Source organism: Streptomyces sp. NPDC025618, from assembly GCF_055558795.1.
In genome coordinates, this window is sequence record NZ_JBVHLW010000030.1 from 18,727 (window position 1) to 66,936 (window position 48,210).

General features: G+C 71.9%; 42 protein-coding genes and 1 pseudogene. 16 read left to right on the forward strand and 27 right to left on the reverse strand.

The features are described 5' to 3' along the window. Positions 1–159: 159 nt before the first annotated feature. On the reverse strand, positions 160–1,677 hold the full coding sequence (locus ACZ4A5_RS23120; protein ID WP_467587255.1) for a ricin-type beta-trefoil lectin domain protein: 1,518 nt from the start codon (positions 1,675–1,677) through the stop codon (positions 160–162). Between the two features lie 106 nt (positions 1,678–1,783). Between ACZ4A5_RS23120 and ACZ4A5_RS23125 the strand changes: the two genes are divergently transcribed. The 5 genes from ACZ4A5_RS23125 to ACZ4A5_RS23145 all read left to right on the forward strand — a co-directional run bounded on the left by ACZ4A5_RS23125 (position 1,784) and on the right by ACZ4A5_RS23145 (position 8,588). After that, positions 1,784–3,178 carry a class II fumarate hydratase gene (locus ACZ4A5_RS23125; protein ID WP_467587260.1) on the forward strand — a complete coding sequence of 465 codons (1,395 nt, stop codon included), beginning with the start codon at positions 1,784–1,786 and terminating at the stop codon, positions 3,176–3,178. A 124-nt stretch (positions 3,179–3,302) separates the two neighbouring features. Beyond that, complete coding sequence (gene fomD, locus ACZ4A5_RS23130) at positions 3,303–3,983, forward strand: cytidylyl-2-hydroxypropylphosphonate hydrolase (RefSeq protein ID WP_467587263.1); 681 nt, start codon at positions 3,303–3,305, stop codon at positions 3,981–3,983. A gap of 100 nt (positions 3,984–4,083) precedes the next feature. Then, entirely contained in the window at positions 4,084–4,794 is a 711-nt protein-coding gene (locus ACZ4A5_RS23135; protein WP_467587267.1) for a class I SAM-dependent DNA methyltransferase, read from the forward strand. A 59-nt stretch (positions 4,795–4,853) separates the two neighbouring features. After that, complete coding sequence (locus tag ACZ4A5_RS23140) at positions 4,854–6,941, forward strand: SpoIIE family protein phosphatase (protein ID WP_467587272.1); 2,088 nt, start codon at positions 4,854–4,856, stop codon at positions 6,939–6,941. Positions 6,942–7,124: 183 nt separating this feature from the next. Continuing rightward, complete coding sequence (locus ACZ4A5_RS23145; RefSeq protein ID WP_467587275.1) at positions 7,125–8,588, forward strand: catalase; 1,464 nt, start codon at positions 7,125–7,127, stop codon at positions 8,586–8,588. Positions 8,589–8,657: 69 nt separating this feature from the next. Here the strand turns inward: ACZ4A5_RS23145 and ACZ4A5_RS23150 are convergent, their stop codons facing one another. Beyond that, entirely contained in the window at positions 8,658–10,916 is a 2,259-nt protein-coding gene (locus ACZ4A5_RS23150) for a transglycosylase domain-containing protein (RefSeq protein WP_467587279.1), read from the reverse strand. A gap of 240 nt (positions 10,917–11,156) precedes the next feature. Between ACZ4A5_RS23150 and ACZ4A5_RS23155 the strand changes: the two genes are divergently transcribed. The 5 genes from ACZ4A5_RS23155 to ACZ4A5_RS23175 all read left to right on the forward strand — a co-directional run bounded on the left by ACZ4A5_RS23155 (position 11,157) and on the right by ACZ4A5_RS23175 (position 16,145). After that, positions 11,157–12,116: an SPFH domain-containing protein gene (locus ACZ4A5_RS23155; RefSeq protein ID WP_467587283.1), complete on the forward strand. Its 960-nt coding sequence runs from the start codon at positions 11,157–11,159 to the stop codon at positions 12,114–12,116. After that, the gene (locus ACZ4A5_RS23160; protein WP_467587287.1) at positions 12,113–12,352 is read left to right on the forward strand and encodes a type II toxin-antitoxin system antitoxin; all 240 of its coding nucleotides are present in this window, start codon (positions 12,113–12,115) and stop codon (positions 12,350–12,352) included. The genes ACZ4A5_RS23155 and ACZ4A5_RS23160 overlap by 4 nt, the downstream gene beginning before the upstream one ends. 165 nt (positions 12,353–12,517) lie before the next feature. Continuing rightward, on the forward strand, positions 12,518–13,042 hold the full coding sequence (locus ACZ4A5_RS23165; RefSeq protein WP_398871392.1) for a PadR family transcriptional regulator: 525 nt from the start codon (positions 12,518–12,520) through the stop codon (positions 13,040–13,042). Continuing rightward, positions 13,039–13,725: an ABC transporter ATP-binding protein gene (locus ACZ4A5_RS23170; protein WP_467587292.1), complete on the forward strand. Its 687-nt coding sequence runs from the start codon at positions 13,039–13,041 to the stop codon at positions 13,723–13,725. The genes ACZ4A5_RS23165 and ACZ4A5_RS23170 overlap by 4 nt, the downstream gene beginning before the upstream one ends. After that, positions 13,722–16,145 (forward strand): ABC transporter permease, encoded by a 2,424-nt coding sequence (locus ACZ4A5_RS23175; RefSeq protein ID WP_467587296.1) that lies wholly within the window; start codon positions 13,722–13,724, stop codon positions 16,143–16,145. Before ACZ4A5_RS23170 ends, ACZ4A5_RS23175 begins: the two co-directional genes overlap by 4 nt. A gap of 50 nt (positions 16,146–16,195) precedes the next feature. Here the strand turns inward: ACZ4A5_RS23175 and ACZ4A5_RS23180 are convergent, their stop codons facing one another. Beyond that, positions 16,196–17,212: a LysR substrate-binding domain-containing protein gene (locus ACZ4A5_RS23180; protein ID WP_467587299.1), complete on the reverse strand. Its 1,017-nt coding sequence runs from the start codon at positions 17,210–17,212 to the stop codon at positions 16,196–16,198. Positions 17,213–17,344: 132 nt separating this feature from the next. Between ACZ4A5_RS23180 and ACZ4A5_RS23185 the strand changes: the two genes are divergently transcribed. Both ACZ4A5_RS23185 and ACZ4A5_RS23190 read left to right on the forward strand, forming a co-directional pair. Then, on the forward strand, positions 17,345–17,899 hold the full coding sequence (locus ACZ4A5_RS23185; RefSeq protein ID WP_116213654.1) for a peroxiredoxin: 555 nt from the start codon (positions 17,345–17,347) through the stop codon (positions 17,897–17,899). 6 nt (positions 17,900–17,905) lie between these two features. After that, positions 17,906–18,439, forward strand: a complete 534-nt coding sequence (locus ACZ4A5_RS23190; protein WP_366004895.1) for an alkyl hydroperoxide reductase — start codon at positions 17,906–17,908, stop codon at positions 18,437–18,439. Between the two features lie 71 nt (positions 18,440–18,510). Here the strand turns inward: ACZ4A5_RS23190 and ACZ4A5_RS23195 are convergent, their stop codons facing one another. From ACZ4A5_RS23195 to ACZ4A5_RS23210, 4 genes are all read right to left on the reverse strand, one after another. Next, the gene (locus ACZ4A5_RS23195) at positions 18,511–19,962 is read right to left on the reverse strand and encodes an AI-2E family transporter (protein ID WP_467587306.1); all 1,452 of its coding nucleotides are present in this window, start codon (positions 19,960–19,962) and stop codon (positions 18,511–18,513) included. A 167-nt stretch (positions 19,963–20,129) separates the two neighbouring features. After that, positions 20,130–20,852: an aggregation-promoting factor C-terminal-like domain-containing protein gene (locus ACZ4A5_RS23200; RefSeq protein WP_398871404.1), complete on the reverse strand. Its 723-nt coding sequence runs from the start codon at positions 20,850–20,852 to the stop codon at positions 20,130–20,132. Positions 20,853–21,285: 433 nt separating this feature from the next. After that, on the reverse strand, positions 21,286–22,608 hold the full coding sequence (locus ACZ4A5_RS23205; protein ID WP_467587311.1) for a PhoH family protein: 1,323 nt from the start codon (positions 22,606–22,608) through the stop codon (positions 21,286–21,288). A 358-nt stretch (positions 22,609–22,966) separates the two neighbouring features. Then, complete coding sequence (locus ACZ4A5_RS23210) at positions 22,967–23,728, reverse strand: isoprenyl transferase (RefSeq protein ID WP_467587442.1); 762 nt, start codon at positions 23,726–23,728, stop codon at positions 22,967–22,969. Between the two features lie 111 nt (positions 23,729–23,839). Between ACZ4A5_RS23210 and mgrA the strand changes: the two genes are divergently transcribed. After that, on the forward strand, positions 23,840–24,892 hold the full coding sequence (gene mgrA / locus ACZ4A5_RS23215; RefSeq protein ID WP_467587315.1) for an L-glyceraldehyde 3-phosphate reductase: 1,053 nt from the start codon (positions 23,840–23,842) through the stop codon (positions 24,890–24,892). 357 nt (positions 24,893–25,249) lie between these two features. On the opposite strand, the gene ACZ4A5_RS23220 is transcribed toward mgrA, so the two are convergent. From ACZ4A5_RS23220 to ACZ4A5_RS23230, 3 genes are all read right to left on the reverse strand, one after another. After that, a complete protein-coding gene (locus tag ACZ4A5_RS23220; protein WP_467587322.1) occupies positions 25,250–26,470 on the reverse strand; it encodes an MFS transporter in 1,221 nt (406 codons plus the stop codon). A gap of 100 nt (positions 26,471–26,570) precedes the next feature. Beyond that, entirely contained in the window at positions 26,571–27,152 is a 582-nt protein-coding gene (locus tag ACZ4A5_RS23225; protein ID WP_467587328.1) for a TetR/AcrR family transcriptional regulator, read from the reverse strand. A 76-nt stretch (positions 27,153–27,228) separates the two neighbouring features. Continuing rightward, the gene (locus ACZ4A5_RS23230; RefSeq protein ID WP_467587332.1) at positions 27,229–27,954 is read right to left on the reverse strand and encodes a prepilin peptidase; all 726 of its coding nucleotides are present in this window, start codon (positions 27,952–27,954) and stop codon (positions 27,229–27,231) included. A 143-nt stretch (positions 27,955–28,097) separates the two neighbouring features. Here ACZ4A5_RS23230 and ACZ4A5_RS23235 point away from each other — a divergent pair, with 143 nt between their 5' ends. Then, positions 28,098–28,502: a DUF192 domain-containing protein gene (locus ACZ4A5_RS23235; protein WP_467587447.1), complete on the forward strand. Its 405-nt coding sequence runs from the start codon at positions 28,098–28,100 to the stop codon at positions 28,500–28,502. A 27-nt stretch (positions 28,503–28,529) separates the two neighbouring features. Here ACZ4A5_RS23235 and ACZ4A5_RS23240 read toward each other — a convergent pair whose 3' ends face one another. The 12 genes and pseudogenes from ACZ4A5_RS23240 to ACZ4A5_RS23295 all read right to left on the reverse strand — a co-directional run bounded on the left by ACZ4A5_RS23240 (position 28,530) and on the right by ACZ4A5_RS23295 (position 39,570). Beyond that, positions 28,530–29,783, reverse strand: a complete 1,254-nt coding sequence (locus tag ACZ4A5_RS23240; protein ID WP_467587337.1) for a hypothetical protein — start codon at positions 29,781–29,783, stop codon at positions 28,530–28,532. 82 nt (positions 29,784–29,865) lie between these two features. Beyond that, positions 29,866–30,498 carry an OmpA family protein gene (locus tag ACZ4A5_RS23245; RefSeq protein ID WP_467587340.1) on the reverse strand — a complete coding sequence of 211 codons (633 nt, stop codon included), beginning with the start codon at positions 30,496–30,498 and terminating at the stop codon, positions 29,866–29,868. Positions 30,499–30,503: 5 nt separating this feature from the next. Further along, positions 30,504–31,082: a hypothetical protein gene (locus ACZ4A5_RS23250; protein WP_467587345.1), complete on the reverse strand. Its 579-nt coding sequence runs from the start codon at positions 31,080–31,082 to the stop codon at positions 30,504–30,506. Positions 31,083–31,139: 57 nt separating this feature from the next. After that, positions 31,140–31,757, reverse strand: a complete 618-nt coding sequence (locus ACZ4A5_RS23255) for a pilus assembly protein TadG-related protein (RefSeq protein WP_467587450.1) — start codon at positions 31,755–31,757, stop codon at positions 31,140–31,142. Next, positions 31,754–31,978 (reverse strand): hypothetical protein, encoded by a 225-nt coding sequence (locus tag ACZ4A5_RS23260; protein WP_467587466.1) that lies wholly within the window; start codon positions 31,976–31,978, stop codon positions 31,754–31,756. The genes ACZ4A5_RS23255 and ACZ4A5_RS23260 overlap by 4 nt, the downstream gene beginning before the upstream one ends. A gap of 205 nt (positions 31,979–32,183) precedes the next feature. Next, positions 32,184–33,077 (reverse strand): DUF5936 domain-containing protein, encoded by an 894-nt coding sequence (locus ACZ4A5_RS23265; protein WP_467587348.1) that lies wholly within the window; start codon positions 33,075–33,077, stop codon positions 32,184–32,186. A gap of 3 nt (positions 33,078–33,080) precedes the next feature. Continuing rightward, the gene (locus tag ACZ4A5_RS23270) at positions 33,081–34,019 is read right to left on the reverse strand and encodes a type II secretion system F family protein (RefSeq protein WP_467587351.1); all 939 of its coding nucleotides are present in this window, start codon (positions 34,017–34,019) and stop codon (positions 33,081–33,083) included. 6 nt (positions 34,020–34,025) lie between these two features. Continuing rightward, complete coding sequence (locus ACZ4A5_RS23275) at positions 34,026–35,369, reverse strand: CpaF family protein (RefSeq protein ID WP_467587355.1); 1,344 nt, start codon at positions 35,367–35,369, stop codon at positions 34,026–34,028. A gap of 299 nt (positions 35,370–35,668) precedes the next feature. Continuing rightward, positions 35,669–36,154: pseudogene (locus tag ACZ4A5_RS23280) on the reverse strand (hypothetical protein); the annotation flags it as partial. Next, positions 36,151–37,851 carry an AAA family ATPase gene (locus ACZ4A5_RS23285; protein WP_467587358.1) on the reverse strand — a complete coding sequence of 567 codons (1,701 nt, stop codon included), beginning with the start codon at positions 37,849–37,851 and terminating at the stop codon, positions 36,151–36,153. The gene ACZ4A5_RS23285 and the pseudogene ACZ4A5_RS23280, both read right to left, overlap by 4 nt. Before the next feature lie 37 nt (positions 37,852–37,888). After that, positions 37,889–38,611, reverse strand: a complete 723-nt coding sequence (gene cpaB, locus ACZ4A5_RS23290) for a Flp pilus assembly protein CpaB (RefSeq protein WP_467587361.1) — start codon at positions 38,609–38,611, stop codon at positions 37,889–37,891. A gap of 74 nt (positions 38,612–38,685) precedes the next feature. Then, positions 38,686–39,570 carry a hypothetical protein gene (locus tag ACZ4A5_RS23295; protein ID WP_467587363.1) on the reverse strand — a complete coding sequence of 295 codons (885 nt, stop codon included), beginning with the start codon at positions 39,568–39,570 and terminating at the stop codon, positions 38,686–38,688. Positions 39,571–39,855: 285 nt separating this feature from the next. Between ACZ4A5_RS23295 and ACZ4A5_RS23300 the strand changes: the two genes are divergently transcribed. Next, positions 39,856–41,556 carry a chitinase gene (locus ACZ4A5_RS23300; RefSeq protein WP_467587366.1) on the forward strand — a complete coding sequence of 567 codons (1,701 nt, stop codon included), beginning with the start codon at positions 39,856–39,858 and terminating at the stop codon, positions 41,554–41,556. An 87-nt stretch (positions 41,557–41,643) separates the two neighbouring features. On the opposite strand, the gene ACZ4A5_RS23305 is transcribed toward ACZ4A5_RS23300, so the two are convergent. The 5 genes from ACZ4A5_RS23305 to ACZ4A5_RS23325 form a co-directional block, all read right to left on the reverse strand. Beyond that, positions 41,644–42,510 (reverse strand): trypsin-like serine peptidase, encoded by an 867-nt coding sequence (locus ACZ4A5_RS23305; protein WP_467587453.1) that lies wholly within the window; start codon positions 42,508–42,510, stop codon positions 41,644–41,646. A gap of 151 nt (positions 42,511–42,661) precedes the next feature. Then, positions 42,662–44,056: a GntP family permease gene (locus ACZ4A5_RS23310; RefSeq protein WP_467587370.1), complete on the reverse strand. Its 1,395-nt coding sequence runs from the start codon at positions 44,054–44,056 to the stop codon at positions 42,662–42,664. Between the two features lie 324 nt (positions 44,057–44,380). After that, positions 44,381–44,794 carry a RidA family protein gene (locus tag ACZ4A5_RS23315; RefSeq protein WP_467587373.1) on the reverse strand — a complete coding sequence of 138 codons (414 nt, stop codon included), beginning with the start codon at positions 44,792–44,794 and terminating at the stop codon, positions 44,381–44,383. After that, entirely contained in the window at positions 44,791–45,567 is a 777-nt protein-coding gene (locus ACZ4A5_RS23320) for an IclR family transcriptional regulator (protein ID WP_467587376.1), read from the reverse strand. The genes ACZ4A5_RS23315 and ACZ4A5_RS23320 overlap by 4 nt, the downstream gene beginning before the upstream one ends. Next, positions 45,564–46,640, reverse strand: coding sequence for a sugar kinase (locus tag ACZ4A5_RS23325; RefSeq protein ID WP_467587380.1), 1,077 nt, complete (start codon positions 46,638–46,640; stop codon positions 45,564–45,566). The genes ACZ4A5_RS23320 and ACZ4A5_RS23325 overlap by 4 nt, the downstream gene beginning before the upstream one ends. 162 nt (positions 46,641–46,802) lie before the next feature. Between ACZ4A5_RS23325 and ACZ4A5_RS23330 the strand changes: the two genes are divergently transcribed. Continuing rightward, on the forward strand, positions 46,803–48,083 hold the full coding sequence (locus ACZ4A5_RS23330; RefSeq protein WP_467587383.1) for an amino acid deaminase: 1,281 nt from the start codon (positions 46,803–46,805) through the stop codon (positions 48,081–48,083). Positions 48,084–48,210 lie beyond the last annotated feature (127 nt).

Genomic DNA, 48,210 nt, shown 5'->3' on the forward strand with positions numbered 1-48,210 from the left:
GTTTTTTTCCCCTTCCCCCCCCCCTTCCAGAAGCGGGGGACACCCCGACCCCCGACCGCTTTTCGTGCGTTTCCCCCAAATCCCGGGGGGGGGGGGGGGGGGGGTTGGGGTCCCCCCCCCCCTTTTCGGGAAGGGGCGGGCAGGGGGAAAACCCCGCTCCTACGCGAAGCGCTGCCGCGCCGACCCGTCGCACGCCGCCAGCCGCACCGGCTCCTTCGCCGCCGCCAGCGTCAGACACAGTTCAGGCGCGGAGGCGGGCCGGTACGTCGAGCCGTCGCGCACGAACCGCTGGTTGGTGCCGCCGTGGCAGTCCCACAGCGCGACCGCGGTCCCGGCCTTGTAGGAGCCGGACGGCACGTCGACGCACCGGTCCTGGGAGAGCTCCGTGTGCAGGGACTGCCGCTGCGCGTCGTACCACCAGCCCTGGTTGCGGGCGCCGGAGCAGTCCCAGCCGCCGACCTCCGTGCCGTTGCGGCTGCTCGCCCCGTACGCGTCCACGCAGGAGCCCGTCGCCTCGTTCTTCAGCGGCTGGTACGCGTCGTCCCACGCGCCCTCGCGCAGCACGGGCGACCCCGTGCTCGCCGGGTCCGCGCAGCCCGCCTCGCGGTAGCCGGAGGCGTAGAGCTGGCCGAGGCACGACGCGAAGGCGCCGTGGCCGCGGAAGTTGGGGTGGAAGGACTGGCGCACGGAATTGGCGTCCGGCGGGAAGGGGTTGGTCACGTCGATGTAGAGCCCGCGCGCCCAGGTGTTGTCCGAGCACACCTCGTGGCCGTGGAAGAGGCGCGAGTTGTCGAGGAAGAGCGCGCCGGTGTCACGGGCCACCCGCCGCATGCCGCGCTCGAAGGCGGGCACGGCGGTGTCGCGGCCCCACGCCGCGTCGGAGGTGTAACCGACGCAGCCGCCCGGGATCTTGCCGGGGTAGTCCGGGTTGTCCTCGAAGTCGGGGCCGATGGGGCTGGGGTAGCCCATGACGACGAGCTTGTAGTCACCCGCGGCGTAGCCCGCGTTCGTCATCACGGTGCGCAGATCCCGTACGGTCTGCTCGACCTTGGGCACGAGGCCGTCGACGCGGGCCTGCCAGCCGGGCGCGTACTTCGGCTCGCAGGTGCCCTGGAGCAGCAGATAGCGCTCGACGCAGTCGGTCATCACGGGGCCGAACTGGAGGTCGTCGTTGGCGCCGGCGACCAGCAGGACGAGCTTGACGTGGGTGTTGCGCGCCTTGATCGCGAGGGCGTCGCTCTGCACCAGCTCGTCCGCGTACTGCTTGCTGCCGCCGATGCGGATGTTGGCGGTGGAGGCACCGGAGCAGGCGACGTTGTAGGTCACGTCGGCGGGGATGGTGGTGCGGTGGATGGCGGCGTCGGGCGAGCGGTGGCACCAGTTGGTGGGCCCGTTGGTGCCCGGTTCGTAGTTCCCCACGCCCTCGCCGGCTATCTCGCTGTCGCCGAGCGAGACCAGGGAGGTCTTGCGGTCGGCGAGCGGGCGCTCGGCGGCGTCGCCGTAGAGCTTCGCCGCCTCCGCGGCGCGGATCTTCTCCAGTTCCGGGGTCAGGGGGGTGGAGGCGGCCGTACGGGTGGCGGCCTGGGCGGTGGGTCCGGTGGCGGCCGTGCCGCCGAGCGCCGCGGCGAACGCGGCGACGGCGGCGAGGGCACAGCGCAGGGTGGGTCTGCGTGTCATGGAGCCTCCGATTTCAGTTGTTACCCGCGGTATTTACTAGGTGGGAGTGCCTCTTGGGAACAGGTCGGACCGGACAAACGCTGTGCTGTACAGGAGGTAAGTGACGATGACCGACAGTGAGCAGTACCGGACCGAGCACGACTCCATGGGCGAGGTACGGGTCCCGGCCCACGCGAAGTGGCGCGCGCAGACCCAGCGGGCGGTGGAGAACTTCCCCGTCAGCGGGCAGCGCCTGGAGCGGGCGCACATCGAGGCGCTGGGCCGGATCAAGGCCGCCGCGGCCAGGGTCAACGCCGAGCTGGGTGTGATCGACAAGGACGTCGCGGAGGCCGTCGCCGAGGCCGCGGAGGAGGTGGTGCGCGGGCGCTGGGACGACCACTTCCCGATCGACGTCTTCCAGACCGGCTCGGGCACGTCCTCCAACATGAACGCCAACGAGGTCATCGCCACCCTGGCCACCGAGCGCCTCGGCCGGGACGTGCACCCGAACGACCACGTCAACGCCTCGCAGAGCTCCAACGACGTCTTCCCGTCGAGCATCCACATCGCGGCCACCGCGGCCGTCACGGGTGACCTGATCCCGGCGCTGGAGCACCTCGCGGCGGCGCTGGAGCGCAAGGCCGCCGAGTTCGCGGACGTCGTCAAGTCGGGGCGCACGCACCTGATGGACGCCACGCCCGTCACCCTGGGCCAGGAGTTCGGCGGCTACGCGGCGCAGGTGCGCTACGGCGCCGAGCGGCTGCGCGCCTCGCTGCCGCGGCTGGCCGAACTCCCCCTGGGCGGCACGGCCGTGGGCACCGGCATCAACACCCCGGCGGGCTTCTCCGGCGCCGTCATCGCCGAGGTCGCGCGGACGACCGGGCTGCCCCTGACCGAGGCCCGCGACCACTTCGAGGCGCAGGGGGCTCGGGACGGGCTGGTGGAGACCAGCGGTCAGCTGCGCACGATCGCGGTCGGCCTCACCAAGATCTGCAACGACCTGCGCTGGATGGCCTCCGGCCCGCGCACCGGCCTATCCGAGATCAATGTCCCCGACCTCCAGCCGGGCTCGTCGATCATGCCGGGGAAGGTCAACCCGGTGATCCCCGAGGCCGTCCTGATGGTGGCCGCGCAGGTCATCGGCAACGACGCGACCGTGGCCACGGCGGGCGCGGCCGGGAACTTCGAGCTCAACGTGATGCTCCCGGTCATGGCGAAGAACCTGCTGGAGTCCGTGCGCCTGCTGGCGAACGCGTCCCGGCTGCTGGCGGACCGCACGGTCGGCGGCATCACCGCGAACGCGGAGCGGGCCCGGGAGTACGCGGAGTCCTCGCCGTCCGTCGTCACGCCGCTGAACCGCTACATCGGCTACGAGGAGGCGGCGAAGGTCGCGAAGAAGTCGCTCGCCGAGCGGAAGACGATCCGGGAGGTGGTGCTCGAATCGGGCTATGTCGAGCGGGGGTTGCTGACGCGCGAGCAGCTGGACGAGGCGCTGGACGTCCTGCGGATGACGCGGCCGTAGTTCCGCGCGCGGGCCGTCGCGGGCGGCCCGCGGACGCGCCCCCGCGTCAATCCCCGCTCCTGGACCGTACCTATTGCGGCGCACATCACGGCGCGTCCGAGGCCACCCCGCCTAGGATCTGCGCATGACAGCGGACACCGTGGACACGACAGCAGGCAGCGCCCCCTGGGCGCCGGGGGACCACATCCTCTGGCGCTACCGGGGCAATGGCACCGACCGTGTCCACATCTGCCGTCCCGTCACCGTCGTGCAGGACACCGACGAGCTCCTCGCGGTGTGGATGGCACCGGGCACCGACTGCGTCAAGCCGCTCCTCGCGGACGGCACCTCCATCCACGAGGAGCCGCTGGACACCCGCTACACCAAGCCGCGTACCACCGTCGTCTCCCGCTGGTTCGGCACCGGCGTGCTCAAGCTGGCCCGGCCCGGCGAGCCCTGGTCGGTCTGGCTGTTCTGGGACTCCGGCTGGGGCTTCAAGAACTGGTACGTGAACCTCGAGGAGCCGCTCGCGCGCTGGGCGGGCGGCGTCGACTCCGAGGACCACTTCCTGGACATCGCCGTCTATCCGGACCGCAGTTGGGAGTGGAAGGACGAGGACGAGTTCGGCCAGGCGCAGCGCGCGGGCCTGATGTCCGCCGGGCAGGCGGCGCGGGTACGGGAGGCCGGGCGGGCCGCGGTCGCGCTCATCGAGTCCTGGGGGGCTCCGTTCGCCGGGGGCTGGGAGAACTGGCGGCCCGACCCCTCCTGGACCGTGCCGGCGCTGCCCGCCGACTGGGACCGCTCCCCCGCCGGGATCCGGGCGTAACCTCGGGAAGCGCTTGGCGGGCCCCCGACGGACAACCGTAGGATCGGCCTCCGCGATACTGCACAGCAGCACGGCGCGAACAGAACACGGCATGTGACGCATGTTCACAACAAGACGGTCACAGGAGGGCGGAGCCGTGAGCGGTGACGAGGGGCGGGAGTACGACGGCTACGTCCGCTTAGGGCTGGACCGCAGCGGTCAGGCCGAGGCGTTCGACGCGATAGGCGACCGCTACGACGAAGCCTTCCCGCACAAGGAGGGCCAGCTCGCCGCGGGCGCCTGGCTGGCGGAGACGCTGCCGCCCGGCTCCCGGATCCTGGACCTGGGCTGCGGTACGGGCCTGCCGACGGCCCGGCAGCTCGACGAGGCCGGTCACCGGGTGGTCGGCGTCGACCTCTCCTCCGGCATGCTGGACCTGGCCCGCGCCAACGTCCCCGGGGCCGAGTTCCTCCGCGCGGACCTGGCCGAGCTGCGGGACGGGCGGCTGGGGACGTTCGACGGGGTCGCCGCCTTCTTCTCCTTGCTGATGCTGCCGCGCGCGGAGATCCCGCACGCCCTGCGGATGGTGCACGGACTGCTGAGACCCGGGGGGCTGCTGGCCCTGTCGATGGTCGAGGCCGACGTGGACGACTTCGCGATTCCGTTCCTGGGGAACACGATCCGGGTATCCGGATACCTGCGGGACGAATTGCGTCAGGTCGTGTGCGAGGCGGGCTTCGACGTCGCCGGGGAAAGCACGTTGGCGTACGCCCCGGCGAGTACGGACGTACCACCAGAGATCCAGCTCTTCTTCAATCTGCGACGCGCCTGACCCACGGTGCGCCCCCTGAACGACCCGGGCGTACGGCCCCGACGGATGGAACCCCACGCGTGACGGAGCATCCCAACTCCCACGGAAGACAGCGGACCGCGCCGACGCGGCAGGCTGCCGTCCAGCAGACGGCCGCCCCCGCGCCGGGCACGGCCGCGCTCGGCTCCGAGGCCGCCGCGGCCGCCGCCCGCCTGCCGCGCCAGCCGGACGGCCGCTCGGACGGCCCGCGCGACCGCGGCCGTACGGATCCCGGCGACCCGGCCCACGCCGCCGCCGGGCCCGGCGAGCCGGGCCGCGAAGGCTCCGCCCGGGCCGGCGAGCACGACGGTCCGGCCGGCGACGGCACCCGGCCCGAGCCCGCCGCGGGCCGCCCCGGTGATCCGCGGCCCCCCGCCGGCGGCGGGGCGGGCATGCCCTCCGCCGGGGCCACCGGCGGGGAGCGGCTGCGGTTCGTGGGCGCCGCGACCCGGCGGATCGCGCGCGGCATCGACCTGGACGAGATCGTGCTGGGTCTGTGCCGGGCCACCGTGCCGACCTTCGCCGACGCGATCCTCGTCTATCTGCGCGACCCGCTGCCCGTGGGCGACGAGCGGCCCGTGGGCCCCGTCGTCCTGCGGCTGCGCCGCACCGACCAGCTGCCGGAGCACGTGCGCGGCCTGGGCGAGACGGGCGGGGCCGACGCCCCGGTGGACCGCTCCGACCCCGCGACCGATCTCGCGGCGGTCGCGGCGGAGCGCTGCGAGGTGCGCATAGGAGGGCCGCTCGCGGAGGTGCTGCGAGGGGTCCGGCCCGTCTACGGCGACTCCCCCGCCGCGCGGGCGGCGCTCCCGGAGCTGCTGGGCGAGGACCGCGCCGTGCCGGACCGGCAGCGCACGATCCTCGCGCCGCTGCGGGGCCGGCGGCGGGTGATCGGCGCGGCGGTCTTCATCCGGCGCGCGGACCGGCCCGCCTTCGAGGGCGACGACCTGCTGGTGGCGGCGCAGCTCGCCACCCACACCGCCCTGGGCGTGGACAAGGCCGTGCTCTACGGCCGCGAGGTGTACATCGCGGACGAGCTCCAGCGCACCATGCTCCCGGACTCGCTGCCCCAGCCGACGGGCGTGCGGCTCGCCAGCCGCTATCTCCCGGCGGCCGAGACGGCCCGGGTGGGCGGTGACTGGTACGACGCGATCCCGCTGCCGGGCAACCGCGTCGCGCTGGTCGTCGGTGACGTCATGGGCCACTCGATGACCTCCGCCGCGATCATGGGTCAGCTGCGGACCACCGCGCAGACCCTCGCGGGCCTGGACCTGCCCCCGGCCGAGGTGCTGCACCACCTGGACGAGCAGGCGCAGCGGCTCGGTTCCGACCGCATGGCGACCTGCCTGTACGCGGTCTACGACCCGGTCGCGCACCGCATCGTCATCGCCAACGCCGGGCACCCGCCGCCGATCATGCTGCACCGCGGCGGGCGCGCGGAGGTGCTGCGCGTGCCGCCGGGCGCGCCCATCGGCGTGGGCGGGGTCGACTTCGAGGCGGTGGAGCTGGACGCGCCGGCCGGGGCGACGCTGCTGCTGTACACCGACGGGCTGGTGGAGTCCCGGATAAGGGACGTGTGGACCGGCATAGAGCAGCTGCGGGAGCGGCTGATCGAGACGGCCCGGCTGACAGGCCCGAACCCGCCCCCGCTGGAGCCCCTCTGCGACGAGGTGCTGGGCATGCTGGGCCCGGGCGACCGGGACGACGACATCGCCCTGCTCGCCGCCCGCTTCGAGGGGATCGCGCCGAGCGACGTGGCGTACTGGTTCCTCGACCCGCGCCCACAGACGGCCCGCCAGGCCCGCAGGCTGGCCCGGCGCGCGCTGGCCCGGTGGGGCCTGGACGAGCTCACCGACGCGGTGGAGCTGCTGGTCAGCGAGGTGATCACCAATGCCGTGCGGTACGCCGAACGGCCCATATCGCTGCGGTTGCTCCGGACGGACGTGCTGCGCTGCGAGGTCGGCGACGACGTGCCGCAGCTGCCGCGGCTGCGGCAGGCACGGCCCTCGGACGAGGGCGGCCGGGGTCTGTATCTGGTGAACAGGCTGGCCAGACGGTGGGGCGCCACCCGGCTCAGCACGGGGAAGGTGGTGTGGTTCGAGATGGCGCTGCCGGCGCACGCCCGCTGAGGCCGCCGCGCACGCGCCGGGGGACGCGGGCCTTCGTACGGCCGTTTCCTCCACCCGGGCGACGTGGAATTCTGGACAGTGTCCAGGCTCCTGTTGCCGACGCGCTGTCGGCGGAGTTCACTGGCTCGGGTGGAGGGCGGCACGGACGCGCCCTCTCCCAATCCCCGTTCCGGGAGGCGTCCCATGACCGACTCGGCGCAGCAGGTTCCCTACACCACGAACAACGTCGGCATTCCTGTGGAGAGCGACGAGCATTCGCTCACCATCGGCGATACCGGCCCCATCCTGCTCCAGGATCACTATCTGATCGAGAAGATGGCCCAGTTCAACCGCGAACGGGTCCCGGAGCGCGTGGTCCACGCCAAGGGCGGCGGCGCCTACGGCTTCTTCGAAGTCACCAATGACGTCAGCCAGTTCACCAAGGCCGATCTCTTCCAGCCCGGCAAGCGGTGCGAGATGCTGGCCCGCTTCTCGACGGTCGCCGGTGAGCAGGGCAGCCCGGACACCTGGCGTGACCCGCGGGGTTTCGCCCTGAAGTTCTACACCGAGCACGGCAACTACGACATGGTGGGCAACAACACCCCGGTCTTCTTCGTCCGTGACCCGCAGAAGTTCCAGGACTTCATCCGGAGCCAGAAGCGCCATCCGCGGACCGGCCTGCGGAACAACGACATGCAGTGGGACTTCTGGACGCTGTCCCCGGAGTCCGCGCACATGGTCACATGGCTGATGGGCGACCGCGGCGTGCCGAAGACATGGCGCCATATGAACGGCTACAGCTCGCACACCTATATGTGGGTGAACGGCGGTGGCGAGAAGTTCTGGGTGAAGTACCACGTCAAGACCGACCAGGGCATCGAATTCCTCACCCAGGAGGAGGCGGACCAGCTGGCGGGTTCCGACGCGGACAAGCACCGCCGGGATCTGTACGAGGCGATCGAGTCGGGCGACGCCCCGTCGTGGACCGTGTACGTCCAGGTGATGCCCTTCGCGGACGCCGCGGACTACCGCTTCAATCCCTTCGACCTCACCAAGGTCTGGCCGCACGGCGACTATCCGCTGATCGAGGTCGGCCGGATGACGCTGAACAAGAATCCCGAGGACTTCTTCGTCCACATCGAGCAGGCGGCCTTCGAGCCGTCCAATCTGGTGCCGGGAATCGGCCCGTCGCCGGACAAGATGCTGCTGGGCCGGCTGTTCTCGTACCCGGACACCCACCGCTACCGCATCGGCCCGAACTATTCCCAGCTGCCGCCCAACCGGGCGCGCTCGGCCGTGAATTCCTATGCGAAGGACGGGCCGATGCGTTACGAGCCGGCGAATGTGGCCCGGCCGTACGCGCCGAATTCCTACGGCGGGCCGGCCGCGGACACCGGCCGCTTCGGTGAGATCGCGGGCTGGGCGGCGGCGGGCGAGATGGTGCGCGAGGCGTACAAGCTGCACCGCGAGGACGACGACTGGGGCCAGCCGGGGACGATGGTCCGCCAGGTCCTCGACGACGCCGCGCGCGACCGGCTGGTCGCCAATGTCTCCGGCCACCTCAAGCAGGGCGTGAGCAGGCCCGTGCTGGACCGCGCCTTCCAGTACTGGCGCAACATCGACAAGAACGTCGGCGACCGGATCGCCACCGCGGTCAACGGCGGCTGACCGGCCCCGCACCACGCGTCCGGCCGCCGTCCCGCTGGTGCGGGGCGGCGGCCGGACGGGCGTACGGGGTCAGTCGCGGTTGTTGAACGGCGGGTCCCCGCCGTCACCGCCTGTGGGCGGCGTCGGCGGCGTGGGCGGTGTCGGCTTGGTCGTCGGCGGCGTGGGCGGCGTGGGCTTGGTCGTCGGCGGCTTGGGGTCGTGCGACGGGGTGTTCCGCGAGGCGCTCGGCGACGGCGGCGTGGACGGGCCGGTCGACGGGGTCGACGAAGGCTTGCCGGACGGCGGCGCGGAGGGCTTCGTGGAGACCGTCGGGGCGGGCGGCGGGGGCACCGCGCCGGCCTCGTCCGTCTTCAGGTCGAACTCGGTGTCGCCGTCGGCGACCTTCCCGGTGTACGCGGCCCAGATCTCGGCGGGGTAGCCGCCACCGTTGACACGGCCGCCGTCGACACCGCCGGTGCCGGTCAGCGGGACCTGCTTGCCGCCGGGGCCCTCGCCGAACATGCCGACCGAGGTGATGAGGTCCGGGGTGTAGCCGGAGAACCAGGCCGACTTGTTGTCGTCGGAGGTGCCGGTCTTGCCCGCCACCGCGTACTCCGAGCTCTGCACGACGCTGGCCGTACCGTCGTTGACCACGCCCTTGAGGACCTGGGTGACGTCGTCGGCGTCGACGCGGTCGATGATCTGCGGGCCGATCGCGTCCGGCAGGGCGACCTTCTCGCCGTTGCGGGAGAGGGAGGCGACGATGCTCGGGGTGGTCTGCTTGCCGTGGTTGGCGAGCGTGGCGTAGACGCCGGCCATGTGCAGCGGGCTCGCGCTCATGGAGCCGAGCGACATGGCGGGCTTCTCCTCGAAGCCGCCGGCCTCGCCGTTCATGCCGAGGGCCACGGCGGTCTTCTTGACCTTGTCGAGGCCGACGTCGACGGCCATCTGCGCGAACGCGGAGTTGATGGACTTGTTCATCGACTCCTGGACCGTCACCGGGCCGTAGCTCTGGTGGTCCTCGTTCTGCGGCGCGAAGGGCGTGTCACTGTTCTTGACGGGGCGCTCGCTGGTGCCGTCGTAGATCGTGCTCGCCGTGATCGGCTGGCCGTCCTGCGTCTTGGACTTGTTGTCCAGCGCGGAGGCGAAGATCACCGGCTTGAAGGTGGAGGCCGGCTGGTAGTCCTCGCGGGTGGCGTTGCTGATCTGGTGCTTCTCGAAGTCCTGGCCGCCGTACAGGGCCACGACCTTGCCGGTCTTGCGGTCCACCGACACGGCGCCCACCTGGGCGTACGCGTCGACCTTGCGGGCCTGCGGGTCGAGCTTGGAGGTGACCTTGTCCTTGACCGCCTGCTCCAGGGCCTTCTGGCGGGCGGGGTCGATGCTGAGGGTGATGGTCCAGCCGCCGGCCGCGAGCGCGCCCTCGCCGCGTCCGCTCTTGCGGAAGGCGTGCTCGATCTCGCTCTTGGCCGCCTCGACGAGATAGCCGTTCTGCCCGGTCAGGCCCTTGGGGGGCTTGGGCTGCTTCGGCACCTCGAACTGCATGGTCCTGCGCTTGTCCGGGTCGAGCCACTTCTTCTCGACCATCTTGTCGAGGACGTAGTTCCAGCGCGCCTTGGCGTTGGCCTTGCCCGCGTCGGTGGCCGCCGACCAGTCGTACTGGCTCGGGGCCTGGAGCAGCGCCGCGAGGTAGGCGCCCTCCTCGACGTTGATGTCCTTGACGTCCTTGTCGAAGTACGCGCGGGACGCGGCCTGGATGCCGTAGGCGTTGCGGCCGTAGTAGCTGGTGTTCAGATACCCGGCGAGGATTTCCTTCTTGTCGAACTTCTGCTGCACCTTGAGCGAGATGATCAGCTCCTTCACCTTGCGGGTGACGGTCTGCTCCTGGCTCAGGTAGGAGTTCTTGACGTACTGCTGGGTGATGGTCGAGCCACCCTGCTTGCCGCGGCCCATCAGGGTGTTGAAGATGCCGCGCGCGGTGCCCTTGATGTCGACGCCGGGGTCGGTCCAGAAGTCCTTGTTCTCGGCGGCGACGACGGCGTGCTGGACGCCCTCGGGGATCTTGTCCAGCGTGACCGTGTCACGGTTGACCTGTCCCGTACGGGCCAGCACCGTGCCGTTGTCGAGCTTGTAGACGTTGCTCTGCAGCTGGGTCTCCAGCTTGCCGGTGGGCACGTCGACGTACATGTAGAGCGCCACGAAGGCGCCGGCGCCGAGGGCTATCAGACCCACGAAGTAGGCGAGCAGCTTCTTCCAGGTGAAGAAGCGGCGTATGCCGGACTTCTTGGGCTTCTTGCCCTTTGCTGTGCGGGTGCTTTTCTGCGCCCGTCGCGCTTCCGCTCGGCCCATCTCTCCCGTAGCTCCACTCTGTCCGCCCCCAACCCAGCTCACGAAGCTAACACCGCAACTGTCACCAAACGCCCATCGATCAAGGCTTCGCGGCACGTGACATACAGCACCCCGGGTGGCGGGAACCGGGTACGGCGCAGTGCGGAAAACGGTACAGGGCGATAATGTGCTATCACTTTGCTAGACACCCAACGACGTGCGGCCGACCACCGCGCGACGCCGAGGAAACGGGGAACCTCCATGCAGGACACCGCCATCACCGCCACGGAGACCGCACCGCCGACGGAGCCGCCGGTCATGCCCGCGGCGCGGGTGCGGGAGTTCCCCGCCCGCGACATCGGCGGCGGGACGGCCCTGCTGCTGGGGCTCGTCGGCCTGCTCATAGCCGCCGGACTCATCGCCCTGGCGGTGCTTTTCGGCCACGACGGCAAGAGCGCGCTGTGCGCCGCGCTCGTCGTGGCGGGCATCCTCGCCGGCATCGCCTCGCTCACGGCCATGAGCGGGCTCAACACCGTGGCCCCGGGCCAGGCGCGCGTCGTCCAGCTCTTCGGCCGCTACCGCGGCACGATCCGCACCGAGGGCCTGCGCTGGGTCAACCCCTTCACCAGCCGTGATGTGGTCTCCACCCGGGTGCGCAACCACGAGACCGCCGTCATGAAGGTCAACGACGCCTACGGCAACCCGATCGAGCTGGCCGCGGTCGTGGTGTGGCGGGTCGAGGACACCGCCCAGGCGATGTTCGAGGTGGAGGACTTCCAGGAGTTCGTCGCCACGCAGACCGAGGCGGCCGTCCGGCACATCGCCATCGAGTACCCCTATGACGCGCACGACGACGACGCGCTGTCGCTGCGCGGCAACGCCGAGGAGATCACCGAGAAGCTCGCCGTCGAGCTGCACGCGCGCGTCGAGGCGGCCGGCGTGCAGATCATCGAGTCGCGCTTCACCCACCTCGCGTACGCACCGGAGATCGCCTCTGCCATGCTCCAGCGACAGCAGGCCGGGGCGGTCGTGGCCGCCCGGAAGCTGATCGTGGAAGGCGCGGTCGGCATGGTCGAGGAGGCGCTGTCGCGGATCAGCGAGCAGGGCTTCGTGGAGCTGGACGAGGAGCGGAAGGCGGCCATGGTGAGCAATCTGATGGTGGTGCTGTGCGGTGACCGCGCCGCGCAGCCGGTCCTGAACACGGGCACCCTCTACCAGTGACGGAGGACCACCCCCCACAGCAGCGGGGGCCGCGGCAGCGCAAGCAGGTGCTGCTGCGGCTCGACCCGCTCGTGCACGACGCCCTGACGCGCTGGGCGGGCGACGAGCTCCGCAGCGCCAACGCGCAGATCGAGTTCCTGCTGCGCAAGGCGCTGGCCGACGCGGGCCGGCTCCCGCAGGGCACGGGGCCGGTCCCGCGCCGCGGCCGTCCGCGCAAGGAGCCGGAGACGGATTAGGCGAAGAGCCGGAGACGGATGAGAAGACCCCGAGGCGGGCCGGTCCACAGCTGAACCCGGTGGTGGACCGGCCCGCCTCGGCATGCCCCGGCCACCGAAAAGATCGAGCCACCTGTTCACCCCCTGTATACATCGAGCGTATACACCCCGCGTACAGTCCTCCGCATGTCAATCGGACACACCTTGCTCGCCCTCCTCGAAGCCGGCCCGAGCCACGGCTACGACCTCAAGCGCGCCTTCGACGAACGCTTCGGCCACGACCGCCCGCTCCACTACGGCCAGGTCTACTCGACGATGTCGCGGCTGCTGAAGAACGGCCTCGTCGAGGTGGACGGCATAGAGCAGGGCGGCGGCCCGGACCGCAAGCGCTACGCCATCACCGACGCCGGGGTCACGGACGTCGAGCAGTGGCTCGTCCAGCCCGAGAAGCCCGAGCCGTATCTCCAGTCGACGCTCTACACCAAGGTGGTCGTCGCCCTGCTGACCGGACGCGACGCGGACGGCCTGCTGGACGCCCAGCGCGCGGAGCACCTGCGGCTGATGCGCGAGCTCACCCGGCGCAAGAGCTCGGGCGATCTCGCCGACCAGCTCATCTGCGACCACGCGCTCTTCCATCTGGAGGCAGATCTGCGCTGGCTGGAACTCACCGCCGCCCGGCTCGACCAGCTCGCCAAGGCGGTGGGCGCGTGACCCCCTCGGGCTCCCTGCTCGCCGCCACCGGCCTGCGCAAGGCGTACGGGCCGACACCCGCGCTCGCCGGGGCCGACTTCTCCGTCCACCCCGGCGAGGTCGTCGCCGTGATGGGCCCCTCGGGCTCGGGCAAGTCGACGCTGCTGCACTGCCTCGCGGGCATCGTGCGGCCCGACTCCGGCACCGTCCGCTACGGCGCGCGCGAGCTGTCGGAGCTGTCGGACAGCGAGCGCAGCGCGCTGCGCCGGAGCGAGTTCGGCTTCGTCTTCCAGTTCGGGCAGCTGGTGCCGGAGCTGACCTGCGCCGAGAACGTCGCCCTGCCGCTCCGGCTCAACGGCATGAAGCGCAAGCAGGCCGAGGCCGCCGCCCTGGAGTGGCTGGAGCGGCTGGAGGTCACCGAGGTGCGCGGCAAGCGGCCCGGTGAGGTCTCCGGCGGCCAGGGGCAGCGCGTCGCCGTCGCCCGCGCGCTGGTCACCAGGCCGCGCGTGATCTTCGCCGACGAGCCGACCGGCGCCCTCGACTCCCTCAACGGCGAGCGCGTGATGCGGCTGCTGACGCAGGCCGCCCGGGAGACGCGGGCCGCGGTCGTCCTGGTCACGCACGAGGCGCGGGTCGCCGCGTACTCCGACCGCGAGGTCGTCGTGCGGGACGGCGCCGCGCGGGACATGGCGGGTGTCTCATGACCCGCGCGGACGACGAGCGCCCCGGCCGCGGCCCCGCCGACAGGCCGACCGGCCCCACCGGGCTCACCGCCTGGGCCCGCGACCTGGCCACCGGCGCCCGCTTCGCGCTGACCGGCGGCCGCGAGGGCTGGCTGCGCACCGGGCTCACCGCGGTGGGCGTCGGCATCGGCGTGGTCCTGCTGCTGATCGCGGCCTCCGTGCCGGAGATGCTGTCCCAGCGTGACGAGCGTGAGGCCGCGCGCGATGTCACCTCCTCAACGGCAGCCGGGCCGCGGCCCGACACCCTCCTCTATCAGTCGGTCAGCACGGACTTCCGCGACAAGCCCGTGAGCGGCGCGCTGCTGCGGGCCGAGGGCCCGGAGGCACCCGCCCCGCCCGGCGTGGACCGGATACCCGGCGCGGGCGAGATGGTGGTCTCCCCCGCGCTCGACAGACTGCTGAAGTCCGACGAGGGAAAGCTGCTGCGCGAGCGGTTCCCGTACCGCGCCGTGGGCACCATCGGCGACGCGGGACTCATCGGTCCCAGCGAGCTCTTCTTCTACATCGGCAGCGACCACCTCAGCACGGACAACCCCGCCGTGCGCTACGGCCAGGGCGAACGCGTTCTGCGCGTCAACCGCTACGGCTCCGACCAGGACGACCCCCCGCTGAGCCCGGCGCTCCTGCTGCTGGTCGTCATGGTGTGTGTCGTGCTGCTGCTGCCGGTGGCCGTCTTCATCGCCACCGCCGTGCGCTTCGGCGGCGACCAGCGCGACCGCCGGCTGGCCGCGCTGCGGCTGGTGGGCGCGGACATCAAGGCCGTACGGCGGATCGCGGCGGGCGAGGCGCTGTGTGCCGCGCTGATCGGACTGGCCGTCGGCACGGGGGTGTTCCTCTTCATCCGGCGGTTCGCCTCCGGGGTCACGATCCAGGACACCAGCGTCTTCCCCGCCGACCTGGCCCCGGCGCCCGCCCTGGCGGCGCTCGTCGCCGTCGCCGTGCCCGCCCTGGCCGTCGTGATCACCCTGCTCGCGCTGCGCGGCGTCGCCATCGAGCCGCTGGGCATCGTGCGGAACGCCGTCGCCCGGCGCCGCAGGCTGTGGTGGCGGCTGCTGCTCCCGGTCGCGGGCCTGGCCCTGCTCGTACCGCTCTCCGGCAGCGTCTCGCTGTACGCCTACGGCGCCGCGGTCCCGACGGTGCGGGTCGCCGTGGGCGCCGTCCTGGTGCTGGTCGGGGTGACCGCCCTGCTGCCCTGGCTGGTCGAGGCGTGTGTGGCCCGGCTGCGCGGCGGGCCGCTGCCCTGGCAGCTGGCCGTCCGGCGGCTCCAGTTGAGCGGTGGCTCCGCGGCCCGCGCGGTCAGCGGCATCACCGTCGCCGTGGCGGGCGCGATCGCGGTGCAGATGCTCTTCGCCGGGATGCAGAACGACTACGTCGCCGAGCCCGACGAGGTCCCGGCGACGCATTCGCAGATGAGGGCCATGTACCGCACGGGGACCGCGGCGGAGGTACGCGGCTGGCAGGAGCGGCTGCGGGCGACCGAGGGGGTCGTCGGGGCGGTCGCCACGGTCGAGAGCTACGCCGACGCGACCGGCAAGGGAGGCGGCAGGGGCGGGGTCACGACCGTCCGGGTCGCCGACTGCGCCACGCTGCGCGAGCTGGCACGGCTGGACTCCTGCGCGGACGGGGACGTCTTCGTCGCCCAGGAGCCGGACGGTGATGTCGACACGGCGCGCCGCTTCCCGCCCGGCACCCCGCTGGAGATGGCGCGCTGGGACTCCTCGGGCGGCTCCGCGAAGGCGTACCGGTGGACCGTGCCCGCCTCGGCGCGTGTGGTGGCGACCCGGCCGGACCCGGCCGGTGAGCACGAGTACGGCGTGCTGGCCACGCCTTCGGCGATCGACGTCCGCGCCATGCCGGAGGGCAGGACGGTGGCCTCGGTGAAGTTCCGTCAGGGCGACCTGGACGCCATCGAGCGGGTGCGCAACACCGCCGCCGGCATCGACCCGGCCGTACGCGTATGGCGGATGGGCGGGGTGGTGAAGGACGACCACTACGCCGCGATCCAGCGGGGGCTGCTGGTCGGCGGCACCCTCACGCTGTTCCTCATCGGCGGCAGCATGCTCGTCACCACCCTGGAGCAACTCCGCGAGCGCAGCCGCCTGTTGTCCGCGCTGGTGGCGCTGGGCACCCGGCGCTCCACGATCGGCTGGTCGGTGCTCTGGCAGACCGCCGTCCCGGTCGTGCTCGGCATGATCCTGGCGGTCGCGGGCGGCCTCGGGCTCGGCTGGACGATGCTCAGGCTGATCGACCGCCGGGTGCAGGACTGGCTGTCCTTCCTGCCGCTGGTGGGCGCCGGCACGGCGGTCATCCTCCTGGTGACCCTCGTGAGCCTGCCACCCCTGTGGCGCATGATGCGCGCGGATGGCTTGCGCACGGAATAAATGCGGACCGGGCTGGAGGCCGAACGTGGCTTCTCCAGCCCGGTTTTCGCTCAGTCCCGGGAAATCCGCACGGGCAGTCCGGCGAGCGCTTCCCGCAGCGCCTCGGCGAACTGCTCGAACTCACCCTGCCGCGCCGCCCCCGCCCGCATCGCGAGCGCCACCTTGCGCGAGGGCGCCGGTTCCGCGAAGTAGCCCGTGGCGAGCTGGTCGTTGCGGCTGGTCTCCACGCGCAGCGCCGTACGCGGCAGCAGTGTGACGCCCAGGCCGCCGCCCACGAGCTGGACCAGGGTGGACAGCCCGGCGGCGCTGGTGGTGACGGGCATCCCCACCGTGCGCCCCGCCTCGCGGCAGATGTCGAGGGCCTGGTCGCGCAGGCAGTGGCCCTCGTCGAGCAGCAGGAGATCGAGTTCGCGCAGCGAGGCCCGCGGGATGTCCCCCCGTCCGGCCAGCCAGTGGTCACTCGGAGTCACCAGGACGAAGTCCTCGTCGAAGAGCGGCAGCTCGACCACCCCGGGCACGCCGAGCGGGACCGCGAGCAGCAGCAGATCCAGCCGCCCCTGGGACAGCCCCTCCAGCAGCGAGGAGGTCTGCTCCTCGTGCACCTGGAGATCGAGGGCCGGATAGCGGTCGTGGACCAGCCGGAGCACCGTCGGCAGCAGATACGGCGCCACCGTGGGGATCACCCCGAGGCGGAGCACTCCGGTGAAGGGCGCGCGGGCCGCGTCGGCCTCCTCCAGGAGCGCGCCGACGGCGTCGAGGACGGCGCGGGCACGCACGGCGAGGCGCTCCCCCGCGGGACTGAGCAGCACCTTTCTCGTCGTACGCTCGAGAAGCTGCACATCGAGGACCTCCTCCAGGGCCGAGACGGCACCGGAGAGCGCGGGCTGGCTCATGCCGATGGCGGTCGCCGCGTCGCGGAAGTGCAGGTGCTCGGCGACCGCGACGAAGGCGCGGAGCTGGGCGAGGCTGGGCTGGCGGGGGCGGGACGGCGCGGCCTTCCCGGCACCGGCCCGCGGGGCCGCCGCGGGGGTACCGGCGGGCTCCGCCTCCGGGCTTATGGACGACATGACTGATAACCACCTCCGATCAACTTCACTCAGTCTAGCTATTTCCGTTATCAATGCCTCCTGTGGCAGGGTGGCCTGAGTCCAACCCCGCAGGAAGCGCCGCCATGGTCTTCCTCGATGCAAGGAGAGCGCGTGCTCACTGTCGGTGACCAGTTCCCCCAGTACGACCTGACCGCCTGTGTGGACCTCGACGCGGACAAGGCGTTCGCGCAGATCGACAACAAGTCCTACGAGGGCAAGTGGCGTGTCGTCTTCTTCTGGCCGAAGGACTTCACCTTCGTCTGCCCGACCGAGATCGCCGCGTTCGGCAAGCTGAACGACGAGTTCGCCGACCGTGACGCCCAGATCCTCGGCGTCTCCGGCGACTCCGAGTTCGTCCACCACGCCTGGCGCAAGGACCACGCCGACCTGCGTGACCTGCCCTTCCCGATGCTGGCCGACGCCAAGCACGAGCTCATGCAGGCCTGTGGCGTCGAGGGCGAGGACGGCTACGCCCAGCGCGCCGTCTTCATCGTGGACCCGAACAACGAGATCCAGTTCACCATGGTGACCGCCGGTTCCGTCGGCCGTAACCCCAAGGAGGTCCTGCGGGTCCTCGACGCGCTGCAGACCGACGAGCTGTGCCCGTGCAACTGGAACAAGGGCGAGACGACCCTCGACCCGGTCGCGCTGCTCGCGGGCGAGTGACCTGACATGGCCCTCGACGAGCTGAAGTCCCGGATACCGGACTTCGCCAAGGACCTGAAGCTGAACCTCGGCTCGGTCATCGGCAACTCCCCGCTCCCGCAGCAGCAGCTGTGGGGCACCGTCCTCGCCTGCGCGATCGCGAGCCGCTCGCCGATCGTGCTGCGGGAACTGGAGCCGGAGGCCAAGGCCAACCTCTCCGCCGAGGCGTACGGCGCGGCCAAGTCGGCCGCCGCCATCATGGCGATGAACAACGTCTACTACCGCACCCGGCACCTGCTGTCGGACCCGGAGTACGGCAACCTGCGCGCGGGCCTGCGGATGAACGTCATCGGCAACCCGGGCGTGGAGAAGGTCGACTTCGAGCTGTGGTCGCTGGCCGTCTCCGCGATCAACGGCTGCGGCATGTGCCTCGACTCGCACGAGCAGGTGCTCCGCAAGGCCGGCGTGGACCGCGAGACGATCCAGGAGGCGTTCAAGATCGCTTCCGTTCTCCAGGCGGTCGGCGCGACGCTCGACTCCGAGGCGGTCCTGGCCGAGTAATCGGTCCGCCGCACGGCATCACGCAGAGGGCCCCACCAGGCATTCGCCCGGTGGGGCCCTCTGCGTCGTCATCAGCCGCGGCGCACCGGATCCGGTGCGGGTGCGCGGTCCGGGCCGGCGGACGCCACCGCCCCGACGGCGTTCTCCCTGGCGTGCGCCCGCAGATAGCCCACCACCGTGTTGGTGACGGCGGCCAGCGGCACCGCGACCACCGCGCCGCCGATGCCGGCTATCAGCGAGCCCGCGGCCACGGAGAGGACGACCGCGAGCGGGTGCACCCGTACGGCGCGGCCGAGGATGAACGGCTGGAGGACATGGCCCTCGATCTGCTGCACCGAGAGCACCACCACCAGCACCATCGTCGCCGTGAAGACATCCCGCGTCACCAGCGCCACGATCACCGCGAGCGCCCCGGAGACCACGGCGCCGACCAGCGGGATGAAGGCGAAGAGGAAGATGAAGACCGCCAGCGGGACGGCCAGCGGCACGTCGAGGAAGAACAGCCCCACGCCGATGAAGATCGCGTCGATCAGGGCCACTATCACCGTGCCGCGCACATAGGCGGTCAGCGTCGCCCACGCGCGCGGACCGGCGCCCGCCACTCCCTCGCGCGCCGCAGCCGGGAACAGCTTGAGCAGCCACTGCCAGATCTTGGGGCCGTCGTAGAGCAGGAAGAGCGTGCTGAACATCGCCAGCAGGATGCCGGTCAGCACCTCGATGATGACCTGCACACCCTCTATGCCGGCCGTGGTGATGTCCTTGGTGTTGCTGCCGATCGCCTGGCTGAGGTTGTCGGCGATGCTGTTGATCTGGTCCTCGGTGACGTGGAACGGACTGTTCAGCAGCCAGTGCTTGAAGTCCTTGATGCCCTGCTGCACCTGCTTGGACAGGTCGTCGATGTTCTCGGTGACCTGCCAGACCACGAACCAGCCGACCAGGCCCATGATGACGAAGCCGGCGATGAAGGTCATCGCGGTGGCCAGGCCCCGGGGCACGCCGTGCCGCTTGAGCCAGGCGACCGTGGGCTGGAGCAGCGCCGTGATCAGCAGGGCGGCGGTGAAGGCGAGCACGACCAACTGCACGGAGCTGATCACCCGCATCAGCACCCACAGCGTCCCGGCGAGGATGAGCAGCCGCCAGGCCACCTCGGCGGCGACCCGCACGCCCCAGGGCACGGCGGCGACGGGGTCGGGGCGCGCCGCGACGGCCGGGGCACAGCCGGGCGGCGCCGGGATCTGCTCCGGCGCGGGCCCGGCCCCGCCCGGCTCCGCGCCCGCGGACTCGGGGGCCCCGGCTCGGACGGACGCGGCGGCCCGTGCCGACTCGGGGGCCCCGGTCCACGCGGACTCCGGAGCCGGTCCGGGTACGACGGCGGGCACGGGGACCGGCGCGGGCTCGGCGGCGGGGGCCGCGGCGACCGGCGTGTCCGCCTGCTGCGCCTGCGCCCTCCGGCGTTCGAGCAGCTCGGCGAGCCGGGTCAGACCCGTCCCCATGCCGCCGATCATTTTCGGCAATCTCGACATTTCTCTTCCTCTACCCCACTCCCCGCGGCCATCACGACGACGTTACCCGGGCCCGCTGTCAGCACGTCCGCCAGCCGTCCTCGGGGAAGACACACAAAGCCCCCGACCGGTTGAGGTCGGGGGCTGAGTGAGACGTGGAAGTCACCGGCGGACCGGCGGGCCGGAGCCTAGTACCACTGGTTGGCCTGCCAGAACGACCAGGCGCCGCAGGGGCTGCCGTAGCGCTCGTTCATATAGCCGAGGCCCCACTTGATCTGGGTGGCCGGGTTGGTCTGCCAGTCGGCACCGGCGGACGCCATCTTGGAACCGGGCAGCGACTGCACCAGGCCGTAGGCGCCGGAGGAGGCGTTGGTGGCGGTGTAGTCCCAGCCGCTCTCGTTGTTCACGATGTTGCTGAAGCACTGGAACTGGTCGCCCGGGATCATCTGCCGGGCCATCGCCTGGACCTCGGCGGTGGAGTAGGACCCCTTGACCGCGAAGGACGAGGCGTCGCGGGAGGCGGAGCGGCTGCTGACCGCGTCCTTGTCCTCGCGCTCCTTGGCGTCCTTGGCCGCCTTCTCCTCCGCTTCCTTCTTGGCCGCGGCGTCCGCGGCCTCCTTCTTGGCGGTGGCGTCGTCGGCGGCCTGCTTGCGCGCGGTCTCCTCGGCGTCCTTCTTCGCGACCGTGTCGGCGGCGTCGGACTGGGTGTCCGCCTGCTGCGTCAGGAAGGACGCCTGCTGCTGGACGTTCTGTCCGGCGGGGATGTCCGCGAGGAGGGTCGTGTCCGCCGCGGTGGCCTCGACCTGGCCTGTGCCATGGTCGCTGCCCGACGCGACACCTACGACGGCGCCAACGGTGGTGACCGCGGTGGCGGATGCCACGGCGAACCCCCGGACCGAGATCCGGCTCACACGGTTTCCTTCCAGCATCGCCCGCTTAGGTGACCTCGCGGGCGCAATCGTGCCCCTGGCGCTGGCCTCCGTTTTGCGCGGCACCACCGGAGGCGGGACCGGCCGGTCACAGGAGGCACTGACCCGGTGGGCCCTCCGCAAGGGGAGGTCCGCGTGATGCTCGGGCGGCATACGGCGACGCTGTTCAGTTCTTGTGGTGCGGCACCCGGAGGGTGCCGAAGTGCCGTATGCGGGGCCTGACAGGACCCAGACTCTGCCCGACGGGGACACCCCGAGGCAATTCCACGTTGCGTGGGAAAGCTCACATGCCGTTTACTCCAGCCGTTTCGCGGAAAGTGCGGCGCGGCACGACAACGCGCGGCTAAGCTCCTTCGCTTCGCCGCGCGCTGCCCCGTCACCTCACCCGCGGTGGGGCAATTGCCTGCCCACTCCCTCAGATGCGGCCTTCCTCCAGCATTTCGGTCACCAGTGCCGCGATGGGCGAACGCTCCGAACGCGTCAGCGTGACATGGGAGAAGAGCGGATGCCCCTTCAGCTTTTCCACGACCGCGACCACGCCGTCGTAGCGGCCGACGCGGAGGTTGTCGCGCTGCGCCACGTCATGGGTGAGGACCACCCGCGAATTGGCCCCGATGCGCGACAGAACGGTCAGCAGCACATTCCTTTCGAGCGATTGCGCCTCGTCCACGATCACAAAGGCGTCGTGCAGCGACCGCCCGCGGATGTGCGTCAGCGGCAGCACCTCCAGCATGCCGCGCCCGACGACCTCCTCGATCACCTCGGCGCTCGTCACCGCGGAGAGGGTGTCGAAGACGGCCTGCGCCCAGGGGCTCATCTTCTCCGCCTCGCTGCCCGGCAGATACCCCAACTCCTGCCCGCCGACGGCGTACAGGGGGCGGAAGACCATCACCTTCCGGTGCTGCCGGCGCTCCAGGACGGCCTCCAGACCGGCGCACAGCGCCAGCGCCGACTTGCCCGTGCCGGCCCGGCCGCCCATCGACACGATGCCGATGTCCGGGTCGAGGAGCATGTCGAGCGCCACCCGCTGCTCGGCGCTGCGCCCGTGGATCCCGAACGCCTCGCGGTCGCCGCGCACCAGCCGCACCGAGCCGTCGGCCGTGACCCGGCCGAGCGCCTTGCCGCGCTCGGACTGGAGCACCAGCCCGGTGTGCACGGGCAGTTCGGACGCTTCCGGCACATATGCCACCTCGGCGGCGTAGAGCTCGTCCACCTGCTCGGCGGTGACGGCGAGTTCGGCCATCCCCGTCCAGCCCGAGTCGGTGATGGCGAGCTCGGCGCGGTACTCCTCCGCGAGCAGCCCGACCGCGGACGCCTTGATCCGCAGCGGCAGGTCCTTGGAGACGACGGTGACGTCGTACCCCTCGGCCTGGAGGTTGCGGGCCACGGCGAGGATGCGCGAGTCGTTGTCACCGAGGCGGAAACCGGCGGGCAGTATGCCGGGATCCGAGTGATTGAGCTCGACCCTGAGCGTCCCGCCCAGCTCGCCGATCGGGATCGGTGAGTCGAGGCGGCCGAATTGCACCCGGTAGCCGTCCAGCAGGCGGAGCGCCTGCCGTGCGAAGTAACCGAGCTCGGGGTGCTGCCTCTTGGCCTCCAGCTCCGTGACCACCACCACGGGCAGCACGACCTCGTGCTCCTCGAAGCGGGCCATGGCGCCTGGATCGGCCAGCAGGACGCTGGTGTCGAGGACATAGGTGCGCCGGTCGTTCTCACGGCGCTTCTTGCTGGTCACCACGGGTGGACGAACCCCCTCGGGGAGAGGTCGGGGCGCGACGACGTCGCCGGGGAACTGGGCCGGGTCCATGCCCTTCGAGGGCCGGACGCCGGCCCTCCGCGTCGTCCGGGCGGACCCGCGGGTCCGCTCGGTCCGCACGGTCGTCGTCCGTGTTGCAAAGGGCCTCCCGGGCGGGCGGCCCCATGCCACCCGCTGGCAGAGCGACGGTCTTTGGACAGACCGTCGGCCTGGAGGGGATATTCCCGCTGGACCGCTTGACCATGCAACGGCATATGCGACGGCGAGGTGAACGCCCGGTCCGTCAGGGGTCGTAGCCGTGCCCGAACTCCGTGCCCCGCGGCCCGCTCCCGGGCCGCGATCAGTAGCCGTAGCGGCGGTGCCGCGCGGCGTAATCACGCAGCGCGCGCAGGAAATCGACCTTTCGGAAGGCCGGCCAGAAGACCTCGCAGAAGTAGTACTCCGAGTGCGCGCTCTGCCAGAGCATGAAGCCGGAGAGACGCTGTTCGCCGCTGGTGCGGATCACCAGATCCGGGTCGGGCTGGCCGCGCGTATAGAGGTGCTTGGAAATGTGCTCCACATCGACCATCTCGGCGAGTTCCTCGTAAGAGGTGCCGTTCTCGGCCGCTTCGAGCACCAGCGAACGCACCGCGTCCGCGATCTCCTGCCGACCGCCGTAGCCGACCGCGACATTGACCAGTATTCCGTTGATACCGATGGTGTCCTGCTCCGCCTCTTTCAGCACGGACTGCGTGCGGGCGGGGAGCAGGTCGAGGGTGCCGACGTGGTGGACGCGCCAGCGGCCGTCCGCGGCGAGGCCGCGCACCGTGTTCTCGATGATGCCGAGCAGGGGGTTGAGCTGGTCGGCGGGGCGGTCGAGGTTGTCGGTGGAGAGCATCCAGAGCGTGACGACCTCGACATCGGTCTCGGCGCACCAGCCGAGCAGCTCATGGATCTTGTCGGCGCCGGCCTGGTGGCCCTGCTCCAGCGTGCGGCCGTCGGCGCGCGCCCAGCGGCGGTTGCCGTCGAGGATGACGCCGATGTGCTTGGGCACCTGGGCATGGTCGAGGCGGCCTTCCACCCGGCGTGCGTAGAGCCTGTACACCAGGTCGCGCAACTTCACGTCTTCCAGCCCCTCCATGCCACGGCGGTCGCCCCGAGGGCGCCACACTACTGCCCGCGTGTCACGAGGACCCAACTCGGTCTGTCACAAGACCGTGATAGTCAGATACACATGACCGAACCGACTCATTCCACTCACTATCGTGCGGCCGAAAATCGCTATGACGCGATGGAGTACCGCCGCACGGGGCACAGCGGCCTCAAACTGCCCGCCATCTCGCTGGGTCTGTGGCACAACTTCGGCGACGACCGGTCCCTGGAGTCGCAGCGCGCCATTCTCCGCCGCGCCTTCGACCTGGGTGTCACCCACTTCGACCTGGCCAACAACTACGGTCCGCCGCCCGGCTCCGCGGAGCTGAACTTCGGCAAGATCTTCGCCCAGGACTTCCGTCCGTACCGCGACGAAATCGTCATTTCCACCAAGGCCGGCTATCTCATGCACCCCGGCCCGTACGGCGAGTGGGGTTCCCGGAAATACCTGCTCTCGTCCCTCGACGCGTCGTTGCGCCGAATGGGTGTCGACCACGTCGACATCTTCTACTCGCACCGCTTCGACCCGGAGACCCCGCTGGAGGAGACGATGGGCGCGCTCGCGTCCGCCGTCCAGCAGGGCAAGGCGCTCTACGCGGGCGTGTCTTCGTACAGCGCGGAGAACACCCGTGAAGCGGCGCGCATCCTGCGCGGGTTGGGCGTGCCCGCGCTGATCCACCAGCCGTCCTACTCGATGATCAACCGCTGGACGGAGGACGACGGGCTGCTCGACGCCCTGGAGGCGGAGGGCATGGGCTGCATCTCCTTCGCGCCGCTGGCGCAGGGGCTGCTGACCGACAAGTACCTGGACGGTGTCCCGGAGGGCTCGCGGGCGGCGCAGGGCAAGTCGCTGGACCCGGGGCTGCTGACGGAGGACGTCGTGCGGCGGCTGCGCGGGCTCGACGGGATCGCCCGGCGGCGCGGCCAGTCGCTGGCCCAGCTGGCCCTGACGTGGGTGCTGCGCGACCCGCGGATGACCTCGGCGCTGATCGGCGCGTCCAGCGTGCGCCAGCTGGAGGCGAACGTCGCGGCGCTCGGGGCTCCGAAGCTGACCGAGGAGGAGCTGTCTGAGATCGATTCCTTCGCGGTAAGCACCGAGGGCGTCAACATCTGGGCGAGCCGCAACGGGTCCTAGACCCTCTCCCAAACCTCATACGAATCATCACGCACCGTGATGCGAGGGAAAGAAAACGGGCCGGTCCGTGGGGGGGATACGGACCGGCCCGAGGGGGGGTTTCCACCTTAACCGCTCTGAGGCCCTGCTCCGCGCACCGACAAGGGTGACGGCGCGCGCGATGCTGACGCTCGGTGACCTTATTGATCTTGAACTCGGCGGTGGACCAAGATCACCCGAGGCCGCGCAGGGCCCGCCAGCGCTGGGCCTACGGTGTAGAACAAGCCATTCGACGCCCGACCGGATGCCTGCCCTTGGCCCTTACGAAAACTTCCTGAAAATTCATCGTCAGGTTGATGCGTTTGACGCCTTTTGACGTCAGACGGTCCGAGTCTGCCGCGTGGCGGTTTCTTGGCAGATCATGATTTTTGCGGTGCTTTGTCCGTCCACTGGGCCGACCGGGCGACGGACCAGGGCGGGGACAAGGGTGAGCAGGCCGAGGACGGCCATGCCCGCCCCGATCCACAGCGGCGCGCGCAGCCCGAAGGCGTCGATGGCCGGCCCGCCGGCCGAAGTCCCGATGACGATGCCCAGGGTGATGAACGAGGAGTGGATCGTGTTGACCAGCGGCCCGGCGTTGCCCTCGCGCTGGACCCGGGTGGCCATCGCGGGGTTCATCGTGACGCCGACGAGGCCGATCCCCAGCATGCACACGACCGCCGGCACGGGCAGGTGGGCGAAGAGCGCGAAGCCGACGAGGAACACCAGGTTCAGGGCGAGGCCGCAGAGCAGGACGCCGAGGGTGTGCCGGTCGGCGAGGCGCCCGACGACGGTGTTGCCGACCACGGTGGCCGCGCCGTACGCGATGAGGAGCAGCGGCACGGTGCCGGTGGCGAAGCCCGTGACCTCCGTGAGTATCGGGTTGAGGTAACTGAACGCGGCGAACGTCGCGCCGATGATGAAGGTGCTGGTGGAGAGCGCCAGCCACAGCCGGGGGCGGCGGAAGACGCCCAGCTCGCCCCGCAGGCCACCGCCGCCCTCGGCAGGGGCCCGGTCCAGGCGGGGGACGCCGGCGAGGGTGCAGAGCGCGGCGACGACCGTGAGCGCGGTGATGCCCCAGAAGGCCGCGCGCCAGCCGAGGTGTTCGCCGGTCACGGTGGCCAGCGGCAGGCCGAGCAGGGTGCCCAGCATCAGGCCGTTCATGGCCACCCCGATGGCGCGGCCGCGCACCTCCGGGCGGGCGAGGCGGGCGCACAGCGAGACGGCGACACCGAAGAACGCCTGTGAGGCGGTGCCGGTGACCACGCGGGCCACCAGCATGGCCGGGTAGGTGGACGCGGTGGCGGCCAGGACGTTGCCGGCCAGGAAGACGGCGAACAGCACCATCAGCGCCCGCCGCTGCGGCAGCCTCAGCACGGCTACGGTGAGGAACGGGCCCCCGACCGCCATGGCCACCGCGAACGCGGTGATGAGATAGCCGATCTCGGGGATGGTCGCGTCCAGTCCCTCCGCCATCTGCGGCATCAGTCCTGCGACGACGAACTCGCTGGTCACCATGGCGAAGATGCCCAGGGCGAGGACGTATATGGCTCGTGGCACAGCGGTCACCTTGTCATTTTCTGTAACGTGCAGTTCAAAACTCGGGTAGGCAAAGGGCAGGGGTGGGGACAATGTGGGGTGAACAGGGGCGCGAAGGGCGTCAGATCGCGTCGAGCGTGGCGCGGGCGATGCCCTCCAGCGCCGTGCGGCCGGCCCCCGCGCGGGCGGAGACGCGCATGCCGCCGATGGCGGCGATCACGAAGTGCGCGAGGGCGCGGGCGTCCTTGGCCGCGTCGATGTCACCGGCGCGCTGCCCCTCGGCGATGGCGGCGGTCAGGAGCTCCAGCCGCTTGCGGTAGTCGCGCTCCAGATCGCGCGCCACATCGGCATCGCGGCCGGCGAGCTCGACGGCGGTGTTGACGACGAGACAGCCGCGAGGGCCGCCGGACGATCCGCACTCCTCCTCGACGACGCTCTCCAGCATCGCGCGGAACTTCTCCCGCACCGGCAGATCGCCGTCGAACAGGGTCTGTTGGAACTCCGTCCTGGCGTCCATATAGCGCAGCAGGGCCCGGCGGAAGAGGTCGTGCTTGCTCTTGAAGGTGTTGTAGATGCTGCTCCTGCCCAGCCCCGTGGCATCGCACAGGTCCTGGGTGGAGGTCGCTTCGTATCCGGCGGTCCAGAACGCCCGCAACGCGGCGTCGACCGCCCGCTCCTCATCGAACATCCTCGGCCGGGCCATGCGTCGAACCGTACCCGTTTTGGATCACGCGGTCCAATAGCCCGTGACCCTCACGCTCCATGGGCGGCTCCCCTGTTCACGTCCCCGTGGCGCCTCCCAGCAGGAGGCCCAGCCACGCGCCCGCGAGCATGAAGGGGCCGAGCGCCAGGGCCGTGCCGCGGGTGGCCCTGCGGGTCAGGAGCAGCGCAGTGCCGTGGAGCGAGCCCAGCAGGAGCCCCGCGAAGGCGCCCAGGAAGAGGACCTGCCAGCCGTACCACCCCAGGGCGCACCCCAGGCCGAGCGCCAGCTTGACATCGCCGAACCCCATGCCGCTCGGGTGGATCAGGAAGAGCGCGAGATAGCAGCCGCCCAGCACGACTCCGCCCAGCAGCGCCCCCGGCCAGGACCCCGCCGCCCCCGGTATCAGGGCCGCGAGGCCCAGCAGCAGCGCCACGCCCACCGCCAGCGGCAGCGTCAGCACGTCCGGCAGCCGCCGCACCGACCGGTCGACCCCCGCCAGCAGCACCGCCACCGGCGCCGCCAGCAGCCACACCGCGAGCTCGGGCCGCGCCCCCACGACGGCGGCGAGCGCCGCGCACACCGCGCCGGTCACCCCGGCCCACCACAGCGCGCCCGGTGCGTACCGCTCGCCGCACTCCCCGCAGCGGCCACGCCCCAGCCAGCCCGCGAGCGCGTGCCCGCACGGACCCGCCGACCGCCACGCCCGCTCCGGCTCCACACTCAGGCGGTAGTGCGCCCGGGGCAGCGACACCCCGGCCACGGCCCCGTACAGGGCGGCGAGAACGATCAACAGCGCGGCCATGAACCGAGGTTACGCAGAAGCGGCGATGCCCGTCGGGGCCTGTGGATAAAGTGCCTCCAGAGCATCACCCACCCCACGGGCCACGGCCGAAGGGACCTCTCATGCCTCGTCGGCACGACGGCACGCCTTCTCCACGCGGCGGCATGCCCCCTCTGCGCGACCGCACGTTTCGCCGGCGCGACGGCACCGCGAGTCTGTACGTCCCGCCCGGGAGCGCCGGGCCCGACGCGGAACACGGCAGCGGGCTCGTGGTCCCGCTGGAGGTCGCCGCTTCCTACCGCGCCCGCACCCGCGGCCTCCTCGGCCGCGACGGCATCGAGGGCGCGCTGCTCCTCACCCCGGCGTCCTCGGTGCACACCTTCCGGATGCGCTTCCCCATCGACGTGGCCTATCTGGACCGGCACTTGACCGTCCTGGCCGTACGCACCATGCGCCCCTGGCGCCTCGGGGCGCCGCGCGTCCGCTCGCGCCATGTGCTGGAGGCGGCGGCGGGGGCCATGCGGCTGTGGGGCCTGCGGCCCGGCGTACGCGTCGAGATCCGCCCCTGACCTCACTCCTCGCTGCCCGCCCCGGGCTCACTCCTTGCCGCGCCGGGCCGCCAGCGTCCAGCCGCCGAGCCCGAGCAGCAGCAGCGACCCGGTGGTGACGCCCGCGTACCCGACGGCGCGCAGCCGCCGGTCGCGGTGCCGCCCGGTGACCGCGCCGGCCGGGCGCATGCTCCCGCCGGGCGCCCGCGCGTCCTCGCGCGCCTTGCCGACGTCCACCGTGAGCGTGACGGGCACCCGGCTCGGCTTCCCCTGGCCCACCTTGGGGTTGAGGCTCACCTGGAGGTAGTACCAGCCCGGGAGGCGCATGCCCCGGGCGGCGTCCCCGCCCGCGCCGTCGCCGGCCGCGGCGGCGGGCGTGGTCAGCGAGAGGTCCGCGGGTCTGCCCTGATAGCCACCGGTCCTGTTCATGACGTAACCGCGGGCCTCGTTGCTCAGCCCCATCCGCATCCCGGCGATCACGTACGGCGCGCTCCCGGCGTCGCGGTCGGCCCCGAACCTCGCGTTCGCCGCGAGCTGCTGACCGGCTCCGACCGGGACGCGGTAGAAGTGGGTCTCGCCGGGCCGGAGTTCGTCCGTCCAGATGCCGGGGCGGATCTCCGCGGCGTCGTTGAAGCCCGATCCGCCACGGACGCCGCCGCCCTGGGCGCCCACTCCCCCGCCGCCCGGTGCGGGCGCGGTCCGTGCCGTCCGGTCCCCGCCGGGGCCGCCCGTGGACGCCGGATCCGCGGGCGTGCTCACGTATTTCAGCTCGACCGGCACGGCGGCCGTGTCCCCGCCCGCCGCGTCGCCGCGCTCCAGGATGAAGCGGTAGGTCCCCGCGGCCTTGCAGGCACCGCCCGTGGCGGTCACCCGCTCCGCGTAGTCGGCGACCGGATAGGCGCCACCGGCCGAGAGGAACGTGCGGTGGCGGCCCACGCCGCACTGCGTGCCGTCCTGCGCCTCCAGGGACACCGAGATCCCGTCCCGGGCCCCCATCGAGCTGCCGGGGGCGGGCGCGGCCACGGCCGAGACGTACGCACTGGAGCGGGCGTCCAGCCGCACCGCGTAGTACTTCCGCTGCCCGGGGGCGACGCTGTCCTTGTAGGTGTGCGCGCCGGGCTTCAGCAGGGGGGCGTCGGCGGTGTTCTCGGAGCCGGTCAACTGCTGCGCGTCCGGGGCCATCCTGTACGCGGCGACGGGTGCGGCCCCGTCCGCCGCGGCGGCCCCCTGCGCGGCCGCCGCGATCAGCATGCCCAGGGCCGCCGCCCCGGCGAGTCCGCCTCTCGCTTTCCCCCGGCGCATCTTCCGCCTCCCTGGCGCGTCCCGGCTTCCGGGGCCTCATCCTGCCGCCTGGCGGACGGGGGCGCGAGGCTTCGTCGGGCCCTCAGCCACGCGTGGGGAAGCTGATCTCCACCCGGCGGTTGCGACGGCGGCCGTCCTCCGAGGAGTTGTCCGCGATGGGGTAGTCCTCGCCGTACCCCCGTATCTGGTACGCGATGCCCGACGAACCGATGTCCAGGGCCAGTTGCCGCTGCACCGCGTTGGCCCGCTGTTTCGACAGCTCCACGCCGTGCTCGGCGGAACCGAGGTTGTCCGTGAAGCCGAAGACGCGGAGCGTGGTCGCGTGCCGCTTCCTGACCTCGTCCGCGATCGCCCGGATCCGCTTGCCCGCCTCCGCGCCGAGCGTCGCGCTGTCCTTGTCGAAGAGCACTTCCGCCTGGAGGGCGAAGGTGACGTCGACGTTGGTGTCCTCGCGCCGCTCACCCCCGTCGTCCGTCTCGACGACGGACTTGATGTCCAGCACCCGGCCGGGCGCGAGCTTCGCGCCCGGCCGCATCCGCAGTCCGTGGGCCGAACCGTCGATCTTCACGGGCGGCGCGGTGTCGGCCTTGCCGCCGGGCCCGCTCTGCGCGCGGGCGGGCGGGGCGGCCGGGGTGGTGACCAGCAGCGCGGTGGACAGGGCCACGGCGACGGCCGCCCCGCGGCCGATCCGGGGAACGTACGCGGTCCGGGTCATCCGGCTCACTCCGAGATCCGCACGCGGACGGACGGCATGGTCGGCACCTGGAAGTCGACGTCCGTGACGTTCTCCGGCGGCGCGGGGAACTGCGCGAAGACGGGCCGGCTCTCCTGGGGCTTGATGTTGGTCAGGCCCGTGCTGCACAGACACTCACCGTCCGTGTCCCGCAGCACCAGATAGCGCTTCTTGCTCGCCCCGTCGACCAGCGAGGCGCCGGAGATGGAGGAGCGGGACTTCATGTCCGTCTCCTGGGAGAGCCAGTGGATGGCGTTGAACGGTTTGCTGCCGCCGTTCGTCAGCGTGCCGCTCACCGTGACGAAGCCGCCGCTGTCCCGTACCGCGGAATTGACGGCGATGACGACACCGTCAGGGCCCTTCATCTCGCCTATGACCTCGCCCGGCCGGCCCGCGGGAGCGTTCTTCGCGCTCCCCGGAGGGCCGGCCGACTTCCTGTCCGGGGCGGCGTCCGTGTCCTTCCCGCCGCTGTCCCCGCCGCAGCCGGACACGGCGAGGGCCAGGAGGGCCACGACCGCCGCCGCTGCCGCGCGTCTACGGGTCTTCGTGATGTGCCGCGTGCTCATGAGGGCGCGTCCTTTCGAGGAGTCACCGGCGGAAGGGCAACCGCGCGGCGGGCCGCTTCAGTCGGCGAGGCGTACGGCGAACAGCGCTCCGACCGCTCTCGCGAGGTCGTCGGGGCGCTTGGGGTCGATCGGCACCACCCGCCCGTCGCACACGATGTCGACGGGTGGCTTCCGCGCCTCCGGGGACAGCCCCGCGCAGCGCGGTTCCACCACGGCGCGCGCCGTGGCCGTCGCGTGGACGTCCTCGGTGCCGGGGACGACCGAGCGGCCGACGGCCGCCGAGGAGCGGACGGTGACGGTGAAGGCGGCGGGGAGCGTCCCCGGGGCGGACGTGCCGCACCCGCCCACGACCTCGGCGCCGTTGCTCCGGGCGTACGCGTCGGCCTCGCCGCAGGCGGCGGCCACGTCGCCCTGGCGTCCGTCCAGCCAGTCCGCCCAGCCGCCACCGGCCCCCAGGGCCGCCAGCAGCCCCGTACGCAGCTGATCGCGGTAACTCTGGGCCGCCGCCAGGGCGGCGGCGTCCGCGGCCGTCTGAGCGCCGTTCTTGTTCGCTCCCGCCTGTCCCACGGCGAAGAACGCCAGCGCGAGGAAGAGCAGTGCGGCGACCGCCGTGACGTAGAGCGGGAACGCCTGTCCCGCGTCGCCGCGCGCGCGGACGGCGGCGGGGCGCGTCAGCCGCCCGTGACCTGGGAGATCTTGTCGGAGATGGCGCTGGCGATCGCGCTGCCGAAGTCCGTGCGGGTCAGCACCAGGACGATCGCCACGACCACGGCGATGATGCCCAGGTACTCGATCGCGGTCTGCCCGCGGTCGCTCCGGAGGGAACGGCGGCTCTCCCCGGGGTCTCTCCCCGGGCTCCGGACGTTTCCCGGGTCGTGCTCGCGCGACGTCTCCATGCTGTTCCCCTCCATCGACGGCAACCCCCGTGCGGTACGGAATTCGGGTGTGGTGCGTGGTGTCGCTCACGCCACATGAAAAGTACGCCGGAACGGCACTTACGGAACAGTGCGTCCGGCACCATTCCCTTCCCCTGGACGGAAGTTGGGACACCACTGAACAGACGCGCCTCACAGAACCCACGCATCCCACCCCCACCCGGGCTCAACGCCCCGTGATCGAACCGAAGTCCGTGCCCGACCCGAGGAAGAATCCCGCCACCATCAGGATCATCGTGCCCGGCACCATGCAGGTGGTGATCACGACCGTGGCCTTCGGCACCGCGCGGGCCGCGCGGCGGCGGGCCCGCTGGGCGTCCGTGCGGCGCATGTCGTCGGCGATGGCGATCAGTGTGTCGACGATGGGCGCGCCGAGCTCCTCGCCCTGCTGCAAGGCCGTGACGAACCGGGCGACCTGTTCCGAGTCGTTGCGGACGCGCAGTTCGTCGAACGCGTGCCGCCTGCTGACGCCCATGTCCAGCTGGCGCAGGGTGATGCGGAGTTCGTCGGCCCACGGGCCCTCGTACTTCTCCGCCACCCGGTCGAGTGCCTGCCGGAAGCTCAGGCCGGCGCTCACGACCACCGCGAGGACGTCCAGGAAGTCCGGCAGCGTGCGGTCGATGGCGTCCTTGCGTTCGCGTACGGCGGCCCAGATGCCGACCTCGATCCAGAAGAGGCCGAAGGCGATCAGCAGCAGGGCGACAATCATCCGTCCGGCGAGGAGCATCACGAGGGCGCCGCCGAAGCCGAGGAAGCCGTAGACGGCGCGGCGCGCGGCATAGCGGTCGACGGTCAGGCCGCCGGGGTTCCCCGCGCGGTCGATCCGGGTGCGCACCTTCGCCACCCGCCGCTCGCCCATCATCCGCAGCACGAGCGGCGCGTACCGCATGCCGAGCCGGTCGAGGGCCGAACCCACGGCCGTGGTCCGGGTGGAGCCGACCTCCAGGGCCACGGTCAGGTCCGTCGGCAGCTTGACCTCGCTGCGGTAGAGCGCGACGCCCGCGCAGGCGCCCGCGACGGACAGCGCGGCCAGCAGCCCCAGCACAAGGCCCGCGCCCACCCCTCAGACCTCGATCCTGGAAAGGCGGCGGATCGCCACGATGCCCAGGGCGTAGAGGCACAACGCGGCGACCACGGCGGCCTGGCCGAGGAAGGTGGAGGTCATGCGCTCGATCGACCCGGGCGCGATGCGGTCCATCAGCAGCAGCGTGCCGACGCCCATCAGGGGGACGACATAGGCGGTGACGGTCACCTGCGACAGCTGGGTGCGCACCTCCCGGCGGGTCTCCTTCCGCTCCTCCAGCGTCCTGGTGAGATTGCGCAGCGAACTGACGACCGTGCCACCCGCTCTGTTCGAAAGCACCAAGGTCGTCACCAGGACACCGAGTTCACGCGAGGGCAGCCGCTCGGCGAGCTCGCCGAGCGCGTCGTCGACCGAGTGCCCGACCGCGAGCTTGTCGGCCACCTTGGCGAGCTCCTCGCCCGCCGGCGCCTCCATCTCGTCGGCGGCCATGGCGAGGGCCGTACGGAGGGCCAGTCCGGCCTGGGTGGCGTTGGCGAGGATGCGGGACAGCTCGGGCAGCTGGTTGATGAACCGCTCGATGCGCTTGCGGCGTTGCAGGCCCAGGAAGGCGGACGCGGACCACAGGGCGGCCAGCGCGGCCGGCGGGCCGAAGAAGGGCGCGAGGGCGGCGGCCGCGACGAGCCACAGTCCGGCCGCCGCGGCGAGCGCGCAGACGGTGAACTCGCCCGGTGTGACGTCCAGTCCCGTCGACGCGAGCCGCCGCTCCAGCCGGCGCCCCGCCCGCGTGGCGCGCAGCCGCCGGTCCAGCCCCCCGAAGTGCCGCACGCGCCCGGCGGGCGGCAGGGCCGGGGCATCGGAGAGCCGCGCCACCAGCGACCGCCGCTGCGCCTTCCCGGCCGCGTACACCAGCACGCCCGCCGTGCCCAGCGCGCAGCACAGCAGGGTGGCGCCGGCGGTCAGCAGTACAAGTGCGTTCATCTGCGGCTACCTCTGCCTCGCTTCTCGGACGGTGAGCTCGGTGGGGAACGCGGCGACCCCGAACGCCGCCGGTACGGCCTCGTCGGCCATCCGCAGCCGCTCGGCGACGCGTTCGGGGACGGGGAAGCACGTGAACCGCCCGCGCACGATGCGGTCGGAGTCCATCGGCCGGGCATCGAAGCGGCAGACGGTGGCCAGGCGGTAGTCCTCCCGGCCGTGCGAGTCGAGCAGCGCGATCTCGACGACCCGCCGCGAGCCGTCCGCGTGCCGGGTCAGCTGGACGATGCAGTCGACGGCACTGTTGATCTGGTCGCGCAGCGCCTCGTACGGGATCTTGACCTCGGACATCGACGCCAGCGTCTGCAGGCGCATCAGGGCGTCCTCCGCGCTGTTGGCGTGCACCGTGGCGAGCGAGCCGTCGTGGCCGGTCGACATCGCCTGGAGCATGTCGAGCGTCTCGCCGCCGCGGACCTCACCGACGATGATCCGGTCCGGGCGCATCCGCAGGGAGTTGCGGACGAGGTCGCGGATGGTGATCCGGCCGTGGCCCTCGACGTTGGGGGGACGCGACTCCAGCCGGATGACGTGGGCCTGCTGGAGCTGGAGCTCGGCGGCGTCCTCGACGGTGATGATGCGCTCGCCCTCCGGGATGAGCCCGGAGAGGGCGTTCAGCAGGGTCGTCTTGCCCGAGCCGGTCGGGCCGGAGACCACGACGTTGAACTTCGCCCGGACGAGCGCGGAGAGCAGCATCAGCATCCGCTCGTCGAGCGTCCCCATGCCGATCAGTTCCGGCAGGGTGTACGCGCGGGGGAAGCGGCGGATGGTCAGCGTCGCGCCGTTCAGCGCGAGCGGCGGGATGATGACGTTGACGCGCTCACCGCTGGGCAGCCGGGCGTCGACCATCGGATTCGACTCGTCCACCCGCCGGTTGACCGTGGAGACGATGCGTTCGATGGTCTGCATCAGCTGCTCGTTGGACGCGAACCGTACGGGTACGAGCTCCACGCGGCCGGCGCGCTCCACGAAGATCTGGTCGGGGCCGTTGACCATGATCTCGGTGATCGAGGGGTCCTCCAGGAGCGGTTCGAGGACGCCCAGCCCCAGGGCCTCGTCGACGACGCGGCGGATGAGCCGGTCGCGCTCGGAGGTGGAGAGGACCGGCCCCTCCCGGCTGAGGATGTGCCCGAGGACCCGCTCCAGCCGGGTGCGGCGCTCGGCGGCGGCGAGCGCGGACATCTCGGCGAGGTCGATCTCCTCCAGCAGCTTCGCACGGTAGACGGGGACGAGGTGGCTCGACTCCCGCCCGTCCGTGGGCGCTTCCGGTGCGACGATCCGTGCCCGCAGGCTCATGGCGCGCTCCTCGGTGGCGGCAGCGGTCCTGCCGGGCAGCGCATGGTGGCCCGGCGGGTGACGGACCGGTCGCCCAGCAGCGGCAGGACGGCCGGGATCCGCACGGTCACGGTGGCGGTGGTCTCCCCCTCGCCCTCGCAGGGCGCCGCGTCGGGCGCGCCGTCGGTCCGCAGCCAGCCGCTCAGCGCGGCCCGTCCGGCGTCCGCCGGTGTCGTCCTGGGGTCGTCCTGGGTGGCGGTACGGGCCGTGGCTCTCGCGGCGCTTCCGGCTTGCTGGGTGGCGAAGGCGGCGAGGCCCAGTTGCAGGGCGGCGAGCCCGATCAGGAGCAGGACGGGAAGGAAGCCGAGCAGCTCGATGGAGGCGGATCCTTGGTCGCGGCGGCGGGCTTTTTCCCCGGCCCCGCCCGTGCCCGCACCGGGGCGCGTGCCCCAGCCTCCTGGCTGCGGGTCCGTTGGCCTGCGGCGCTTTTCCCCTACCCGCCCCTTCCCGAAACTGGGGGCAAGCCCCCGGACCCCCGCAACGGTGCGCGCCCCGGAACTGGGGCTGCCGCCCCAGACCCCGCAACACGGCTTCGCCGCGTTGTCCTCAAACGCCGGACGGGCTGAAAAGAAATACGCACCCGGGCTGAAAGGAGAGAACGGCGCACCCCGCCGGCCCTGATGTCGCCCACCCCCGCACCCACCACCACCCAAGCCCGGCCGGCGATTGAGGCCACCCCACCGCAAGGCGCGAGCAACCCGCACCCAGCGACGGCGAGCCCCCAGGGCAACCCGCACCCCCCTCACCCCTCCCCCTCAGAAGCCGCCCCCGCCGACCCGGACACCCGCCAAGGCCAGCTCACCGCCCCAGGAAAAAGCACCGGCACCGACAGCGAAACCCGCGCCCGGTAGACACCGCCCTCCACCCCGCACCCCACGCCGTCACTCCCCCACGCGCCCGGTACCTCCGCGGAAGCCGCCGCCACGCAGTCGCCCCCCGCCGCACCCGCCCGCGCGCCCTTGTCGGCGGCGTCCCCGGCGAGGGAGTACGTGTAGCCGATCAGTACGCACTGCCAGACCACGGCCAGGATCACCAGAATCAACGGCAGGATGCCGAGGAACTCCACGGCCACCTGCCCCCGGTCACCACCGCCGCGCCGCCGGAAGCGACTGGTCGGCACAGGCGCGAGCTGATCAGGGCCGGTACCCCCGGAGCCGCCAGAACCGCCCGCCCCTATCGCCGCCCGCCGCCTCCGCAGCCCCCCGGTGAGCGAGCGGTCCGCGTGCGCCGCGGCACGCGGTCTGCCGGGCTGGGTGGCGGACGGCCCGGCGGCGACGCCGAGTTCGGCGGCGAGGGTCCACAGGGCCTGCCGGACGGCGGACCGGGCGTCGAGGTCCTGCATGCGGCCGGAGTCGACGGCGGCCTGGAGTTCCTTGTAGCCCGCGGGGACGGTCGTGCGGGCCGTCCGGGTGCCGGTGGCCCTCTCGACCAGGGACGGCTGGATCTCCGCGCTGCGCGTGTGCCGGTTGACGACGGTGACCGTCTCGGACGCCTTGCGGATCTGGAGCCGCTCCCAGAGCCGGACCATGCGCTTGGCGGCCCGCACGGACACCACGTCCGGGGTGGTGACGAGCAGGGCCACGTCGGCGGTCTCGACAACCGCCGCGCAGGCGGCGGTGATCTGCGTGCCGCAGTCCACGACGACGAGCTCGTAGCGGCCGCGCAGGGCGCCCACGATCTGCCGGGACGCGAGGTCGCCGACCTCCTCGCCGCGCTCGCCCTCCGCGGGCGCGAGGAGCAGGCCGGGCCCGGCCGGGTGCGGGAAGACGGCGTCCTGGAGGACGCGCGGGGAGATGTCGCTGATGCCTGCCAGATCGGCGATGGACCGCCGGAACTGCACGTCCAGATAGGAGGCGATGTCGCCGGACTGGAGGTCCATGTCGACCAGGACGACGCTGCGCCCGGCGGCACTGGCGGCGAGCGCGAGCTGCACGGCGGTGACGGTCGTACCGACGCCGCCCTTGGCGCCGGTGACCGCGAGGAGCGTGCCGCCCGGCCCCGCCGCGCCGGCCGTCCCCCCGTCACCGCCGCCGAGGTGGCGCCGGACGCCCGCGGCCCATTGCGCGGCGGCCTGTACCCGGGCGCCCAGTTCGTCGTAGGAGAGCGGCAGCGCCGCGAGGCCGCGGGCGCCGGAGTCCATGGCGGCGGCGTAGAGCGCGGGGCTGGGGGCGGCGGTGACCAGGACGACGCCGGTGGCGGGGAAGCGCAGGGCCACCTCTCGGATGAGTTCGAGCGCGGGTAACGGCCCGAGGCGCTCGTGCACGAGGACGACCTCGGGGAGCGCCTCGACCGAGGCGGCGCCAAGGACGGCGAGCGTGTCGAGGAGCCGGGTGGAGTCCCCTGCGGTCGGCAGGGGTTCGACGCCGGGGAGCTGGCCGAGGAGGCCGCCGACGGCACGGGCGGCGTCCGGGTCGCCGATGGCCGGGAGAATTCTGATCGTCACCGTGTCCCTTGCCTCTCCTGACCGCTGTCCATCGCCGTCACTTGTCGCTGTCGAGCGTGTAGGTGCGGTCCGCGCCGCTGACCCCGGAGTCGTCGCCGGGGGCCACCAGGGCGAGCCGCACATGGGAGGCGAACGACTCCGCGTACGCCACGCGCTGGGCGTCCTTGGTGTCGAGGGCGAAGGTGATCGGCACGGCCTCGCCCGCGCGCCGGGTGGTGGCCCCGGTGGAGCCGCTGTCGCGGTCGAGGGCCTTGAGCTTGCCGACGGCGATGACCTGCGCGTCGCTCACGATGACCTTGGAGACGGGCTTGGTGCCCTGGTCCTTGCCGTCGAAGGTGGCGAAGATGTTGACCTTCGAACCGGCGTTGATCTTCCCCGCGACGCCGGTCGCCGCGTCGATCATGATGGCGATCTCCTGCTGGCCCGGCTTGAGTTCGGGCCGGGCGGCCATCATGTCCTCCTGGAGGAGGGAGCCCTTGCGCAGCGGTGTGACGGCGATCTTGCCGGTGAGCCGGCCGAGGTCCGTGACGGCGGTCGAGGGCAGCCAGCGCTTGGGCATCGAGATCTTCTCGAAGCGGTCACGGGCCTCTTCGAGCGGCTGATAGGCGGGGATGTCGGCGCGCAGCCGGTAGGCGGTCGCCCCGGGGCCGGTCTTCGACTCCGCGTCGTGGATGACCGAGAAGACCCCGGCGAACGCGCCGAGGGCGCAGAGGACCGACAGGAGCAGGAGGATGATCCCGCGGCGCTGGCGTGAGTTCATGGGGCGGCGGACCTCGTTCGGGGATGGGGCCGGCAGTGACGCGAGGGGGCGGGCGGGGGCGGCGGCATGCCGGCTCAGCCTCCGGCCGGCGCGAGGCGGTGCCGGGCGGGCGGGTCGAGCGCCTGCCCGCCGGCGGCGCGCGGCAGCGATCCGGCGCAGAACGCGCAGCGGTCCCCGATGAGTTCGAGTCCGCACCAGTGGCATTCCTCGCGCCGTACGGATGACACCAGTTGGTAGAGCACCGAGGGGTCGGGGATGGCGGCCGCGAACTCGACGGCCCGGTGGGTGCCCCACCAGCGGGCCGATTCGGCGGGCAGGGCGGCCTCCTGGACGCCCTGGACGCGCCAGTGGGGGGCGAGGGTCTCCACGACCCAGTCGTCGCCCCTGAGGGCCCTGCCGCGGGCCACGGTGAGCCGGGTGCCGAAGCCGGGGCCGTCGGGCGCCTCTTCACCGGCGGTTCTCATCAGGCGGGGCACCGGGTTGACGAGGGCCGCGAACCGGGCGCCCGGGAGTAACGACCCGACGTGGGCACCGAGCCCGACGTCCACCCGGTCGAGCCGGGCGACGCTGGCGAGCTGGGCGCCCGCGTAGACGTAGTGAGCGAGCAGCCGGGCCGCGCAGGCGAGCACGCCGGGGCTGAGGTCGGAGACGGACAGCTGGCGGAGCTGGCAGGCCAGCACGGCGACGGCCAGGGGCGGCAGGGCGACGGGCAGCAGGGCGATCCTGTCGCTCTCCAGGACGGACCGGACGGTGCGCAGGCGCCGGACGTACGGGGCGGGCAGCGAGTCCGGGTAGAGGGCGACCACATAGCCGCACTGGTCGAGCAGGATCGCGGTCTGGGTGACCGCGGTGTCGAGCGGCTGCGCCTCGGGCGGCTGGAAGACGGCGGCGTCGGGGGTCTGTCCGTCGGCGGGCGGCAGCACCAGGTCGGGGCTGGTGACCGCTATCGCAATGGGCACGTCGGCTTCCCCGTTCACTCCGGCCGCGGGGGGCCGCGGCGGACGCAGTTCGATACCGCCCTGTGCTGGCGCCTCCGCACTTTATCCACGAATGGAGCGGCTGAGAACCGCCCTTCGGGGTTTGGCCGGGGTGCCCACGCGGTGGCCTGGGGGTCTGCGCGGAAAGCCGTGACGCATGTATTGACGGACGCATTGGACTAGACCATCTTTACGCCAGACGGCGGCGACCCCCCAGGCGCACACCCCGACGTCACACCCTCAACTCCCTTCCCACCGGAGGCCGCAGTGGCACACCCGATACGCAGCACCCGCACCGGAACGAGACGCCGCCTGGGCGCACTGCTGGCGACCGCCCTCGCGGCGGCCGGCCTGACGGCGCTCGGCGGTGCGCCCGCGCATGCCGCGGACGTGAACCTCGTCAAGAACCCGGGATTCGAGTCCGGTCTCTCCAACTGGACCTGTTCGAGCGACAGCGGCACCACCGTCGCCTCACCCGCGCACAGCGGCACCAGCGCGCTGAAGGCCACTCCGGCGGGCTCCGACGACGCCCAGTGCGCGCAGACCGTCAGCGTGCGGCCCAACTCCTCGTACACCCTGAGCGCGTGGGTGCAGGGGTCGTACGCCTATCTCGGGGCGAGCGGCACCGGAACCACGGACGTCTCCACGTGGACGCCGTCCGCGAGCGGCTGGCAGCAGCTGAGCACGACGTTCAGCACGGGCGCGAACACCACGTCCGTCACCGTCTACACGCACGGCTGGTACGGCCAGCCCGCGTACGTCGCGGACGACGTCACCCTCACCGGCCCCGGCGACCCGGGCGACCCCGGTGACCCCGTGCCCGCCGCGCCCGGCGGACTCACGGCCAAGGCGGCGTCCTCCTCGTCGGTGGCGCTCGCCTGGAACCCCGTCTCCGGCGCGACCGGTTACAACGTCTACCGGGACGGCACCAAGGCGCAGTCCGTCAGCGGCACCTCCGCCACCGTGACGGGGCTCGCGCCGTCGACCTCGTACCGCTTCGAGGTGTCGGCCACGAACGCCGCCGGTGAGTCCGCGAGATCGACGGCCGTCACCGTCACGACAGGCGCGGGTGGCGGCGACGGACCGTCCGTGCCGAAGCACGCGGTGACCGGCTACTGGCAGAACTTCGACAACGGCGCCAAGGTCCAGAAGATCAGCGACGTCCAGAGCCAGTACGACATCATCGCCGTCGCCTTCGCCGACGCGACGGCCACGCCCGGAGCGGTGAGCTTCACCCTCGACCCGGCGCTGAACTACTCCGAGGCCGCGTTCAAGGCCGACATCGCCGCCAAGCAGGCGGCGGGCAAGAGCGTCGTCATCTCCATCGGCGGCGAGAAGGGCAGCGTCTCCGTCAACGACGCGGCCTCCGCGGCCAACTTCGCCGACAGCGTCTACGCCCTGATGCAGAAGTACGGCTTCAACGGCGTCGACATCGACCTGGAGAACGGGCTGAACCCCACCTACATGACGCAGGCGCTGCGCGCCCTGTCGGCGAAGGCGGGCAGCAAGCTCGTCATCACGATGGCCCCGCAGACCATCGACATGCAGTCGCCGTCCGCGGGCTACTTCAGGACCGCGCTGAACATCAAGGACATCCTGACGGTCGTCAACACACAGTTCTACAACAGCGGTTCCATGAACGGCTGCGACGGCAAGGTCTACTCCCAGGGCACGGTGGACTTCCTCACCGCCCTCGCCTGCGTCCAGCTGGAGGGCGGCCTCGACCCCGCCCAGGTGGGCCTCGGCCTGCCCGCCTCCCCCCGCGCGGCGGGCGGCGGCTACGTGGCACCGTCGGTGGTCGACAACGCCCTCGACTGCCTGGCGAGCGGCACGAACTGCGGCTCCTTCAAGCCGTCCCGGACGTACCCGGGGATCCGCGGAGCGATGACGTGGTCGACGAACTGGGACGCGGCGGCGGGCGACGCCTGGTCCAGCGGCGTGGGCCCGCACGTGCACGCGCTGCCGTAGCGGACGGGGCGCGATTCCCGGCGCCGGACGGGCGGCCTCCCGCCCGTCCGGCGTTCGCGCTCCGGGGCCGCTCCCGACTGCCGACGGCTACCGGTGCCGCGCCAGCCCCTCGTCCGTCCGGGGGAGGTCACAGCCCGGCAGGGACAGGTCCAGCTTGTTGCCCGGGGCGAAGCACTTGCCTATGCCGTACGTCTCCTCGGCGTAGTTGGTGCCCTGGTGGACGGTCACCTGGCCGTTCTCGTCGACCTCGCAGGGGTTGTTCTCGGTGCACCGCTCGCCGTTCTCGTTGCCCGTGTTGTTGATGGCGATGACCTGGCCCGAGCTGGCGTCGATGACGGGCGAACCGGACGTCCCGCCTATGACGTCGCACGTCGACGTGTAGCGGAGGGAGTCCTTCCAGGTCCAGTCGGCCTCACGCAGACGGTAGACGAAGCCGTCGACGTTGCAGGAGTAGATCTTCTTCCAGTAGCCCGAGACCACCTTGATCGACGTGCCCGCGGTGGGGTGGTCGCCGGAGACCTTCAGGGCGTCGATCCTGTAGCGCTGCTTGATCTGCGCGTACGTCTGGTCGAGCTCGTAGAGCGTGACGTCCGTGTCGGTCATCGTGGAGTACGAGACCTTGGTGGCGCGCAGCGTACCGGCCCTGCCGGCCGTGGAGTTGAGCAGCGTGAACGTACGCGACGAGGGCTGATCGGTGATGACCTCGCCGGGGCCCGGCATGCCGGTCTCCAGACAGTGGCCGTTGGTCATGACGAGACCGGGGTCGTTGTCACCGGAGTTGGGCAGCTTGACCAGCGATCCGGAGCAGTTGCTGAGGGCGACCGTGCCGGCGAAGTCGACGGCCTTGGCCTTGCCCGCGGGGGCCTGCGGGGCCGCGGAGGCCGTACCGGCGCCGACGGCGGTGGCCCCGGTGAGCAGGAGGGTCGCGAGGGCACCGACGAGGGGTCTGCTGATGCGCGTCATGGGGGGTGGGTCCTCTCTGGAGGCATCCGGGACGACGTGCTTGGTTTTGACGTGTGCATTGTTGGGGGTGGTGGGGTCCGACGCAATCAATCAGCCACAAGTGAAAGGGAAGTTGTCCGGAACCCGGCACGTACGGCAGTGGTCAGACGACGGCGCTCAGCACGCAGGCCACCCCGAACCCCGTGACCGACAGCACCGATTCGAGCACCGTCCAGGACGCGAGCGTGTCCCGCTCGGAGATGCCGAAGTACGTCGCGACCATCCAGAAGCCGCCGTCGTTGACGTGCGAGGCGAAGATCGAGCCCGCCGAGATCGCGACGATCACCAGCGCGAGGTGCGGCTGCGTGTAATGCCCCTCCGACACCAGCGGCGCGACGATGCCCGCCGTGGTGACGATCGCGACCGTCGCCGACCCCTGCGCGACCCGCAGGACGACGGCGATCAGCCAGGCGAGCACGATGACGGGCAGGCCCGCGCTGTCGAAGGTGTCCGCCAGTGCCTTGGCCACCCCGCTCGCCTTGAGCACGGCACCGAACACCCCGCCCGCGCCGACGACGAGCAGGATGTTGCCCACCGGCTTGAGCGACGCCGTCGACACCTTCTCCAGCGACCGGCGCGACCAGCCGCGCCGGATGCCCAGCAGGTAGTACGCCAGGAAGAGCGCGATCGTCAGGGCGACGAAGGGGTGCCCGAGGAACTCCACGACCGAGCGGCCCGTGCTCGGCCCGAACGCCACGGAGGAGAACGTGGCGAGGAGGATCAGCACCAGCGGCGTCCCGATGATCGCCAGCAGCGTGCCCAGCGGCACGGGCGCCGCGTCCGGCGCGCCGTCCCCGGCGACGGCGGCCTTCGCCTCGCGTGCCGCCTCCACCATGTCCTCGGGCACGGGCACGAAGAGGCGCTCACCGATCCACGCCGCGTACGCCCACGCCGCCAGCACCGCCGGGAGGCCCGCCGCGGCGCCCATGAGGATCACCCACCCGAGGTCCGCCCGCAGCAGCCCGGCCGCGGCCACGGGGCCCGGGTGCGGCGGCAGGAACGCGTGCGTCATCGACAGCCCGGCCAGCAGCGGCAGCGCGTACAGCAGGATCGACCGGCCGCTGCGCCTGGCCGCCGCGTACACGATCGGCGCGAGCACGAAGATGCCGACGTCGAAGAAGACCGGAATGCCGAAGACGACCCCGGTGAGCCCCATGGCGAGCGGCGCCCGCCGCTCGCCGAACAGCCCCAGCAGCCGCGAACTCAGCGCCTCCGCCCCGCCGGACACCTCCAGGATCGACCCCAGCATCGTGCCGAGACCGATGATGATCGCGATATGCCCGAGCGTGCCGCCCATGCCGGACTCGACGACGGAGACGGTGTCCGACTTCTGCACCGTGCCGAGGAGTTGGGTGACGGAGAGACCTGAGGCGAGGCCGACGGCGAGGGAGACGGTGAGGAGGGCGACGAAGGGCTGGAGCCGGATCTTGATGATCAGGAGGAGGAGCAGGGCCATGCCGAGGGTGGCTATGGTGAGGAGGGCTGGCGTGCTGTGCATTGGGCTCCCTGGTGGGGCTCGCCGCGGCGTCGCCTGCCGGCGGGGCTGGCCGTTGGGGGGCGGGTCGCTTGCGCCTGCGGCGGAGAGCGCCCTTGGGCCCCCCGGACGAAGTCTGGGGGAGCGTCCTCAAACTCCCCCAGCTACCTCCCCCAGACTCCGTCCGGGGGTGCCCCCAGAGGTGCCCCCAACGGGCTGAATGTGCGGACCGTAGCCAGCACATCCAGCCCGTCCGGCGTTTGAGGACAACGCGGCGAAGCCGTGTTGCGGGGGGCCTGGGGCACGCGCCCCAGTTACGGGAAGGGGCGGGGCTGGGGAAAAAAATCCCTAGCCCAGAACCGCCAGCGCGTCCATCTCGATCAGAAGATCACCCGGCAGCCCCACATACACCGTCGTACGAGCGGACGGCACCGACTTCAAATCGGCGAAGTACTCGTTGTAGATGGCGTTCATCTCGTCGAACTGCCCCGGATCCGTCAGGTACACCCGAAGCATGAGGACGTCCTCCCACGCCGCCCCGCCCGCCTCCAGGATCGCCTTCACATTGGCGAGAGTCTGGAGCGTCTGGTCCCGCAGCGTCGGGCCCGCCGGCACCGGCTCCTCGCCCTCCGCGGCGGGCAGGAAGCCGACCTGGCCGGCGACCTGGAGGATGTTGCCCTTCTTCACGCCGTGCGAGAACTTCGCGGGCGGCGCGCTGTGCCCGGCCGGGGTGATCGCTATTTTTTCGAGCTTCTCGGTCATGCCTTCTCCTTGGGGGAGTTGGTGGGCGGTGTGGTGTTTCCGGAGAACTCCGCGCTGATGGCGTCGGCGGTGCGGCGCAACCGCGGGAGCAGGTCGAGAAGTTCGTCGGCGGAGACGACGACGTTCGGCGCGGAGACCGAGCACGCGGCGACCACGCGCCCGTCGACGCCGCGGACCGGCGCCCCGACGCAGTTGATGGACTCCTCGTGGCCGCCGAAGTCGGTGGCCCACCCCTGGGCGCGTACGGTCGCGAGCTCCTTGAGGAAGGCGGCGGCGTTCGGTGTGGAACGTGCGGTGTACGGGGGGTAGTCGAGCCGCTCGGCGACGGCACGGCGCTCCGGTTCCGGCAGGTCGGCGAGGAGCAGCTTGGCGACGGCGGCGACGGTGATCGCGACGGGCTTGCCGATGCGGGAGTACATCCGCACGGGGTAGCGGCTCTCGACCTTGTCGATGTAGAGGACCTCGTTGTCCTCCAGGACGGCGAGGTGCACCGTGTGGCCGCAGTGCTCGTTGAGGGCTACGAGGTGTGGGTGGGCGATCTCGCGTACGTCCAGGCTCTCCACGGCCTGCTGGGCGAGGGCGAAGAGGCGGGCGCCGAGGCGGTACCGCTGGTCCTGCTGGCGGTAGACGAACCCGTGCTCGTGCAGCGTGCGCAGCAGCCGCAGCGCGGTCGACTTGTGGACGTCGAGCCGCCGCGCCACCTGTTCGAGATTGGCGGGCCCCTCGGCGAGCAGCGGCAGGATCGTGAGGGCACGGTCGACGGTCTGGCTCATACGGCGGTGCCCTCTTCCACGCTGACGCTCCGGCCGGTCCAGCCGGGGCCGAGTCGCAGTCTCCCCCATCCGTCGTCGTCGAGCGCCACGAGGTGGTCGGCGTACGCGCGCTCCGGCGGCACGCCCAGATCGCCCGGCACCGTCAGCGCGGCGGCGGCCGTCAGGTGCCCGTTCCGGACGCGTGCTTCCAGCGGCAGCCCGCGCAGCGTCGCCGAGAGGAAGCCCGCCGCGAAGGCGTCCCCGGCGCCGACGGGCGCGACGACATCGACGCGCAGGGCGGGCACACTGACGACGCGGTCGGCGGGCCCGGACGACGTGCCGCCGGTGTCACAGAGGGCCGCGTACGCCACCGCCGCGCCCGCTCCCCGCTTCACCACCAGAGCCGACGGCTCCGGCAGGAAGGAGCGCACCGCGTCGGGGCCCCGGACGCCCCACACCGCTTCGGCCTCGTCCTCCCCGACGAAGACGATGTCGGCGCCCCGGGCGAGCTCGGCGAGCACGTCACCGGCCGGTGATGTCCACAGCGCGGGCCGGTAGTTCACGTCGAAGGACACCAGCGGCCGGCCGTCCCGGCGCTCGGTGAGCTCGCGCATGAGGGCGAGGCAGTCGGCGGACAGCGCGGCCGTGATGCCGGACAGATGAAGGATCCGCCCGGAGCACACGTCGGCGGCCGGGACGGTTGCCGGGGACATCGCCGAAGCGGCGGATCCGGCGCGGTAGTAGACCACTTCGGACGCGTCCGCCCCGGGCAGGCCGTCCACCGCGCGCTCGCCCGCCGTGCGGAAGTAGACGCCGGTCGGCCGCCGGGGATCGCGCCGCACGCGGGTGACGTCGACGCCGTACGCGGCGATCGCCTCCACCACGTGGTCGCCGAAGCCGTCCGCGCCGACCCGGCCGACCCACCGCGCGCGGTGCCCGGCGGCGGCCAGGACGCAGGCGACGTTCGATTCGGCGCCGCCTATGCCGCGTTCGAAGGCGGGTACGTCGGCGAGGCGGCCGGGCCGGGTGGGGCGGAAGGTGACCATGGACTCACCGAGGCAGACCACGTCCGGATCCCCAAGGTCGGCAGCCATGATCCCCCCTCGTTCCGCGCTGTGTGCGCGCTGTGTCACGGTCCCCTCGCGAGCCCGGCGAACCGTTGACCCGGCGCTTGCCGGGATGTTAGACAGCGGCAAGCGTTATACGCAATGGAAGTTGCACATACCGCAACGCCGTCATCACACCCTGGAGGCTCCATGGCCGCCGCCGGAGACGCCCTCGCCCGCCTCGCCGAGGAGCGCGTCGACCACCGCTTCAAGGGCCTGCCCCCGGACGCCGAGGGCCTGACGGTCGGCGAGCTGGCGGCGGAGCGCCGTTCGCTGTTCACCGGTGGCTTCACCACGCCCGTGCTCGCCCTCTCCGCCGAGGCGCTCGACCACAACCTCGCGCTCATGGAGCGCTGGTCCGCCGAGCACGGCCTCGCCTTCGCGCCCCACGGCAAGACCTCCCTCGCCCCGGAGCTGCTGAAGCGCCAGCTGGAGCACGGCGCCTGGGGCATCACGGCCGCCGTGCCCACCCAGGTCCGCGTGTACCGCGCCTTCGGTATCCAGCGCGTCTTCCTCGCCAACGAGGTCGTGGACGCGGCCGCCCTGCGCTGGCTGGCGGCCGAGCTCGCCGCCGACCCGGACTTCCGTCTGATCACGTACGTCGACTCCGTACGCGGCGTCGAGCTGATGGACACCGCCCTGCGCGCGGCCGGCGCGACCCGCCCCCTGGACGTCGTCGTCGAACTGGGCGCCGAGGGCGGCCGTACGGGCATCCGCACCGACGCCGACGGCAGGGCCGTCGCCGACGCCGTGACCGCCACGGACACGCTGCGCCTGGTGGGCGTCGCGGGGTACGAGGCCGAGATCCCGAACGCCGACGGCGACCTCGTGCGCGCCTGGCTGCGGCGGATGACCGCGCTGGCGGTGGAGTTCGACAAGGCGGGCCGCTTCGCGGGCGTGGAGGAGATCGTCGTCAGCGCGGGCGGCAGCGCGTGGTTCGACGCCGTGGCCGAGGTCTTCGGCGAGCTCCCTGCGCTGTCCGCACCGGTGTTGAAGCTGCTGCGCTCCGGTGCGTACGTGACGCACGACGACGGCTCGTACCGCCGTAAGACACCGTTCAACCGCCACCCCGAGGAGGGCGCCCTGCGGCCCGCCTTCCGCCTCTGGGCCCAGGTCGTCTCCCGCCCCGAACCGGGCCGCGCCTACCTCAACGCGGGCAAGCGGGACGCGTCGTACGACCTGGACCTCCCCGAACCTCAGGTCGTCCGCTCGGCCCGTGACGGCTCTCTGCGTCCCGCGACGGGGATGAGCGTGGTGGGGCTCGCGGATCAGCACGCGTTCGTCTCTCTGGCGGAGGATTCCGAGCTTGAGGTCGGTGACTGGGTGGGGCTGGGGCTTTCGCATCCGTGCACGGTCTTCGACAGGTGGCAGCTCATTCCGTTGGCGGCGGAGTCGGGGGTGGTTACGGGGTACGTCCGGACGTTCTTCTGAGCGCGGCGGGCGCCTGCGGCGGGAGCGGCCTGCGGCCGTGGGGGGGGAGGGGGGGAGGGGGGGGGGGGGGGGGGGGGAGGGGGGGTGGGGGGGGGAGGGGGAGAGGGGGGGGGGGGGGGGGGAGAAG

Coding starts and splice junctions, on each gene's coding strand:
- ACZ4A5_RS23325 (WP_467587380.1), bottom strand. CDS start 46,640: ATGGCTGCCGACCTTGGGGATCCGGACGTGGTCTGCCTCGGTGAGTCC.
- ACZ4A5_RS23120 (WP_467587255.1), bottom strand. CDS start 1,677: ATGACACGCAGACCCACCCTGCGCTGTGCCCTCGCCGCCGTCGCCGCG.
- ACZ4A5_RS23275 (WP_467587355.1), bottom strand. CDS start 35,369: ATGAGCCTGCGGGCACGGATCGTCGCACCGGAAGCGCCCACGGACGGG.
- ACZ4A5_RS23145 (WP_467587275.1), top strand. CDS start 7,125: ATGACCGACTCGGCGCAGCAGGTTCCCTACACCACGAACAACGTCGGC.
- ACZ4A5_RS23315 (WP_467587373.1), bottom strand. CDS start 44,794: ATGACCGAGAAGCTCGAAAAAATAGCGATCACCCCGGCCGGGCACAGC.
- ACZ4A5_RS23250 (WP_467587345.1), bottom strand. CDS start 31,082: ATGAGCACGCGGCACATCACGAAGACCCGTAGACGCGCGGCAGCGGCG.
- mgrA (WP_467587315.1), top strand. CDS start 23,840: ATGACCGAACCGACTCATTCCACTCACTATCGTGCGGCCGAAAATCGC.
- ACZ4A5_RS23180 (WP_467587299.1), bottom strand. CDS start 17,212: ATGTCGTCCATAAGCCCGGAGGCGGAGCCCGCCGGTACCCCCGCGGCG.
- fomD (WP_467587263.1), top strand. CDS start 3,303: ATGACAGCGGACACCGTGGACACGACAGCAGGCAGCGCCCCCTGGGCG.
- ACZ4A5_RS23230 (WP_467587332.1), bottom strand. CDS start 27,954: ATGGCCGCGCTGTTGATCGTTCTCGCCGCCCTGTACGGGGCCGTGGCC.
- ACZ4A5_RS23240 (WP_467587337.1), bottom strand. CDS start 29,783: ATGCGCCGGGGGAAAGCGAGAGGCGGACTCGCCGGGGCGGCGGCCCTG.
- ACZ4A5_RS23190 (WP_366004895.1), top strand. CDS start 17,906: ATGGCCCTCGACGAGCTGAAGTCCCGGATACCGGACTTCGCCAAGGAC.
- ACZ4A5_RS23235 (WP_467587447.1), top strand. CDS start 28,098: ATGCCCCCTCTGCGCGACCGCACGTTTCGCCGGCGCGACGGCACCGCG.
- ACZ4A5_RS23270 (WP_467587351.1), bottom strand. CDS start 34,019: ATGAACGCACTTGTACTGCTGACCGCCGGCGCCACCCTGCTGTGCTGC.
- ACZ4A5_RS23165 (WP_398871392.1), top strand. CDS start 12,518: ATGTCAATCGGACACACCTTGCTCGCCCTCCTCGAAGCCGGCCCGAGC.
- ACZ4A5_RS23260 (WP_467587466.1), bottom strand. CDS start 31,978: ATGGAGACGTCGCGCGAGCACGACCCGGGAAACGTCCGGAGCCCGGGG.
- ACZ4A5_RS23225 (WP_467587328.1), bottom strand. CDS start 27,152: ATGGCCCGGCCGAGGATGTTCGATGAGGAGCGGGCGGTCGACGCCGCG.
- ACZ4A5_RS23195 (WP_467587306.1), bottom strand. CDS start 19,962: ATGTCGAGATTGCCGAAAATGATCGGCGGCATGGGGACGGGTCTGACC.
- ACZ4A5_RS23125 (WP_467587260.1), top strand. CDS start 1,784: ATGACCGACAGTGAGCAGTACCGGACCGAGCACGACTCCATGGGCGAG.
- ACZ4A5_RS23155 (WP_467587283.1), top strand. CDS start 11,157: ATGCAGGACACCGCCATCACCGCCACGGAGACCGCACCGCCGACGGAG.
- ACZ4A5_RS23175 (WP_467587296.1), top strand. CDS start 13,722: ATGACCCGCGCGGACGACGAGCGCCCCGGCCGCGGCCCCGCCGACAGG.
- ACZ4A5_RS23320 (WP_467587376.1), bottom strand. CDS start 45,567: ATGAGCCAGACCGTCGACCGTGCCCTCACGATCCTGCCGCTGCTCGCC.
- ACZ4A5_RS23150 (WP_467587279.1), bottom strand. CDS start 10,916: ATGGGCCGAGCGGAAGCGCGACGGGCGCAGAAAAGCACCCGCACAGCA.
- ACZ4A5_RS23135 (WP_467587267.1), top strand. CDS start 4,084: ATGTTCACAACAAGACGGTCACAGGAGGGCGGAGCCGTGAGCGGTGAC.
- cpaB (WP_467587361.1), bottom strand. CDS start 38,611: ATGAACTCACGCCAGCGCCGCGGGATCATCCTCCTGCTCCTGTCGGTC.
- ACZ4A5_RS23245 (WP_467587340.1), bottom strand. CDS start 30,498: ATGACCCGGACCGCGTACGTTCCCCGGATCGGCCGCGGGGCGGCCGTC.
- ACZ4A5_RS23310 (WP_467587370.1), bottom strand. CDS start 44,056: ATGCACAGCACGCCAGCCCTCCTCACCATAGCCACCCTCGGCATGGCC.
- ACZ4A5_RS23330 (WP_467587383.1), top strand. CDS start 46,803: ATGGCCGCCGCCGGAGACGCCCTCGCCCGCCTCGCCGAGGAGCGCGTC.